Genomic DNA, 56,517 nt, shown 5'->3' with positions numbered 1-56,517 from the left:
TGACCTGAACATCCCCAGTCCAAAACGATGGATTGTTAAATAGGCAAAGAACCCCATTTGACTTATAACACTAAAAATAAATCCTACACCCATCAACCAGAAGGAAACTGCTAAAATCTCCTTTCCGTCTAAATTTTGAAAAAATTTAGCGTACTTGTCCCACTCCAAAACAAACCCAATAATGACCGTGCTAATCCCACCTAGAAACAACGTCGTAAAAAACAGGCGTACCCACTTGCGGCTATTCACAACACATCCCCCATTATCCTTATATTTCTAATTAAATTGTATCAATGACAATTTCAAAAAGCTAGCCATGTTCATGTATAAATTCCTTAAAGATATTTATATTAAAAAGAGAGAACTGTGTTGAAAGGAGTTCCAACTTATGAAACGGATGCTGCTCGTTTTGACTTCTTCTTTTCTATTTCTTGTACTTGTAGCATGTGCACAAGGAAAAGAAGCAAAGTCCGAACTTGATTATGATCAAACGAAGAAAATGATTGTTGATATTTTAAAAACCGATCAAGGTAAGAAAGCCATTCAAGATGTGTTAACTGATGAAAAAATGAAACAAGCACTCATACTAGATGAAACAGTAGTAAAGAAAACGATTGAAGATGCAATGGTATCCGACAAAGGGCAACAATTCTGGGAAAAGCTCTTTAAAGACCCTGAGTTCTCATCGAAATTCGCTAAAAGTATGGGGAAAGAACAAACAACCTTAATGAAAACATTACTAAAAGACCCTGAATACCAAGCAGGCGTTATAGAAATTATGAAAAACCCTGAAGTAGAAAAAATAATGTTACAAACAATGAAGAGCAAAGAATACCGCCAATATTTACAACAAGTACTAACAGAAACTGCTGAAAGCCCACTCTTCCAAGCTAAGATGATTGATATTATTAGTAAAGGTGTACAAAAGGCCGAAAAAAGTGGATCTGATAAAAAAGAAGCAGGCGGTGAAGGTGGTTCCCAAGACGGTAAAAAGGAGCAACAGTAAAAATAATAATTATAATAATGAGTGGACAATATATGTATCGTCCACTCATTATTATTTTATTTTTGCGCGACAGCTATTTTATCAATTACTGTCTCAGCTATCGTACGATAAATAAGACCCGTCGTATGTGTATCTTCATATACCGAAGGCGCAAAGTCATCTTTATTCCAATCAGGTTGTTGAAGCGGGATTCGGCCAAGTACTTCTGTTTGAAGTTCTGTAGCTAATTTATCTCCTCCACCTCTTCCAAACACATATTCTTTTTCACCAGTTGTTTTACTTTCAAAATATGCCATATTTTCAACAACACCAAGAATACTATGTTCTGTACGTAAAGCCATGGCTCCAGCACGCGCTGCCACAAATGCCGCTGTTGGATGTGGCGTTGTTACAATAATCTCTTTACAAGCTGGCAACATTGAGTGTAAGTCTAGCGCAACATCACCTGTACCCGGTGGTAAATCTAAAACTAAATAGTCTAAATCGCCCCACTCTACTTCTGTAAAGAAGTGATTTAACATTTTCCCAAGCATAGGGCCTCTCCAAATAACCGGTGCATTATCTTCTACAAAGAATCCCATTGAAATTACCTTTACACCTAGACGCTCCACTGGAATGATTCTATCCCCTCTTACAACAGGACGTTTTTCTATCCCCATCATATCCGGTACGCTAAAACCATAAATATCAGCATCAATGATACCAACCTTTTTACCTAGACGAGCTAAAGCAATAGCAAGGTTAACAGAAACTGTTGATTTTCCGACTCCACCTTTTCCACTCGCCACTGCTAAAAATGTTGTTTTTGAATTTGGTGACAATAAAGATTCAGTTTGCTCTTCTTCCTGTTCCGGTGCAAACTGAGCTAATTCCTCTTCTGTAAATTCTGCAAAGCGAAGCCCTACTGTTGCTGCTCCTAGTTCTTTTACTAATTTTACAATTCCAGATTGCAATTGCATTTGTTCCGCTGTACCGGTTTTTACAATTGCAATTTTAACACTTACATGTTCCTTCTCAGGCTTAACTGTTACCTCTTTAATTGCACCTGTTTCTTTTAACGTTTTATGTAAAAACGGATCTACAATCCCTTCTAACGCTTCCACTACTTGCTCTTTCGTTACCATAGTTAGCCCAGCCCCCTGTATGAAAAATAACGTAATGTTAATTAAATTTATCTCTCTTTATTTTTGAAATAAATGCGTTTACATTTCCAGTATAACATATTTTCGGAAAACTTCGTTAACGGGAGAAACTCAAAAAATCCTCCTTATTCTGGAGGATTCCCTTTTTCCGTGAAATAACGTAATATACCACGATATACTGCAGCCGCTACCTTTTGCTGATATTTCTCCGAATTTAACATATACCTTTCGTTTACATTCGATAAAAAGCCAGCTTCAATTAGAGCACCTGGTGTTTTCGCATACTTCAATAAATACACATGAGAAATTGTTTTAGCAGAACGATTCGTATTCTCTAAACTCGTTCTCAATTCAGCTTGTATAAATTTCGCAGCACGTTCATTTTCAACCGAAGAACGATAGTAGAACGTTTGTGCGCCTTTCGATCCACTACTAGTTAAAGCATTTAAATGAATACTCGCAAAAAAGTCTACATCAGGCTTATTAATAATCTCTACACGCTTTTTTAAATCCTCTGCTTTACGTCTACTATATGATTTTGTATCTTTCTGAGCTAAATCATAATCTCCCTCACGTGTTAAAATAACTAGTGCACCTTGTTCTTGTAAATAATCTTGTACCTTCTTTGTAATTTCAAGCGTAATATCTTTTTCTATAATATCTTTTCCACCAACAGCCCCTCCGTCTGGCCCACCATGCCCAGCATCTAATACAATCACTTTCCCTGATAAGGGTAAATTCCAAGCTCGCCACGATTTTGTAATTTGAAATTCTTGTTTGACTAAAAAAAACAAAACAACCGCAGCGAGTGCAAAAGAGATAATTCGAATTCTCTTCATACCTTTCCTCCTCCAGCTAGTCCCTCTAATTACTTATATGGGACAAGAGGAAAGTTTATGCTTGTCTTAATGAAGCTTTAATCGATATCTTCTTTCACCTTTTTCATATCCTTCCTGCCACCATAAGCCGATAAACTGCTGGCAAGATTCAAAAAGTAATTCCTCATCTTGTAACTTAATTTCCCGCATAGTCATGCTCGTTAAAAATTGGAATAGTGTTTCCGTTAATTGTTGCTCTTCTTCTAAGGCTCTATATTTCACATCAAAGAATGATTCACCATAATAACCAAACTTACTGTATCTCGCTCCTAATAAATACGATTCTATCCCTAATTCAATACAGTAATCTTCATACTGACGATGAAGTTCCTGCATCTGAAAGGCATCCCTAATATTTGAACGTAATGTTTTTAATGATAATTCTCGCAGCATCTTCCGTTCATATTTCAACTGCTTTTCTTTTTGTTTTTCTTGTAAGCTGACAATGACATTCATAGTACTTATAAACCTCCCTAATACGTATTAGTCTAAACTTCTAAAGAAGAAGCATACGCGAGAGAATAGCACTAAAATATTCCAAACTACAAAAATTACAAAAGAGGAATGAAACATAAAAAAACCCCAACCAAAATGGTTGGGGTTTGTAGTTCGCAAAAATTAACGTTTTGAGAACTGAGGTGCACGACGTGCGCCTTTAAGACCGTATTTTTTACGCTCTTTCATACGTGCGTCACGAGTTAATAGACCTGCACGTTTTAGTGTTAGACGGTATTCTGGATCAGCTTTTAATAAAGCGCGAGAAATACCGTGACGAATAGCACCAGCTTGACCAGTGTATCCACCACCATTTACGTTTACAAGTACATCGTAGTTACCTAAAGTTTCTGTTGCAACTAGAGGTTGTTTCACTACTTCACGTAATGCAGCAAATGGGATATAGTTTTCAAAATCACGACCGTTAATGATAACGCGTCCTTCGCCTGGAACTAGGCGTACGCGCGCTACTGAACTCTTACGACGTCCAGTGCCATAGTATTGAACCTGTGCCAAAGTAAGCCCTCCTTTAATTGATTATCCGCGAAGTTCGTAAACTTCTGGTTTTTGTGCTTGGTGTGGATGCTCTGCTCCAGCATACACGTTTAATTTCTTAGATACTTGACGTCCTAAACGTCCTTTTGGAAGCATCCCTTTAATTGCAAGCTCTAACATTTGTACAGGGTAGTTTGTACGCATTTCTAGAGCTGTTCTTTGTTTAAGTCCACCTGGGTGGTTAGTGTGACGGTAGTAAATTTTATCGTTTAATTTATTACCTGTTAAATGAATTTTTTCAGCGTTAATAATAATTACATGATCACCCGTGTCAACGTGTGGTGTAAATGTAGGTTTGTTTTTACCGCGTAAAATAGATGCTACTTCAGTAGATAGGCGACCTAAAGTTTGACCTTCAGCATCAACCACATACCATTTACGCTCAACTTCGTTAGCTTTTGCCATAAAAGTCGTACGCATGTGTTTCCCTCCTCGTTATCTTTTCCATAGAAAAAATCTATTGTTTATCTTAAACACGATTTCCTTCCGGGGCTAATCGTGGTTTTAGAAACAATACCATATGTTATGATATACTTTTGAGTTTCTAATGTCAAGCAAATGTTACACCAGGATTAGTTGTTATAGTTTACCTGCCATAAGTAAAGTCCATGACCTGGAGCCATCTTTCCAGCAAACTGACGATTTTGTTTCGCTAAAATCTCTGGAATGCTATCAGGATCAAGCTTTCCTTGCCCTACGCTAAGTAACGTACCAACAATAATTCTGACCATATTATATAAAAATCCATTACCTACAAAACGAAAAATTAATTCATCGCCTTGCTCAATTAACTCAATTTCATAAATCGTTCGCACCTTATCTTTTTTGTCAGTTTTTGCCGAACAAAAAGAAGTGAAATCATGCGTTCCAATAAAATAAGGAATCGCCTTTCTTATAGAGCTTATTTCGAGCGGATATGGATATTGATATACGTAATTTCTACGGAATACATCCGCAGTCTTTGATAATAATACACGATAACGATATTCTTTTCTCTCGACACCGTAACGCGCATGAAATTCTTCTGTTTTTTTCTCTACCTGTCTGATAACAATATCATCTGGCAACATTGTGTTTAATGCATTACTCCATTGCCACTCTTCAAGCGACAACGGTGTATCAAAGTGTATGACTTGTCCTTTAGCGTGAACGGTAGAATCCGTTCTGCCCGATGCCTGAACACGAACAAGTGCTCCTTTATGCAATTTCTGCAAAGCTTTCTCAATCTCTTGTTGAACAGTACGATGCTGCGGCTGAATTTGATAACCACAAAAATGCATGCCATCATATGCAACCGTACATTTTATTCTATCCATTTCTCTATTCTCCATTACGATCGCACCCATGCCAAAATACAAGCTAAACAAAGTAAGCTTATTATCGTTACTGTATCACTTGTTTTCCAGTGTAGTTGCCTAAATTTAGTACGTCCTTCACCATTTTGATACCCACGTGCTTCCATAGCAATTGCTAAGTCCTCAGCACGCTTAAAAGCACTGATAAATAGAGGAACGAGTAGTGAGATAATAGCTTTCATCCTATCTTTTATCGGTCCTCCTGCGAAATCAATACCGCGTGAAGATTGTGCCTTCATTATTTTACTCGTTTCATCCATTAATGTCGGAATAAAACGAAGAGAAATTGACATCATTAATGCGATTTCATGAACAGGAACTTTTATACGTTTCAACGGCTTTAATAACGTCTCCAAACCATCTGTAATCTCAATAGGTGTCGTCGTTAACGTTAATAATGTCGTCATTAAAATAATAACGAAGAATCGTATAGAAATGTATATCCCTTGCTCTAATCCTTTTTCATGTATCGAAAACCAACCAAGCTGGAATAGTACTTCCCCTTCTTTATTTGTAAAAATATGCAGGAAAAATGTAAAAAGAAAAATCCATAGAATTGGTTTTAAGCCCGAAAGTACATAACGAATCGGCACTTTTGCAAAAAATAAAGCAATGAGTGCATATAAAAATAAAAATCCATATGAAATCGCATTATTTGCTAAGAAAACAACAAATACATATAAAAAGACAATCAGCAGCTTCGTACGTGGATCAAGTTGATGAATAAGAGACTTCCCTGGAATATATCTTCCAATAATCAACTGCTGCATGATTCATGACCACCTTTTCGTAACACCTGCACAACTTCATGAGTAAGATCCTCTAAAGATAAGGTAGCCTTTGGGATTGAAATACCAAACTTCTCTTCAATTGCACGTTTATACTTTAAAGACATAGGAAGATCCACGCCAATTTTCTCTAGTTCATCAGCATGTGAAAATACTTCCTCTGCACTTCCTTGCAAAAAGACCGTTCCTTTATGCATGACTACAATCTGCTCCGCATACTTAGCAGCATCCTCCATATTATGTGTTACTAGGATAACTGTAAGACCTTTTTCCTTATGCAGCTTATAAAACATCTCCATAAGTTCATTCTGCCCTTTTGGATCTAGTCCTGCTGTAGGTTCATCTAATACAAGCACTTCGGGTTCCATCGCCAATACACCCGCTATCGCAACACGCCTCATTTGCCCACCACTTAACTCAAACGGTGAACGTGTTAACAGTTCTGGCTCTAACCCTACAAGTTCAATTGCCTCTCTTGCCTTTTGCTTCGCTTCTTCTACAGATACCCCAAAATTAGTAGGGCCGAAACAAATATCCTTCTCCACAGTCTCTTCAAACAACTGATGTTCTGGGAATTGAAAGACAACCCCTACCTTTTTACGTAGTGGCTTTAGCTTTTTTTCTTTCTTTCCTGCCGAAATGAAATGTTCACCAATTTGAACTGTGCCATTCGTCGGCTGCAATAAACCATTTAAATGTTGAATCATCGTCGACTTACCTGAACCAGTATGACCGATAATGGCATAATAGCCCCCACTTGGAAACGACACGTCTACATCATAAAGTGCGCGTCTTTCAAATGGAGTTTTATATTGATAACGATGTTCTACTTTTTGGAATGTAATCTCCAAAGTTCGTTCACCAAGCTTTCCATTGTAAGATGCGTATTTTGCAAGAGAATTTCATTTCTTTTTAATAATTCTGCTATTTTCACTGAAAATGGTACATCTAATCCAATTTCTTGGAGCATATGAGAGGACTTGAAGATTTGCTTTGGAGTCCCTTCCTCTAATATTTCTCCCTTGTTTAAAATAATGACACGATCTGATTGTGCCGCTTCTTCTAAATCGTGCGTAATTGATAACACGGTAATACCTTTTTGATTAACAAGTTGTCTAACCGTCTCTACTACTTCACGTCTCCCTTGAGGATCTAACATTGACGTTGCTTCATCTAATATCAAAATAGATGGCTGAAGTGCTAAAACGCCTGCTATTGCCACTCGCTGCTTTTGCCCACCAGATAACGAATGAGGTTCATCATTAAGAAAATCTTCCATACGGACAAGTTTGAGAGCCTGATTTAATCTTTCTACCATTTGCTCTCTTGGCATTCCGATATTCTCTAAGCCAAAAACAACGTCGTCTTGCACTGTCGTTCCAACAAATTGATTGTCTGGATTTTGAAATACCATCCCAATTTGTTTTCGAACATCCCATACCGTTTCCTCTGATAAAACCATTGTATCATTTACTGTAATAGTCCCTGCTTCCGGCAAAAACAAACCATTCAATAATTTTGCAAGTGTAGACTTCCCTGAACCGTTTTGTCCAATAACAGATACCCATTCTCCCTCATACAAGGCAAATGAAACATCTTTTAATGCATAAGTGGCTGCCCCAGGATATTGAAATGATATATTTTCTGTCCGAAGTTTCTCTTTTTTCAATACAAGGCACCCTTTCCTTCGCCAAGTTAGCCTATTTTTATATTTAAAAAAAAGGGCCATGACCAGTTTCTTGAAAAGAACTGTCCTGCCCTTTTAATTATCATTATACTAACTCGATAATTACCATTGGTGCTGCGTCTCCGCGACGTGGACCAATTTTTGCAATACGAGTGTATCCGCCTTGGCGCTCAGCATAGCGTGGAGCTACATCAGCGAATAATTTTTGAAGTGCATCTTGACCAGTCTCAGCGTTAGCTACTTCATTGCGAATGAAAGCTGCTGCTTGACGACGAGCGTGAAGATCTCCGCGTTTACCTAAAGTGATCATTTTTTCCACTACAGAACGAAGTTCTTTTGCACGAGTTTCTGTCGTTTGGATGCGCTCGTTGATAATTAAATCAGTAGCTAAATCACGTAACATAGCTTTACGTTGCGCACTTGTACGGCCTAATTTTCTGTATGCCATTCGTAGTTCCCTCCTTTGTTGATGGGTTTAAATCCTCAGTCGTCTTTACGTAAACCTAAACCTAATTCCTCAAGCTTATGTTTAACTTCTTCTAAGGATTTACGTCCTAAGTTACGAACTTTCATCATATCTTCTTCTGTTTTGTTCGCAAGCTCTTGTACAGTATTAATTCCTGCACGTTTTAGGCAATTATAAGAACGAACAGAAAGATCTAGTTCTTCGATAGTCATCTCAAGAACTTTCTCTTTTTGATCTTCTTCCTTCTCGACCATAATCTCAGCATTTTGTGCTTCATCAGTTAAACCAACAAAGATATTTAAATGCTCAGTTAAGATTTTGGCACCTAAAGAGATAGCTTCTTTTGGCCCGATGCTTCCATCCGTCCATACATCAAGCGTAAGCTTATCATAATTAGCCACTTGTCCGACACGTGTCTTTTCCACTTGGTAAGTCACACGTGATACTGGAGTATAAATAGAATCAATAGGAATTACTCCTATTGGTTGATCTTCGCTTTTATTTGCATCAGCTGGCGTATACCCACGGCCACGCTTTGCAGTTAAACGCATGCGGAAATGCGCATTTTTTGCTAACGTTGCAATGTGTAAATCTGGATTTAAGATTTCTACATCACTATCATGAGTAATATCAGCAGCTGTGACAATACCTTCGCCCTGCACATCAATTTCCAACGTCTTCTCTTCTTCAGAGTAGATTTTAAGAGCTAACTTTTTCAAGTTTAAGATGATCGTCGTAACGTCTTCTACTACGCCCTCAACTGTTGAAAATTCATGTAATACGCCATCGATTTGGATAGCAGTAACAGCGGCACCAGGGAGTGAGGATAAAAGAATACGACGTAAGGAGTTACCCAAAGTAGTACCATATCCACGCTCAAGCGGTTCAATTACGAATTTACCATATTTAGCATCTTCGTTAAGTTCAACCGTTTCGATTTTCGGCTTTTCGATTTCAATCATTAACTAAACCCTCCTTCAAAACGTCGAAACCCCGGTTAAACAAAGGGATACCCCCTGTCTAACCGAAAGTCCCCCTTAGGCAGTTCCCGATTGTGCACAACAAGCGATGTTTCTGTACGAAATTTCTCGATAATGCATCATATCCATTATAGACAAAAGGGAAAATTCTATACAGAAAAATTACACACGACGACGTTTTGGTGGACGACATCCATTATGAGGAACTGGAGTAACATCTCTAATTGCTGTTACTTCTAGACCTGCAGCTTGAAGAGCACGAATTGCAGCTTCACGACCAGCACCAGGACCTTTAACAGTAACCTCTAAAGTTTTTAAACCGTGCTCCATTGCAACTTTAGCAGCAGCTTCAGCAGCCATTTGCGCAGCGAATGGAGTAGACTTACGAGATCCACGGAAACCAAGTGCACCAGCACTAGACCAAGAAAGTGCGTTACCATGAGTATCTGTAAGTGTTACGATTGTGTTGTTGAAAGTAGAACGAATATGAGCTATACCAGCTTCAATATTCTTTTTCACACGTTTTTTACGAGTGTTTGTTTTACGTGCCATTGTTAGTTCAACCTCCTTTACTTATTATTTCTTTTTATTTGCTACTGTACGACGTGGACCTTTACGTGTACGAGCATTGTTTTTAGAGTTTTGACCACGAACTGGTAAACCACGACGGTGACGAAGACCACGGTAAGAACCGATCTCCATTAGACGTTTAATGTTAAGAGATACTTCACGACGAAGGTCTCCCTCAACTTTAATACGATCGATGATATCACGGATACGTCCTAGTTCGTCTTCCGTTAAATCACGAACTCGTGTTTCTGAAGAAATACCAGCTTCAGTTAGAATTTTTTCAGCAGTTGTGCGACCAATGCCGAATACGTAAGTTAAAGAAATAACAACGCGTTTGTCTCGAGGAATATCTACACCTGCGATACGTGCCATTCTGAATGCACCTCCTTCTGATTAACCTTGTTTTTGTTTATGTTTAGGGTTTTCACAAATAACCATTACTTTTCCACGTCTACGAATAACTTTACATTTTTCGCAGATTGGTTTAACTGACGGTCTTACTTTCATGTCTCGAACCTCCTTAAAGATTACGGAGTGCTATATTATTTAAAACGGTACGTAATACGACCACGATTTAAATCGTACGGAGATAATTCTACCGTAACTTTGTCTCCTGGTAAAATACGAATGAAGTTCATACGGATTTTACCAGAAACGTGAGCCAATACGACATGCCCATTCTCTAATTCTACTTTGAACATAGCATTTGGCAACGTTTCAAGAACGGTACCTTCGACTTCAATTACATCATCTTTAGCCATTCAATAGTTCTCCCTTCTTCAAATCAGTAACATTTTACACTGCTCTGAAATCCCGGAGAGCCAGCTACTTATAAAGTGGTAAGGATTTCGTATCCTGCTTCTGTAAGAGCAATCGTGTGCTCAAAGTGTGCACACCATTTACCATCTACCGTTACCACTGTCCAGTCATCAGATAGTGTTTTTACATATCGTCTTCCTTGATTCACCATCGGCTCAACACAGATGACCATTCCCGGCTTTAATCTAGGGCCTCTATTTGGTGGACCATAGTGCGGGATTTGAGGGTCCTCATGTAAGTCTTGCCCGATTCCGTGACCAACATACTCCCTAACGATCGAGAACCCATTCTCTTCAGCATGGGTTTGAACCGCATGTGAGATATTTGATAATCTTTCGCCTGGTTTTACTTGTTCTAGACCAAGATACAACGATTTTTCTGTGACATCAAGTAGCTTTTGAACAGATTCAGAAATGTTTCCAACTGGATACGTCCATGCAGAATCTCCATGGTACCCATTGTATTTCGCACCAATATCGATACTGATGATATCGCCCTCTTCGAGCTTGCGCTTCCCTGGAATTCCGTGTACAAGCTCTTCATTTACAGAAGCACATATGCTCCCCGGAAATCCGTTGTATCCTTTAAAAGATGGCGTAGCACCATATTTTTGAATCGTCTTTTCCGCTATTTGATCGAGCTCTTTCGTTGTAATTCCTGGAGTAATATGCTGTTTCAACTCTTGATGAGTTAAAGCAACAATCCTGCCAGCTTCTCGCATGATTTCTATCTCGCGAGGAGTTTTGCAGATGATCATTACGCTAAGCCTCCGATGAGAACATCGATATCAGCAAATACTTTATTGATATCTTGCTCACCATTAATGCTTTGTAAGTAACCAAGCTCCTCGTAGAAATCAAGCAAAGGTTTTGTTTGCTTAATATTTACATCTAAACGATTTGCCACAGTTTCTTCATTGTCATCAGAGCGTTGATATAATTCGCCACCACATTTATCGCACACATCAGCTTTTGCTGGTGGATTGAATTCTAAGTGGTAAGTCGCACCGCACTCTTTACAAATGCGACGGCCTGTAAGGCGTGTTAATAACAACCCTGAATCCACATTAATGTTTAAAACATAGTCGATTTTTTTACCAAGATCTTTCATAATCTCTTCAAGAGCTGATGCTTGTGCAACAGTTCGTGGGAAACCGTCTAGTAAGAAACCTCTTACGCAGTCTTCTTGACTTAAACGTTCACGAACGATTCCGATTGTAACTTCATCTGGAACAAGTGCACCTTTATCAATAAAAGATTTTGCTTGTAGACCCATTTCAGTTTCAGCCTTCATAGCTGCACGAAACATATCTCCTGTTGAAATGTGAGGGATGTTATACTTGGCAACAATCTGTTCGGCTTGTGTACCTTTACCAGCACCAGGAAGCCCCATTAAAATTAAGTTCATCCTTGTTCCCCCTCAGAGTACATGAGCATGTAGGGAAGACAATTCTTCCCACTTACTCATTGCTTGATAAACCCTTTGTAATGGCGTTTTACCAGTTGACTTTCTAGCTGCTTCATTGTTTCTAAAGCAACGCCGACAACGATTAACATACTCGTTCCACCAATCTGTGCAGATGGAGGAAGATTTCCCAATTTCGTAAAGATAACTGGTAAGATTGCAATCGCTGCTAGGAAAATTGATCCTACAAAGGTCAAACGATACAAGATTTTTGTTAGATATTGTTCCGTATTCTTACCCGGACGAATACCTGGAACATATCCACCTTGTTTGTTTAGATTCTCTGACATTTGCTCTGGATTAACCTGAACAAACGCATAGAAATATGTGAAGGCTACAATGAGCGCAACATATATGATCATTCCCACTGGGTGAGAATAGTTAAAGTTTGCAATGATCCACTGCGATACATCATGATTCGGGAAGAACTGTGCAATAGTTGGAGGCGTAATTAAGAATGAAACAGCAAAAATGACTGGAATAACACCCGCACTATTTACCTTAAGGGGTAAATGTGTGTTTTGTGCTCCAGCATGATTCCCATTCCCTCCTGTTACACGCTTCGCATATTGAATTGGGATCTTTCTAACAGCCTGTTGAATGAAAATAACACCAACAATAACCGCTAGCACAGCTAGTAAGATCAATGCAACTTTAACGATACTCATGAACAATTGATCTCCGATATTTTGAAACTGTTGTTGATACACTTGAGATATAACACTTGGGATCGCTGCGGCAATACCGCCAAAGATAAGGATGGAAATACCATTACCTACACCTTTAGCTGTAATCTGTTCACCTAACCACATTAAAAATGCAGTACCAGCAGTCAGTACCGTAGCAATGTATAAATAAGTGCTCCAACCAGGATTCAAAATTAATTGCCCACCTACCATACCATTAAAACCAATTGACATACCAAACCCCTGAATAAACGCAAGAACAATTGTAAAGTAACGCGTGAATTGCGTTAGTTTACGACGGCCCATTTCACCTTGCTTCGACCATTCCGAAAATTTAGGAACAACATCCATCTGCAATAATTGCACGATGATGGATGCTGTAATATACGGCATGATTCCCATCGCGAAGATGGAGAAGTTTTTCAAGGCGCCACCGCCAAATGTATTTAGGATACCTAAGGCATTTAATTGATCTTGTGCTTTCAGTACGTCTCCATTTGTAAATGGCACTGGGATAAACGTGCCAATTCTGAATACGATTAACATCGCTAAAGTGAATAATATTTTACGTCTTATCTCAGCAACGCGCATAAAGTTGGAGATTGTACGAAACATTAGATCACCTCAACTGATCCGCCAGCTGCTTCAATTGCTTCTTTAGCACTTGAAGAGAACTTGTGCGCTTTAACAGTTAATTTTTTCTCTACTGCGCCGCTTGCAAGAATTTTAACACCGTCGTTTAACTTGCTGATAACGCCAGTTTCCAGCAATAATTCAGGTGTTACTTCTGTACCATCTTCAAAACGATTTAACGTTGATAAGTTTACAATAGTAAACTCTTTACGGTTAATGTTTGTGAAGCCGCGTTTTGGTAAACGACGGAATAATGGAGTTTGACCACCTTCGAAGCCAAGACGAACACCGCCACCAGAACGTGCGTTTTGTCCTTTATGACCTTTACCAGCAGTTTTACCGTTACCAGAACCGATACCACGACCGACACGGTTACGTACTTTACGAGAACCTTCTGCAGGTTTTAATTCATGAAGTTTCATTCCCAGGCACCTCCTTATATTAATGAGTTATCCTTAAGCTTCTGTTACAGTTATAAGGTGAGAAACTTTGTTGATCATACCAAGAATAGCAGGAGTTTCTTCCTTAACTACAGTTGAATTCAACTTTTTAAGACCTAAAGCTTCTACCGTCGCACGTTGATCTTGTGGACGACCAATTACACTACGAGTGAGGGTAATTTCTAACTTTTTCGCCATTTGTTTTCCCTCCTTAACCTAGTAGCTCTTCTACAGATTTACCGCGTAATTTTGCAACATCTTCAGCGCGCTTAAGTTCGCTTAATCCGTTCACAGTAGCGCGAATCATGTTGATTGGTGTGTTAGAACCAAGAGATTTCGAAAGAATATCTTGTACACCAGCTAATTCAAGTACCGCACGAACAGGTCCACCAGCAATAACACCAGTACCTTCAGCAGCAGGTTTTAAGAATACTTCACCAGCTCCAAAATGACCGTTGATTGTGTGTGGAATTGTTGTACCAACTAATGGTACAGCGATTAAGTTTTTCTTAGCGTCTTCGATAGCTTTGCGGATTGCGTCTGGTACCTCTTGTGCTTTACCAGTACCGAATCCAACATGACCGTTTTTATCGCCAACTACAACTAGTGCAGCAAAGCGGAAACGACGACCACCCTTAACAACTTTCGCGACACGATTTATCGTAACTACACGTTCTTCAAGTTCTAATTTACTTGGGTCAATGCGATGCATCAATTTTCCCTCCTTTGACCATTAAAATTGTAATCCAGCCTCACGAGCAGCCTCAGCTAGAGCTTTAACACGGCCATGGTATAAGTAACCACCGCGATCGAATACTACTTCTTTAACGCCTTTCTCTACAGCACGCTTAGCAACTGATTCTCCTACTTTCGTAGCAGCTTCAGTATTGCTAGTACCGTTAAGAGCAAGGTCTTTATCAAGAGTAGATGCACTTACTAACGTTACACCATTTACATCATCAATAACTTGAGCGTAAATATGTTGGTTAGAACGGAACACGTTTAAACGTGGACGTTCTGCAGTACCAGTAAGTTTAGCACGTACACGTGCATGTCTTTTCTTACGAGTCGCATTTTTATCAGCTTTAGTGATCATTCTTGTCACTCCTTTCTCTCACCTAACGGGTTTACTTAGCAGTTTTACCTTCTTTACGACGAACAACTTCGCCTTCGTAACGAATACCTTTACCTTTATAAGGCTCAGGAGCACGTACAGCACGGATGTTAGCAGCAAATTCGCCAACACGTTGCTTGTCGATACCTTTGATTACGATTTTAGTTGGTACAGGTACTTCAACTTCAAGACCTGCTTCCGGAGTCATTTCTACTGGATGAGAATAACCTACGCTTAATACAAGTTTATCTCCTTGTTTTTGAGCACGGTAACCAACACCGACTAATTCAAGTCCGCGTGCGAAACCTGTAGTTACACCTTCAACCATGTTTCCGATTAAAGCACGAGTTGTACCGTGTAATGCACGGTGTTCCTTCTGTTCAGATGGACGCTCAACTGTTAGTGTATTTTCTTCAATTTTGATAGACATATCAGCATTGAATTTACGAGTTAATTCACCTTTAGGGCCTTTTACTGCTACAGTATTGTCTTCTGCAATTGTAATAGTAACACCTGCAGGGATTTCAAGAATCTTTTTACCAATACGAGACATGTGGTCACACCTCCGTTCGTTTTAAATATATATTACCAAACGTATGCTACTACTTCTCCACCAGTTTGTAATTGACGAGCGTCTTTGTCTGTCATTACTCCCTTAGATGTAGAAACAAGAGCGATACCTAATCCGTTAAGTACACGTGGTACTTCATCAGCTTTAGCGTAAACGCGTAAGCCAGGTTTACTGATACGTTTTAATCCAGTGATTACACGTTCATTGTTTGCACCATATTTCAGGAAAATACGAAGGATACCTTGTTTGTTATCCTCGATGTATTCTACATCACGAATGAAACCTTCACGTTTTAAAAGTTCAGCGATCTCTTTTTTGATTTTAGAAGCAGGAACCTCTAATTTCTCATGACGTACCATGTTCGCATTACGGATGCGAGTAAGCATGTCTGCAATTGGATCTGTCATCACCATGTGTTTTACCTCCTTCCCATTTGTGGGTTTTACCAACTAGCTTTTTTAACACCAGGAATTTGACCTTTATATGCAAGTTCACGGAAACAAATACGGCAAAGCTTAAATTTGCGGTATACAGAATGCGGACGACCGCAGCGTTCGCAACGTGTATACTCTTGTACTTTAAACTTAGGAGTACGCTTTTGTTTCGCTATCATAGATTTTTTAGCCACGTTTTCGCCTCCTCTACTTAGCGTTGGTTTCCATTATTTTTGGAATGGCATACCGAATTGTGTTAAAAGTTCACGAGCTTCTTCATCAGTTTTCGCTGTAGTAACGATTACGATGTCCATACCGCGGACTTTGCTTACTTTATCATAATCGATCTCAGGGAAGATAAGTTGCTCTTTAACACCTAATGTGTAGTTCCCACGACCATCGAATGATTTCTTAGAAACACCACGGAAATCACGTACACGTGGTAAAGAAACTGATACTAATTTGTCGAAGAACTCATACATTTGCTCGCCGCGTAAAGTTACTTTCGCACCGATTGGCATACCTTCACGAAGACGGAAACCAGCGATTGATTTTTTAGCACGAGTTACAACAGGTTTTTGACCTGCGATTTGTGTTAATTCTTCTACTGCATTGTCTAAAGCTTTTGAGTTAGATACCGCGTCACCAACACCAGTGTTGATTACGATCTTTTCGATTTTCGGTACTTCCATCACAGATTTATAGTTAAACTTGCTCACTAGAGCAGGAGTAATTTCCTTTTGGAACTTCTCTTTAAGGCGATTCAATGAAGTGACCTCCTTTCTTAAGAAAATTATTTATCTAATAATTCACCAGATTTTTTTGCAATACGAACTTTTTTACCATCTTCTACTTTGAAGCCTACGCGAGTAGGTTCACCTGTTTTCGGATCTAAAACCATAACGTTAGAAACGTGAATAGGTGCTTCTTTAGTAATAATTCCACCTTGTGGATTTAATTGAGATGGCTTAGAGTGTTTTTTAACGATGTTAACACCCTCAACGATAACACGGTTTTGCTTTGGGAAAGCCACAAGGATAACGCCTTGTTTTCCTTTGTCTTTTCCAGTGATTACCTGTACTTTATCACCTTTTTTTACATGCATCTTAATTCTGCACCTCCTTAGCAAGGCAATACCTTAAATTATAGAACTTCTGGAGCTAAAGAAACGATCTTCATGAAGTTGCTATCACGTAATTCACGAGCTACTGGTCCGAAGATACGAGTACCACGTGGGCTCTTATCGTCTTTGATGATAACCGCTGCGTTTTCATCAAATTTGATATAAGAACCGTCCGGACGACGAGCTCCGCTCTTCGTACGTACCACTACTGCTTTAACAACGTCACCTTTTTTAACAACGCCACCTGGTGTTGCTTGTTTTACCGTAGCAACGATAATGTCACCAATGTTAGCATATTTACGACCAGAGCCGCCTAATACTTTAATTGTTAAAAGTTCACGTGCACCAGAGTTGTCAGCAACTTTCAAACGAGATTCTTGTTGGATCATGTTATGAAACCTCCCTTCGGACTAAAAATTCCGATTCGTCTATTTAGATAATAACCGCTTCTTCAACGATTTCAACTAAACGGAAACGCTTAGTAGCAGAAAGCGGGCGAGTTTCCATGATTTTAACGATATCGCCAAGTTTCGCTTGGTTTTGCTCATCATGGGCTTTGTACTTCTTAGAATACTTAACACGTTTTCCGTACAAGGAATGAGTTTTGTAAGTTTCAACTAAAACTGTAATCGTTTTGTCCATTTTGTCAGACACAACACGACCAGTATAAACTTTGCGTTGGTTACGTTCGCTCACTATGCAAACCTCCCCTCAATTTATCGATTAATTCCGATCTCTCTTTCACGAACTACAGTTTTCATACGAGCAATTGCTTTACGCACTTCACGAATGCGAGTTGGATTCTCTAATTGTCCTGTAGCAAGTTGGAAGCGAAGATTGAACAATTCTTCCTTTAAAGCTTTAACTTTTGTTTCGATTTCGGCAGTGGTTAATTCACGAATATCATTAGTTTTCATTAGATTCACCACCATTTTCTTCACGTTTTACGAATTTACATTTCACAGGTAACTTGTGAGCTGCAAGACGTAATGCTTCGCGTGCTACCTCTTCAGATACACCCGCGATTTCGAACATAATTTTCCCAGGTTTTACTACTGCTACCCAGCCTTCTGGTGCCCCTTTACCGGAACCCATACGTACTTCTAGAGGTTTTGCAGTGTAAGGTTTAGAAGGGAAAATTTTAATCCATACTTTACCGCCACGTTTCATGTAACGAGTCATTGCACGACGAGCAGCTTCGATTTGACGGTTTGTAATCCATGAAGCAGCTTGTGCTTGTAAACCGAATTCACCGAAAGCAATTTCAGTTCCACCTTTTGCACGACCACGCATTTTACCACGATGCTCTCTACGATATTTTACGCGTTTTGGCATTAACATATTATTTTCCTCCTTCCTCAGAAGCTTTCTTTTTTGTAGGAAGGACTTCTCCACGGTAGATCCATACTTTTACGCCTAATTTACCGTATGTTGTATCAGCTTCAACTGCTGCATAGTCAATATCAGCGCGAAGTGTATGAAGTGGAACAGTTCCTTCACTGTAAGATTCTGCACGAGCGATATCAGCTCCGCCAAGACGACCAGAAACCTGTGTTTTAATACCTTTAGCACCTGCACGCATAGCACGTTGAATAACTTGCTTTTGTGCACGACGGAATGATACACGGTTTTCTAATTGACGAGCGATGTTTTCGCCTACTAATTTAGCGTTAAGATCAGCTCTCTTAACTTCTAAAATGTTGATGTGTACACGCTTGCCTGTTAATTGGTTAAGAGCTTTACGAAGTGCTTCAACTTCAGTACCACCTTTACCAATTACCATACCAGGTTTTGCAGTGTGAATTGTAACATTTACACGATTTGCTGCACGTTCGATTTCTACTTTAGCAACAGCAGAATCTTTTAAGCGTACAGTAATGTACTCACGGATTTTGATGTCTTCATGTAGTAATGTAGCATAATCTTTCTCTGCGAACCAACGAGATTCCCAGTCACGGATAACGCCGACACGAAGACCAATTGGATTAACCTTTTGACCCATCGATTATCCCTCCTTCTTTTCTGATACCACAACTGTAATGTGGCTTGTGCGTTTGTTAATTTGGCTTGCACGACCCATTGCACGTGGACGGAAACGTTTCAACGTTGGACCTTCGTCAACGAAAACTTTTTCAACAACTAGGTTGTTAATATCCATCTCATAATTGTGCTCTGCATTTGCGATTGCAGATTTTAAAACTTTCTCTACAACTGGAGAAGCAGTTTTTGGTGTGTGGTTAAGGATAGCAATCGCTTCACCCACTTGCTTACCTCGGATTAAGTCTACTACTAAACGAACTTTACGAGGAGCAATACGAACTGTTCTCGCTACTGCTTTAGCTTGCATTGAAGTGCCTCCTCTCATTATCTTCTAGTTTTCTTATCGTCAGCAAGGTGACCTTTATACGTACGAGTTGGTGCGAATTCACCTAACTTATGGCCAACCATATCCTCAGTGATGTACACAGGTACGTGTTTACGACCATCATATACAGCGATTGTGTGTCCGATGAACTGAGGGAAGATTGTTGAACGGCGAGACCAAGTTTTAACAACTTGTTTTTGCTCAGATGCAACTAATTTTTCCATTTTGCTCATTAAGTGATCATCGACAAATGGTCCTTTTTTTAAGCTACGAGCCATTTTGGTGCCTCCCTTCGTGATTGGCGTACGGTTCTAGAAATGAACCGTACTACAATCCCATTATTTTTTACGACGACGAACGATGAATTTGTCAGACGCTTTGTTTTTCTTACGAGTCTTGAATCCAAGAGTTGGTTTACCCCATGGAGACATTGGAGACTTACGTCCGATTGGAGAACGTCCTTCACCACCACCGTGTGGGTGATCAACCGGGTTCATTACAGAACCACGAACTGTTGGGCGTTTACCTAACCAGCGAGAGCGACCTGCTTTACCGATTTTGATAAGTTCATGCTGTTCGTTACCTACTTGACCGATTGAAGCGCGACAAGCAGATAATACAAGACGTACTTCACCAGAAGTTAAACGTACAAGTACGTATTTACCTTCTTTACCAAGTACTTGAGCAGAAGTACCAGCAGAACGAACTAATTGTCCGCCACGACCAGGCTTAAGCTCGATATTATGAACAACAGTACCTACTGGAATGTTGATTAATGGTAATGCGTTACCGATTTTGATGTCAGCTTCTGGGCCAGACATAACTTCCATACCTACTTCTAAAGATTTAGGAGCAAGAATGTAACGTTTTTCACCGTCAACGTAGTTAATTAATGCGATATTCGCAGAGCGGTTTGGATCGTATTCGATCGTAGCAACGCGTCCTGGAATTCCATCTTTGTTACGCTTAAAGTCGATGATACGGTATTGACGCTTATGTCCGCCACCTTGATGACGTACAGTAATTTTACCTTGGTTATTACGACCAGCCTTCTTGCTTAAAGGAGCAAGTAATGACTTTTCTGGTCTGTCAGTCGTGATTTCAGCGAAATCATTCGTAGTCATATTACGACGACCGTTAGTAGTTGGATTATACTTTTTAATTCCCATCTCAATTTCCCTCCTTCTTTAGTAAGAATTAAACACCTTGGAAGATTTCGATTTCTTTGCTGTCAGCAGTTAGCTTAACGATTGCTTTACGACGACGGCTAGTAAAACCAGCGTGACGACCAACGCGTTTTGCTTTCGGCTTGTAGTTCATGATGTTCACTTTTTCTACTTTAACACCAAAGATCGCTTCAAGAGCATCTTTAACTTCTGTTTTATTAGATTTAACGTCCACATCGAACGTGTATTTTTTTTCAGCCATCATTTCCATAGAACGTTCAGTGATAACTGGGCGCTTAATGATATCACGAGGATCTCTCATTATGCAAGCACCTCCTCTACTTTTTCCACTGCCGCTTTTGTCATGATTAGCTTATCATGATGAAGCACGTCTAAAACGTTTACGCCATCAGCAGTGATTACTGTTACTCCAGGGATATTGCGAGCAGATAACTCTACAGATTCGTTTGCATCAGCAGTTACGATAAGAGCTTTCTTCTCAACAGTTAATCCTTTAAGTACTGCTAGCATGTCTTTTGTTTTTGGTGCATTTAACACTAGGTCTTCAAGAACTACAATGTTGTTCTCAACTACTTTAGTAGCTAATGCAGATTTGATTGCTAAACGACGAACCTTCTTAGGAAGTTTGTACGCATAGCTTCTTGGTGTAGGTCCGAATACCGTACCACCACCACGCCATTGAGGAGAGCGGATAGACCCTTGACGAGCACGTCCAGTTCCTTTTTGACGCCATGGTTTACGACCACCACCACGAACTTCAGAACGAGTTTTTACTTTGTGTGTACCTTGACGTAAAGATGCACGTTGCATCATTACAGCTTCGAAAAGTACAGCTTCATTTGGTTCGATACCGAAAATAGCTTCAGCTAATTCGATTTCACCAACCTGTGAACCAGTTTGGTTATATACAGTAACTTTTGGCATTGGAATTCCTCCTTCCTATTGTGAATTATTTGCTAACCTTCACAGCGCCTTGAACAACTACAAGAGATTTCTTAGCACCTGGAACGTTACCTTTTACTAGTAATAAGTTGCGCTCAGTGTCAACTTGAACGATTTCTAAGTTTTGGATAGTAACTTGGTCTCCACCCATACGTCCAGCAAGTTTTTTGCCTTTGAATACACGGTTCGGAGCAACTGGGCCCATTGAACCTGGACGACGGTGATAGCGAGAACCATGAGACATAGGTCCGCGAGATTGTCCGTGGCGTTTGATAACACCTTGGAAACCTTTACCTTTAGAAATTCCTGTTACGTCAACGATTTCACCTGCAGCGAAAACTTCAACTTTTACCTCTTGACCAACCTCTAATCCGTCCACGTCTGCATCGCGGATTTCGCGAATGAAGCGCTTAGGAGTTGTAGATGCTTTAGCAGTGTGGCCTTGTTCAGGTTTGTTAGTTAACTTTTCACGTTTATCTTCAAATCCTAACTGGATTGCATTGTAGCCATCAGTTTCAGTTGTTTTCTTTTGAAGAACAACGTTTGGATTAGCAGCGATAACTGTTACTGGGATTAACTCACCGTTCTCAGCAAATACTTGAGTCATACCGATCTTTCTTCCTAAGATTCCTTTGGTCATGAGTTACACCTCCTACATTTTTAAGTTATATGAATTATAGTTTGATTTCGATATCTACACCAGACGGTAAGTCTAAACGCATTAATGAATCTACTGTTTGTGGAGTAGGACTCACGATATCGATTAAACGTTTGTGTGTGCGCATTTCGAATTGCTCACGAGAATCTTTGTACTTATGAACAGCACGAAGAATTGTGTAAATAGTCTTCTCAGTTGGTAATGGGATCGGACCAGAAACTGTTGCCCCAGAACGCTTAGCTGTTTCTACAATTTTCTCAGCTGATTGATCAAGAATACGGTGATCATAAGCTTTTAAACGGATACGAATTTTTTCTTTTGCCATTATTTTCCCTCCTTCGTTCGCCTATTTCTAAAATAGACCTTCTCCATGGAAATTTCCCCACACCATGCCATGGCAAAGCGGCCGGGTGTGTCAGCAACCTTCCACTTCATCGCAGTCAAAGACCAACATTGTCTATTATACAATGTTATTCGTCTAGATGCAAGCATCTTTTTGTTTGCATCTGCTTTTCTCTACTTTTGCTATTATACATGGCACTTTAAAGAATTTCAAGTTTTCATCTCACAGAATCTGTTTTACAGTTTCTGGATTTTAGTTTATTGATTTTGTATTACTATAGAAGAAACTCGTCAAAACATAAAAAAATCATTTCATTCCTTATATAAATACAAACAAAAAAACCAAGGGAAAATCCCTTGGTTTTTTTATATCAGTTAAGATTACTCAACGATAGTAGCAACTACACCGTAACCTACTGTACGTCCACCTTCACGAATAGAGAATTTAGTTCCCTCTTCGATAGCGATTGGAGCGATAAGTTCGATAGTCATTTCGATGTTGTCACCAGGCATTACCATTTCAGTACCTTCTGGTAATTGGATGATACCAGTTACGTCAGTTGTACGGAAGTAGAACTGAGGACGGTAGTTAGCGAAGAATGGAGTGTGACGTCCACCTTCTTCTTTAGATAATACGAAAACTTCAGCTTTGAATTTAGCGTGAGCTTTTACAGAGCCAGTTTTAGCAAGAACTTGTCCACGTTGGATGTCTTCACGAGCAACCCCACGAAGTAAAGCACCGATGTTGTCTCCAGCTTGAGCTTGGTCAAGAAGTTTACGGAACATCTCTACACCAGTTACAGTTGTAGAAGCATTTTCTTCAGCAAGACCGATGATTTCTACTACGTCACCAACTTTAACGATTCCGCGCTCTACACGACCAGTTGCAACTGTACCACGACCTGTGATAGAGAATACATCCTCGATAGGCATTAAGAATGGTTTGTCAGTTTCACGTTCTGGAGTTGGGATGTAAGCATCAACTTCAGTCATTAATTCAATGATTTTTGCTTCCCAATCAGCTTCTCCTTGAAGAGCTTTAAGAGCAGAACCTTTGATTACAGGAATATCGTCGCCTGGGAATCCGTATTCAGATAATAGGTCGCGAACTTCCATTTCTACTAATTCTAATAATTCTTCGTCGTCTACCATGTCGCATTTGTTTAAGAATACAACGATGTAAGGAACACCTACTTGACGAGAAAGAAGGATGTGCTCACGTGTTTGAGGCATTGGGCCATCAGCAGCAGATACTACTAAGATACCGCCGTCCATTTGAGCAGCACCAGTGATCATGTTTTTAACATAGTCAGCGTGACCTGGGCAGTCAACGTGTGCATAGTGACGAGTTTCAGTTTCGTACTCAACGTGTGCAGTTGAGATTGTGATTCCGCGCTCTCTTTCTTCTGGAGCAGCGTCGATTTGATCGTATCCGCGTGCTTCAGCACCACCAGCTTTTGCAAGAACTGTAGTGATCGCAGCAGTTAATGTAGTTTTACCATGGTCAACGTGGCCGATTGTACCGATGTTAACATGGGGTTTAGAACGTTCGAATTTAGCTTTAGCCATTCTAAATTCCTCCTTAGTTTATATAGGTTATTTTATATTTAGACTAGAAAGTGAAACTTACGTCCCACTTTCTAAGCTTACATAAGTAGTTATACTTGAACAATCGATAAAAATCAATTATTCACCTTTATTTTTTTTAATAATTTCTTCAGAAACAGACTTCGGTACTTCTTCATAATGATCAAATGTCATTGAGAATGTTCCGCGTCCTTGAGTGTTAGAACGTAATGCCGTTGCATAACCGAACATTTCAGAAAGTGGAACCATAGCACGAACAACTTGTGCGTTACCGCGAGCTTCCATACCTTCTACACGTCCACGACGAGATGTTACGTCGCCCATAATGTCACCCATGTACTCTTCAGGAATTACAACTTCAACTTTCATCATTGGCTCAAGAATTACTGGGCTACATTTAGAAACCGCAGCTTTAAGTGCCATAGATGCAGCGATTTTGAACGCCATCTCAGATGAATCGACATCATGGTAAGATCCGTCAACTAACGCAGCTTTGATGTCAACTAGTGGATAACCAGCTAGTACACCATTTTTAAGTGAGTCTTCAAGACCCGCTCCAACAGCTGGGATGTATTCACGTGGAACTACACCACCGACGATTTTGTTTTGGAATTCAAAACCTTTACCTTCTTCATTAGGTTCAAACTCAATCCAAACGTGACCGAATTGTCCACGACCACCAGATTGACGAGCGAACTTACCTTCAACTTTCGCAGCAGCGCGGAAAGTCTCACGGTATGCTACCTGAGGAGCACCAACGTTTGCTTCCACTTTGAATTCACGGCGCATACGGTCAACGATGATATCAAGGTGAAGTTCACCCATACCAGCGATGATTGTTTGGCCAGTTTCTTGGTCAGTGTGAGCACGGAATGTTGGATCTTCTTCAGAAAGCTTAGATAATGCTGTACCCATTTTATCTTGGTCAGCTTTAGATTTTGGTTCGATAGCTACAGAGATAACTGGCTCTGGGAATTCCATAGACTCAAGGATAACAAGACTCTTCTCATCACAAAGAGTATCACCAGTAGTAGTATCTTTTAAACCTACAGCAGCAGCGATATCACCAGCGTAAACTGTTGAAATCTCTTCACGGCTGTTAGCGTGCATTTGTAGGATACGACCTACACGCTCACGCTTACCTTTAGTTGAGTTTTTCACGTATGATCCAGAGTTTAACACACCAGAATACACACGGAAGAACGTTAACTTACCAACATAAGGGTCAGTCATGATTTTGAATGCTAAAGCTGCGAATGGTTCTTCATCGCTAGACTTACGTTCGATTTCTTCATCTGTATCCGGAAGAGTACCTTTAATAGCTGGTACGTCTAATGGAGATGGTAGGTAGTCGATAACTGCGTCTAACAGAATTTGAACACCTTTATTTTTGAATGCAGAACCACAGATTACTGGGAAGAATTCTACAGAAGTTGTAGCCTTACGGATACCAGCTTTAAGCTCTTCTACAGTGATTTCTTCACCTTCTAGGTACTTCATCATCATTTCTTCATCAAGCTCAGCTACCGCTTCGATAAGTTTTCCACGGTATTCTGCAGCTAATTCTTTATGCTCTTCAGGAATTTCAACACGCTCGATGTCTGTTCCTAAATCGTTACCGTACATGTAAGCACATTCCTCAACAAGGTCAATGATACCATTGAACTCATCTTCAGCACCAATTGGTAACTGAATTGGGTGTGCGTTTGCTTGTAAACGATCGTGGATTGTTCCTACAGAGTATAAGAAATCCGCACCAATCTTATCCATTTTGTTAACGAATACGATACGAGGTACACCGTAAGTAGTAGCCTGACGCCAAACAGTTTCTGTTTGTGGTTCTACACCAGATTGTGCATCAAGTACTGCTACCGCACCATCAAGTACGCGTAAAGAACGTTCTACTTCTACTGTGAAGTCTACGTGTCCTGGAGTGTCAATGATGTTTACACGGTGACCTTTCCATTGAGCTGTAGTTGCAGCAGAAGTAATTGTGATACCACGCTCTTGCTCTTGCTCCATCCAGTCCATCTGAGATGCACCTTCATGAGTTTCACCGATTTTATGAATACGTCCTGTATAATACAGAATACGCTCAGTTGCTGTTGTTTTACCAGCATCGATGTGAGCCATGATACCAATATTACGAGTGTTTTCTAAAGAGAACTCTCTTGTCATTTGGTGTCTTGCTCCTTCCATATATGGATTGGATTTTTTTATTTTAAGTAGCAAAAAAGCCACTTTATATTGTTACACATGTCAGTATGTCCAGTACCCTCATTATGTAAAACGAGCGCCCAACGAAAGGGAGAGGCATTCTCCCTCTCCACACTTCCATAAGCGACAAATAAAGCGGTTTATGCTTACATTTATTTTACGTTGAATCCTACCAACGGTAATGAGCAAATGCTTTGTTAGCTTCTGCCATTTTATGAGTGTCTTCACGTTTCTTAACAGATGCACCAGCATTGTTAGCTGCATCTAAGATTTCGTAAGCTAGACGCTCTTCCATAGTTTTTTCACCACGAAGACGAGCATAGTTTACTAACCAGCGAAGACCTAAAGTTGTACGGCGTTCTGGACGAACCTCAACTGGAACTTGGTAGTTAGCACCACCAACACGACGAGCACGTACTTCAAGAACAGGCATGATGTTCTTAAGAGCTTGCTCGAATACTTCCATAGGGTCTTTATCTGAACGTTCACGAACGATATCGAAAGCGTTATAAAGAATTGTTTGAGATTTACCTTTTTTACCGTCAACCATCATTTTGTTGATAAGGCGTGTTACTAGCTTAGACTTGTACATTGGATCTGGTAACACGTCACGTTTCGCAACAGGTCCTTTACGAGGCATATTGAGTTCCTCCTTTCATTATAAGTTTATTATTTTTTAGCAGGTTTTGGTCGCTTAGTACCATATTTAGAACGTCCTTGCATACGTTTGTCAACACCAGCTGTATCAAGCGCACCACGAACGATGTGGTAACGTACCCCTGGTAAATCCTTTACTCGACCACCGCGAATTAATACTACGCTATGCTCTTGTAGGTTATGACCGATACCTGGGATGTAAGCTGTAACCTCGATACCGTTTGTTAAACGTACACGAGCGTATTTACGTAACGCTGAGTTAGGTTTCTTTGGAGTCATTGTACCAACACGAGTACATACACCACGTTTTTGAGGTGCAGAGATATCAGTTGATTTTTTCTTTAAAGAGTTGAACCCTTTGTTTAACGCAGGTGATTTAGATTTCCATACTTTATCAGTACGACCATTTCTCACTAATTGGTTAATAGTAGGCATTTGATTATCCTCCCTTCGCATGTTTGTATGACCACATATCCAGGTGGTTCATTATTAGTTGAAAACAAAGTTTTTGCAAGGAAGAGCAAATGCTCTCTCCTCACAAAAACAGTTTTAACTTATTATTCCTATTGCTGAAGCTCCCACTTGAATCCCCGAAACTTTTCCAAGCTTACGAACTGATTCAACTTTGGTTATGGGTATGTTATGTTGCAAGGCGGTACGAATGATCATATGGGTTAACCGCATATCAGCATCTTCCGCAATAACAACTTCTTTAACTATACCATTTTTGATTGCCTCCAATGTGCGTTTATGACCAACGACTACATTTTCAGCATTTGACACTTTTTGATAAGACATATAAATATCCTCCAAAGCATCGTTCAGGAGCAACCTTGATTATAGTAACATTTTGACTCATACAATGTCAACTAGGATTAACTGTTTTTATACAAAATTTACGACGGAAAATTTTACTGTTCCACATAAACTTCATCGTTTTCTACATTCATGTCACCTTGTGTTGTTTTTACAAGATCCACTTTGCGATAACGATTCATACCTGTTCCAGCAGGAACAAGTTTACCGATAATAACATTTTCTTTCAATCCTAGAAGCTCATCGCGTTTACCCTTAATCGCTGCATCAGTTAAGACACGTGTCGTTTCTTGGAACGATGCTGCAGATAAGAATGAATCAGTTTCAAGTGAAGCTTTTGTAATACCAAGTAGAACAGGTCTAGCCGTTGCTGGTTGTTTACCTTTCAGTAACACCTTCGCATTCGCATCAGTAAACTGATGGATATCTAGTAGTGTTCCTGGTAATACATCTGTTTCACCCGCATCACTTACACGAACTTTACGTAACATTTGACGTACCATTACTTCTACGTGTTTGTCACCAATTTCTACCCCTTGCATACGGTATACTTTTTGAACTTCACGTAGTAAATATTCTTGAACCGCCGTAATGTCCGTTACTTTTAGTAATTCTTTCGGATCAATAGAACCTTCTGTTAACTCTTTACCGTGGCTAATTGGCTGTCCTAGAGTTACTTTCAGACGTGCACCGTAAGGAATAGCATACGTACGAGCTTCAACTTCACCCTGTACAACTACTTCTTGGCGATCTTTAACATCGTTAATCGCTGCGATAACACCATCAATTTCACTGATAACTGCCTGACCTTTCGGGTTACGAGCTTCGAAGATCTCTTGGATACGAGGTAAACCTTGAGTGATATCATCTCCGGCAACCCCACCTGTATGGAACGTACGCATCGTTAACTGTGTACCTGGCTCACCGATAGATTGAGCTGCGATAATACCTACCGCTTCTCCTACTTCTACGTCTGTACCAGTTGCTAAGTTTCGACCGTAACACTTCTTACATACACCGTGGCGAGTGTTACACGTGAACGCTGAACGAATGTTTACAGTTTCAACACCCGAATTTTCAACGATATGCGCGATATCTTCAGTAATTAGTTGGTTTTCACTAACTAATACTTCACCTGTTTCAGGATGTTTTACAGTTTTTCTTGCAAAACGTCCAACAAGACGATCATATAATGACTCAATTACTTCATTACCCTCTTTAATCGCACCAATTAATAGACCACGATCTGTTCCACAATCATCTTCACGGACAATTACATCTTGTGCAACGTCTACAAGACGACGTGTTAAGTAACCAGAATCGGCAGTTTTAAGTGCTGTATCGGCAAGACCTTTACGCGCACCATGCGTAGAGATGAAGTACTCAAGTACTGTTAAACCTTCACGGAAACTTGATTTAATTGGAAGTTCGATAATACGACCAGATGGATTGGCCATCAGACCACGCATACCAGCAAGCTGAGTAAAGTTCGATGCGTTACCACGGGCACCTGAATCACTCATCATGAAGATTGGGTTGCGTTTATTCAAGGATTTCATCAGTTTTCCTTGGATAACATCTTTTGCATTACTCCAAATAGAGATAACGCGATCGTAACGTTCTTCTTCCGTGATTAAACCGCGACGGAATTGTTTAATTACATTATCTACTTTTGCTTGTGCTTCATGGAGAATTTCATCTTTTTCGCCTAATACAAGAATGTCAGATACCCCAACTGTAATACCAGCTTTTGTAGAGTACTTAAATCCTAAGTTTTTCATACGGTCAAGCATGCGAGATGTTTCCGTAATTTGGAAACGTTTGAATACTTCCGCAATGATGTTACCAAGAATCTTCTTGCTAAATGGCGCCACTTCTTCGCGACTAGCAATAATTTCTTTAATGTTCGCACCTTTTTCAACGAAATATTCCGCTGGTGTTTCTTTTTCAAGGTTTGAGTTTGTTGGTTCATTAATATAAGGGAACGACTCTGGTAAGATTTCGTTAAATATTAATTTACCAACTGTTGTTAATAGAAGCTTACTCTTTTGCTCTTCAGTAAACGTTACATTATTTACCGAACTTGCAGCAACTGCAACACGTGTGTGCAGATGTACATATCCATTTTGGTATGCAAGTATTGCTTCGTTTGCATCTTTGAAGACCATACCTTCACCGATTGCGCCTTCACGCTCAAGTGTTAAGTAGTAGTTACCTAATACCATATCCTGAGATGGAGTAACAACTGGTTTTCCGTCTTTTGGATTCAAGATGTTTTGTGCCGCTAACATAAGAATACGAGCTTCTGCTTGTGCCTCTGATGATAACGGTACGTGAACTGCCATTTGGTCACCGTCAAAGTCCGCGTTGTATGCAGTACATACAAGTGGGTGAAGACGAATTGCGCGACCTTCTACTAATGTAGGTTCAAACGCCTGGATACCAAGACGGTGAAGTGTTGGTGCGCGGTTTAGAAGTACTGGATGCTCTTTGATCACAGATTCTAAAACGTCCCAAACTTCAGGTTGTACACGCTCAATTTTACGTTTAGCACTCTTAATGTTGTGTGCTAAACCTTTTCCAACTAACTCTTTCATAACGAAAGGCTTAAACAATTCAAGCGCCATTTCTTTCGGTAATCCACATTGGTACATCTTTAAGTTCGGTCCTACAACGATTACAGAACGGCCAGAGTAGTCAACACGTTTACCTAATAAGTTTTGACGGAAACGTCCTTGTTTACCTTTAAGCATGTGAGATAGTGATTTTAATGGACGGTTACCTGGTCCAGTAACTGGACGGCCGCGGCGACCATTATCGATTAATGCGTCTACAGCTTCTTGTAACATACGTTTTTCGTTTTGAACGATGATGCTTGGTGCACCTAAGTCCAATAGACGTTTTAAACGATTATTACGGTTAATTACACGACGGTATAAGTCGTTTAAGTCAGAAGTAGCAAAACGTCCACCATCCAACTGTACCATTGGGCGTAGTTCTGGCGGGATAACTGGAAGAACATCTAGGATCATCCAAGATGGGTGATTTCCAGAGTTACGGAATGCTTCTAATACTTCTAGACGTTTAATAGCACGAGTACGGCGTTGTCCTTGCGCTGTTTTTAATTCTTCTTTTAAGAAGTCTACTTCTTTATCTAAATCGATGTCTTGTAGTAGCTTTTTAATCGCTTCCGCACCCATAGCAGCTTGGAATGTGCTACCATATCGATCACGATATGCACGGTATTCTTTTTCAGAAAGTAATTGCTTCTTATCAAGTGGTGTATCTCCACTTTCTGTTACAACATAAGAAGCGAAATAAATTACTTCTTCAAGCGCGCGAGGGGACATGTCTAAGACAAGTCCCATGCGGCTCGGGATACCTTTGAAATACCAAATATGAGATACAGGAGCAGCTAATTCGATATGACCCATACGTTCACGACGAACTTTTGCACGCGTTACTTCAACGCCACATCGATCACAAACTACACCTTTATAACGTACACGTTTGTATTTTCCGCAATGACATTCCCAGTCCTTTTGTGGTCCGAAAATACGCTCACAGAACAAGCCATCTTTTTCAGGCTTTAACGTACGATAGTTAATTGTTTCTGGTTTCTTAACTTCACCGTATGACCAAGAACGAATCTTGTCAGGTGAAGCAAGTCCAATCTTCATATATTCAAAGTTATTTACATCTATCAAGGGGCCTACCTCCCTTTTAGTCTACAGGTTATCCCAATTATTCTTTAGTTGTCTCAACTTCGACATTCAATTTATCTGCTGATTGATGATCATCGTCATCTTCTGTATCACGCATTTCAATTTCTTTATCGTCGCTAGACATCATTTTAACGTCCATACCTAAACTTTGCAGCTCTTTAATCAATACTTTGAATGATTCAGGAACGCCTGGTTCTGGAACATTTTCACCTTTAACAATTGCTTCATACGTCTTAACACGTCCAACAACATCATCAGACTTCACTGTTAAGATTTCTTGAAGAGTATAAGCAGCACCGTAAGCTTCAAGTGCCCAAACCTCCATCTCACCGAAACGCTGTCCACCGAACTGAGCTTTACCTCCAAGAGGCTGCTGCGTTACAAGTGAGTATGGTCCAGTAGAACGAGCATGAAGTTTATCGTCAACCATGTGCGCAAGTTTGATCATATACATGACACCAACAGATACGCGGTTATCGAATGGTTCACCAGTACGTCCGTCATACAGGATTGTTTTCGCGTCATTTGCCATACCAGCTTCTTCAATCGTGCCCCAAACATCTTCCTCACGAGCACCATCGAATACTGGTGTTGCAATGTGAATACCAAGGTATCTTGCTGCCATACCAAGATGAAGCTCTAATACCTGACCGATATTCATACGAGATGGTACCCCTAATGGGTTTAACATGATATCGATTGGCGTACCGTCTGGTAAGTAAGGCATATCTTCTTCTGGTAAAATACGAGAGATAACACCTTTGTTACCGTGACGTCCGGCCATCTTGTCACCTTCAGAGATTTTACGTTTTTGAACGATATATGCACGTACAAGTTGATTCACGCCTGGTGGCAATTCATCGCCATCTTCACGGTTGAATACTTTTACGTCTAAGATAATACCGCCACCACCGTGTGGTACACGTAGTGATGTATCACGTACTTCACGTGCTTTTTCTCCAAAGATAGCATGTAATAGACGTTCTTCAGCTGTTAATTCTGTTACACCTTTAGGTGTTACTTTACCAACAAGTAAATCTCCATCTTTTACTTCCGCACCAACGCGAATGATACCGCGCTCGTCAAGGTTGCGTAATGCATCTTCCCCAACGTTTGGAATGTCACGTGTAATTTCTTCTGGTCCAAGCTTCGTATCACGAGCTTCTGACTCATATTCTTCAATATGAATAGAAGTGTACACATCATCTTTTACAAGGCGCTCACTCATAATGATCGCATCCTCGTAGTTATAACCGTCCCAAGTCATGAAGCCAACAAGCACGTTACGTCCAAGTGCTAGTTCACCTAATTCCATAGAAGGACCATCCGCAAGAATCTCACCTTTTACAACTTCATTTCCAACACTTACGATTGGACGTTGGTTGTAGCAAGTTCCTTGGTTAGAACGAATGAATTTTTGCATTTTGTAACGATCTAAGTCGCCTTTTACTGTTTGACCGTCAACTTCTACATAGCGACGTACCCAAACTTCACGTGCTTCTACGCGTTCAACAACACCAGGATGTTTACAGATTACTGCAGCACCTGAGTCTTTTGCTGATACGTACTCCATACCTGTACCTACAATCGGAGATTCCGGATTCATTAACGGAACCGCCTGACGTTGCATGTTCGCTCCCATAAGTGCGCGGTTAGAGTCATCGTTTTCTAAGAACGGAATACAAGCTGTCGCTGCCGACACTACTTGTTTTGGAGATACATCCATGTAGTCGATGCGTTCTTTATTTGTGACAATGTTTTCACCACGGAAACGAGCTACGATATCTTCGCTAAGGAATTCTCCTTCTTCAGATAATTTCATATTCGCTTGGGCTACAACATAATTATCTTCTTCATCTGCTGTTAAGTAATCAACCTGCCCTGTTACAAGACCAGATTCTGGATCAACACGACGGTATGGTGTTTCAATGAAACCAAACTCATTTACTTTCGCGAACGATGATAATGAGTTAATCAAACCGATGTTTGGTCCCTCTGGCGTTTCAATCGGACACATACGACCATAGTGAGAGTAGTGAACGTCACGTACTTCAAAGCCTGCGCGCTCACGCGTTAAACCACCGGGTCCTAATGCAGATAGTCTTCGTTTGTGAGTTAACTCTGCTAATGGGTTTGTTTGATCCATGAACTGAGATAACTGAGAACTTCCGAAGAACTCTTTAATAGATGCAATAACCGGGCGAATGTTAATTAACGCTTGTGGTGTAATTGCATTTGTATCTTGAATCGACATTCTCTCACGAACAACACGTTCCATACGAGAAAGACCGATACGGAATTGATTTTGTAATAGTTCTCCAACAGAACGCAGACGACGGTTTCCTAAATGGTCGATATCATCTGTATCCCCCACTTTGTATAGTAGGTTGAAGAAGTAACTGATAGAAGCAAGGATATCACCTGGTGTGATGTGTTTTACATCACGAGTAATATTTGCATTACCAATTACATTAATTACGCGTTCGCCTTCTGACTCAGGAGCATAAATCTTAATAGATTGCAGCTCAACATCGCCTTCTACCACTCCACCCATTGGTTTCGCTGTTTTGAATCCAATGTTTTTCTCTAAGTAAGGTAAAATGCGATCAAGTGTACGACGATCTAAGATTGTTCCTTCCGCCGCTAAAATTTCACCAGTTTCTGGATCCACTAATGTTTCAGCTAAACGTTGATTAAACAATCTGTTTTTAATGTGTAACTTCTTGTTGATCTTATAGCGACCTACATTTGCTAAATCGTAGCGCTTTGGATCGAAGAAACGAGACACAAGTAAGCTCTTAGCATTTTCTACTGTTGGTGGTTCACCAGGACGTAGACGCTCATAAATTTCAAGCAATGCTTTTTCTGTGCTATCTGTGTTGTCTTTTTCTAATGTGTTGCTTAAGTATTCGTTATCACCTAAAAGCTCGGTGATTTCTTGATCAGAGCCAAACCCTAATGCGCGTAACAAAACAGTTACAGGAAGTTTACGCGTACGGTCAATACGCACATATACAACATCCTTAGCATCTGTCTCATACTCTAACCAAGCTCCGCGGTTTGGAATTACAGTAGCAGTAAAACCACGTTTTCCGTTTTTATCCACTTTGCCACTATAGTATACGCTTGGAGAGCGAACTAACTGGGAAACGATAACACGTTCTGCACCGTTAATTACGAATGTTCCAGTCTCTGTCATGAGTGGGAAATCTCCCATGAACACATCTTGTTCTTTTACTTCACCAGTTTCCTTGTTGATTAGACGCACTTTTACACGAAGTGGTGCTGCATACGTCACATCACGCTCTTTGCATTCGTCTACAGAGTATTTAGGTTCACCTAAGCTGTAGTCGATAAATTCAAGCGATAGATTTCCCGTAAAGTCTTCGATCGGAGAAATGTCCTGGAACATTTCTCGCAAACCCTCATCAAGAAACCACTGATAAGAAGAGGTTTGAATTTCGATAAGATTTGGTAACTCTAATACTTCACTAATACGGGCATAACTTCTTCGTTGGCGGTGGCGTCCGTATTGAACTAGTTGACCTGTCAACTGCTTCACCCCTCAAATCATGAGTATTATAAATGCACAAAAAAATTTGTGCAAAATCACAAATAAATACAACTACTGCTATTAGCGTAGTTTTTTCTCTTAAAGATAAATACGTTGAGTCTTTCTACCTGCTCAAAAAAGAAAAATGGCTTCTATAAGAAAACCATCATTCTGTTTCATAATCTGCTGATTTTACTATCTTTTCCAAGAGAAACAAAAATATACATCTTTCTCAACGCAGAAAATCATATATTGGCATTGTATAATGTTAACATAGCCAAAAATAACCGTCAACGTTTTTTTGATTTTATGATATAATATCCTTTTTTCTTTTCTACAACTTCGACTTCAGAAAATACTTCCTCTAGTTTCTTCAGTGCAGATGGTGCACCTTGCTTCTTTTGAATAACAATCCACAACTCTCCACCTGGAACTAAATACTCTACAGCCTTTTCTAAAATCTCATGCACGATATCTTTACCTGCACGAATTGGAGGATTAGATAGAATAGCAGCATACATACCATCTACATTTTCATAGACGCTACTTTGAAAAATGCGTACATTTCCAATTCTATTGTTAGCGGCATTTTCTTTCGCAAGCTCAAGCGCCCTTTCATTCACATCCACCATGTGAACTTTACGGTCTTGAAACTCTTTCGCCAACGATAAACCAATTGGTCCATATCCACAACCTACGTCTAATATATCACCTTTAATATCTGGCACTTGAAACGCTTCAATTAAAAGACGAGAACCAAAGTCCACTTCGTTTTTCGAGAACACCCCACGGTCAGATAAGAAAGTAAATTGAGATCCACGAAGTGTAAATTCCCATCGTTTACGATCACTTTTACTAGAAGGGTCGTTAGAAAAATAATGGTCTGCCATATGGCCACCTCTTTTCTTTACAGTTAAAAAAAAAGCTCGCATGAGAGCGAGCTTTTTTTAAAGCATCAAAAGTTAATTACTTAACTTCTACAGCAGCGCCAACTTCTTCAAGTTTAGCTTTCATTTCTTCAGCTTCCTCTTTAGAAACGCCTTCTTTGATTGCTTTTGGAGTGTTGTCAACTAATTCTTTAGCTTCTTTTAAGCCAAGACCAGTGATTTCACGTACAGCTTTGATAACTTTGATTTTTTGAGCGCCAGCACTTGCAAGTACTACGTCAAATTCAGTTTTCTCAGCAGCAGCTTCACCAGCGCCACCAGCTACAGCTACAGGAGCAGCAGCAGTTACGCCGAATTCTTCCTCGATAGCTTTTACTAAGTCGTTAAGTTCTAATACAGTCATAGATTTAACTGCTTCAATGATTTGTTCTTTAGTCATTGTAAATATCCTCCCTTAAATAGGTTTGTATTGTTTTATAGATAACAAGTAATTATCTTTTAAAAAATTAAGCGCCTTGCTCTTCCTTTTGTTCTGCAACTGCTTTAGTAGCAAGTGCAAGGTTACGGATTGGAGCTTGAAGAACGCTAAGAAGCATAGAAAGTAAGCCTTCACGTGATGGAAGAGTAGCGATAGCTTTAACCTCATCAAGTGTTACAAGTTTACCTTCGATTACACCAGCTTTAATTTCTAAAGCTTCATGTTTTGTAGCGAAGTCGTTTAATACTTTCGCAGGAGCAACTACATCCTCGTTACTGAACGCGATTGCGTTTGGTCCTGTTAAGAATTCGTTTAACTCAGCCATTTCAGCAGACTCTGCAGCACGACGAGTTAAAGAGTTTTTGTAAACTTTGAACTCAACGCCAGCTTCACGTAAGTTTTTACGTAATTCTGTTACTTCAGAAACTGTTAAACCACGGTAGTCAACAACGATTGTAGATTTACTTTCGCGAAGTTTGTCCGCGATTTCAGTTACAACTTGTTGTTTAGTTTCGATTACTTTGCTCATGTTATTACACCTCCTGTAGATTATATAGAAGATGTACCGAAAGTGCACTAAAAACCTCCATGCCCAACTTGTAGACATGGAGGCATATAGTCACAGAAAAAAATTCCGTTTCGTATATTAACACCTAGGTAGGAAATTAAGTCTATTGACACCTACTGTCTACGGTACACTAATTAAATTCACAACATAAATGATTATATAAAAACTTCTTTATGAAGTCAACTTCCAAATTTTACGCTAATGTAGAAACGTCTACACGTACGCCAGGTCCCATTGTAGAAGCAACTGTTACGTTCTTCATGTAAGTACCTTTTGCAGCAGCTGGCTTAACTTTTTGTAAAGTGTCAGCAATTGTTCCGAAGTTTTCTACTAATTTAGCATCTTCGAAAGATACTTTACCGATTGGAACGTGGATGTTACCAGCTTTATCAACGCGGTATTCAACTTTACCAGCTTTGATTTCGTTAACAGCTTTAGTTACATCGAAAGTAACTGTTCCAGTTTTAGGGTTTGGCATTAAACCTTTAGGTCCTAATACGCGACCAAGTTTACCAACTTCACCCATCATGTCAGGAGTTGCTACTACTACATCGAAATCGAACCAACCTTGTTGGATTTTACCGATGTAATCAGCATCGCCTACGAAGTCAGCTCCAGCAGCTTCAGCTTCTTTAGCCTTTTCACCTTTAGCGAATACTAATACACGTTGTACTTTACCAGTACCGTGTGGAAGAACAACTGCACCACGGATTTGTTGGTCAGCTTTCTTAGGGTCAACACCTAAACGGAATGCAACTTCTACAGTCGCATCAAATTTAGCTGTGTTTGTTTTCTTTACTAATTCTACTGCTTCTGTTGCAGAGTAAGCAGTTGCACGATCAACAAGCTTTGCAGCTTCTACGTACTTTTTACCTCTTTTAGCCATTTTTATTTCCTCCTCGAATGTGGTTTTAGCGGAATAACCTCCCACGTTTACGCTTATTTTCAGGTATAACCTGAGGATGCGCGCCATCCATTTATTTAAAAACGATAATCATTTACGATAATAAAGGTTGCGAATTGGAATTCCAGACCCGCAACCTTTTTAAAAAAAACAAATCGAATTAGTCTTCGATAACGATGCCCATACTGCGTGCAGTACCTTCAACCATACGCATTGCAGCTTCTACACTAGCAGCGTTTAGGTCAGGCATTTTAGTTTCAGCGATTTCGCGTACTTTATCACGCTTAACAGTTGCCACTTTATTACGGTTTGGTTCACCAGAACCAGACTCAATACCAGCTACTTTCTTAAGAAGAACAGCAGCAGGAGGAGTTTTAGTAATGAAAGTGAATGAACGGTCCTCAAATACCGTAATTTCAACAGGGATGATAAGACCAGCTTGATCAGCTGTACGAGCGTTAAACTCTTTACAGAAGCCCATGATGTTAACACCTGCTTGTCCTAATGCTGGACCAACTGGTGGAGCTGGGTTAGCTTTACCTGCAGGAATTTGAAGCTTTACCATTTTAATTACCTTTTTAGCCACGAGACACACCTCCTTAAGTCCGTGATGTGGTCAATTGGACAGTGATTTGCCCTCCCACGTCATATTTTATCTGTAAGGATAAAATCTTTCAAAAAACGTCTCCGATAACGAAGACGTACTGACTTAAAAGATATTATCACTTTTTACAATTCATTTCAAGTTTCATTTTATAATTTTTCAATTTGATGGAAGTCAAGCTCAACTGGAGTCTCGCGACCAAACATGTCCACAAGCACGCTAACCTTTTTCTTCTCCACATCAATTTCTTCAATAGCACCTGTATAATCTGCGAATGGCCCCTCATTTACACGCACTGTCTCATGAAGTTCAAAGTCGAAATCAACCACTTCGTTGTCCATTCCCATATGCTTCATAATGGTAACCACTTCCTCTTCTAATAGAGGTGATGGTTTAGATCCAGAACCAGAAGAACCAACGAACCCAGTTACACCTGGCGTGTTACGTACAACATACCAAGAGTCATCAGTCATGATTAATTCTACTAATACATAACCTGGGAACACTTTTCTTTTCATTAATTTTTCTTTACCGTTTTTCATTTCTACTTCTACTTCTTCCGGGACAACAACACGGAAAATTTTATCTTGCATACCCATTGATTCTACACGTTTCTCTAGGTTTGCTTTTACTTTATTTTCATATCCAGAATAAGTATGGACAACATACCAACTTTTTTCCATTCATTTAGGACGAGCGTCCTTCCCTCCCTGACGTACATTTTTTTGCGCAAATGAAAAAACCCGTTCACCGGGCCTTTACACAGTTCTTATAAATAACATTATATCATGGATAAGTGCTTCTTATTCAAGAATTAACCAAGAATTAACCGAATTAAAGAAGAAATGCCCATATCAACCACTGCGAAGAAAATCGCAAAGAAGACAACTGTAGCGATAACAGTCGCTGTTGAACGGAGTAATTCATCTTTTTTAGGCCAACTTACTTTTTTCATTTCGCGACCTACATCGCCGAAAAAGTTCGTTAAACGCATCTACGGGACCTCCAGTGTATTATTTCAATTATTTATTTTGTTTCCTTGTGAACTGTATGCTGATTGCATGTTTTACAAAACTTCTTTATTTCAAGTCGCTCTACTGAGCTCGTATCTTTCATCGTAGAGTAGTTTCGATTTTTACACTCTTCACATGAGAGTACAACTTTTTTCCTCATTAGTTACACCAACCTTGTAACATTATGTCCCTAAAAATGTATCATACAACAAAAGACAATGTCAATGACATGCCTTTTGCACTCTCTACAAAAAGAAAACAGGTGATTTTTTACACCTGTAGCATTTGTTATGAATTTAAAGTGGTACTCTCTCTCATTTCCATATATCGTTCCAATTTCCGCTTCACCCTCTGTAAAGCATTATCAATAGATTTCACATGTCTATTTAACTGTTCCGAAATCTCTTGATAAGAACGACCATCTAGATATAAAGAAAGCACTTTTCTTTCTAAATCGCTTAATAATTCAGATATTTTAGATTCTATGTCTGTATATTCTTCCTGACTTATAATCATTTCTTCAGGATCCGTTACCTTCGCTTCCGAAATAACATCTAATAATGTCCGATCAGATTCCTCATCATAAATCGGCTTATCTAAAGACACATATGAATTTAACGGAATATGTTTTTGCCTTGTTGCTGTTTTAATAGCGGTAATAATTTGCCGAGTGATACACAGTTCAGCAAATGCTTTGAATGAAGACAGCTTGTCCTCTTTATAATCACGAATCGCTTTAAACAATCCAATCATACCTTCTTGAACAATATCTTCTCGATCGGCACCCACTAAGAAATAAGATCTCGATTTCGCGCGAACAAAGTTCTTATATTTGTGAATCAAATATTCTAGAGCGTCAGTATTACCTTTTCGAACTAACTCAACGATTGCCTCATCCTCTAAATCACGAAATGTAACGTCGCCTACACTTACGAAGCCTGCTTCCACCTTGATCCCTCCGACCGCTATTTATTTAGCAATATTATACAGTAAAAAGATAAAGAGCGTCAATGCTTCAACGCTCTCCTCTTCTTAATTTTTCTAATTTTTCTGTAATATCTTTACTAAATATCTTTCGCATGGCGGGTTGCTTTTCTTTTGTGTCTTGTGTACGCCTTCTTACTTGTTGCTCCATCGCTTGTACTTCCAACTCCAATTCACGTGCAGATTTCCGAAGAGCACCTTGCGCAAATATAACCCATTGTTCCGTATAATCAGAAGTCGCAACATATATTTGCGTATTTATATTTCTAAGCTCAATCGCAAGCTGCTCTATCTTTTCATCTGCAGTTTGATTCTTCCTCGTGAATATGACTTCCACACGCGATTGTTTCATCTTTTTTTCAATACCTTGGACTGTATAAGCATCAAAAACTATCATTACCTTTGTACCTGTGTATCCTTGGTAATCCGCCATCTTATCAATCAGTGCATCTCTTGATGATTGCAAATCTACATCCCGTAGTTTCTTCAAGTCTCCCCAAGCTCCGATAATGTTGTAACCGTCAACGATTAAAATATCGTTCATTTTTTATTTACCAATTTCGTGACGCTTACGATATACCTCATACATTAACAAACTTGCGGCTACTGAAGCATTTAAGGATGTAACTTTACCGACCATCGGTAAAGTAATTAAGAAATCACATTTTTCACCAATAATACGACTCATACCTTTTCCTTCACTTCCAATTACTAATCCAATTGGCATTTTACCATCTAAATTACGGTAATCCGTTTTCCCTTTTGCATCTGTACCAGCAATCCAAAGTCCACGTTCTTTTAATTCATCGATTGTACGAGATAAATTCGTTACACGTGCAACAGGAATATATTCAATTGCTCCAGTCGATGCTTTCGCAACTGATGCAGTAAGTCCCACAGCTCTTCTTTTCGGAATAATAATTCCATGAGCTCCTGTTGCATCCGCAGTACGCATAATAGAACCTAGGTTATGCGGGTCTTCGATTTCATCTAAAATTAAGAAGAACGGATCTTCGTTACGCTTCTCTGCCACTTCAAATAGATCTTCTAGCTCAGCATATTGATATGCAGCCACTTGAGCAATTACACCTTGATGGTTCCCCTCAACTAACTGGTCTAACTTCTTCTTTGGTGCATGTTGTAAAATAATCTTATTTTCTTTCGCTAGTGCTAGTACAATTTGTATTTGTCCTTTGGCAGCACCTTCCGCGATCCAAATTTTATTAATATCTCTTCCTGAGCGTAACGCTTCAATTACAGGGTTACGTCCGATAATATATTCACTACTCATGATGATGTGCCCCCTTCCTTTTCTTCTAAAACAGCAATTGCCTTATATACAATTTCGTCTAATCTTTCACGATTATTTAATAAGTGATGATAGCCAATTAGCGCTTCAAAGGCTGTACTATATCGATATGTTTGTACATCAGTATTTTTCGGGACAGTACCTGAATTTGCATTACGCCCTCTTCTTAGTACCGCCTCTTCTTCCTCTGTTAAAAATGCTGTCTCTAATAAATGATAAACAACTTTCGCCTGCGCTTTTGCCGAAACAAAGCTTGTCCCTAATCGATGCAATTGATTAGGACGAACTTTCCCTTTTTGAAGTAGGTGATAGCGGATATATTGTTCATATACCGCATCACCCATATATGCTAACGCTAAGCTGTTTAATTGCTTTGCATCAATCATTCTTATCCTCTTTTCCATCTTGTACCTTGAGCGGTATCTTCTAAAATAATATTACGGTCTTTTAAATCATCGCGAATTTGATCCGATAACGCAAAATCACGATTTTTACGAGCTTCAATGCGCTTTTGAATAAGTACCTCAATTTCTTCATCAAGCAACTCTTCTTGCGCTAATTCTAACCCTAAAATATCAAATAATGTTTCAAGTTGTTTTACGTATGCTTCAATTACAACTGTAGACGTATGTTCTTCCAGTAAATATTGATTTGCATGATTTGCTACATTATATAACTCAGTGATTGCATTAGCAGTGTTGAAGTCATCATTCATTGCTTCTTCAAATGCAGTCTGGAATTTTTCCAGTTCCGCTAACCATTTCTCATTATGATCTGTTAAATCAGTACTACTTTCCATACGGTGTTTTAAATTACCGTAAGCCGTTTTAATTCTTTCCAGTCCGTTATTTGTACTTTGTAGTAAATCTTCACTGAAATTAATTGGGTGACGGTAATGTACCGATAGCATAAAGAATCTAATTAGCTGTGGATCATATTGCTTAATGATATCGTGAACTAAAATGAAGTTCCCCAGTGACTTAGACATCTTCTCATTATTAATATTAATATATCCATTGTGCATCCAATAACGTGCAAATGTTTTTCCTGTTAATGCCTCAGACTGCGCAATTTCATTCTCATGATGAGGAAATGCCAAGTCTTGACCACCAGCATGAATATCGATTGTATCTCCTAAGTATTTACGCGCCATTGCTGAGCATTCAATATGCCAGCCTGGACGACCTTTCCCCCAAGGGCTTTCCCAGAAGATTTCTCCTTCTTTCGCAGCTTTCCATAGAGCAAAATCAAGAGGATCTTGTTTCTTTTCTCCTACTTCAATGCGTGCACCGTGACGTAAGTCGGCGATTGGTTGATGCGATAATTTACCGTATCCTTCAAATTCCTTCGTTCTAAAGTACACATCACCTTCTGATTCATATGCATATCCTTTATTCACAAGTTCTTGAATAAATTCAATAATGATATCCATATTTTCCGTTACACGCGGATGAACTGTTGCATGTTTGCAACCTAGTGCCGTTACATCTTCAAAATACGCTTCAACGAAACGGTCAGCAATTGTCGGCACATCTTCACCTAATTCATTTGCTGCTTTAATTAATTTATCATCTACGTCAGTAAAGTTAGATACATACTGCACATCATACCCTTTATATTCTAAATAACGGCGTACCGTATCAAATACCATAGGTGGTCTTGCATTCCCAATGTGAATATAGTTATAAACTGTAGGTCCACACACATACATCTTTACCTTATTTTCTTCTAATGGAGTAAACTCTTCCTTTTGACGCGTTAACGTATTATAAATGTGAATAGTCATTTTTATCCTTCCTTTCTACCTTTACTTCAAGTTGTTTTTTCAATTTATCAAGTTCTACTTCCATGACCTTTAACTTATCAAAAATTGGGTCTGGAAGGTCAGAATGATTTAATTCTTGACCGATCTTTACTCCATTTTGAATAACGACTCGGCCAGGTATACCTACAACTGTAGAATGTGCAGGTACTTCTTTTAATACGACAGACCCTGCTCCAATTTTAGAATTCTCTCCAACTGTAATAGAACCTAGTACTTTAGCACCTGTTGCAATTAATACATTATCCTGAATTGTAGGGTGCCTCTTCCCCTTTTCTTTACCCGTACCACCTAATGTAACACCTTGATAGATCGTTACATTATCACCAATCTCGCACGTTTCTCCAATTACAACCCCCATTCCATGGTCTATGAAAAAACGACGACCAATTGTTGCTCCTGGATGAATTTCAATACCGGTAAAAAAACGACTAACTTGTGAGATCCAACGTGCAATAAAGAAGAAATTCTTTTTATAAAAAGCATGTGCAATTCGATGGGCCCAAACTGCATGTAATCCAGAGTAAGTCAAAATGACTTCGAAATAACTTCTTGCCGCTGGATCCTGTTCAAAAACGACTTCAATATCTTCCCGAAGCCTCTTAAACATCGACGCTCCCTCCCCTTTATGGGCTGCTTTTTCGAGTGAACTAACTCCCTTAACTCCCTACTTATCCCCCTAAATCTTTATACACGGGGATAAAACTTATACTCATACCCATTTTTACGGTATAAAAAAGACGCCTCTGTCATATTGACAGAGACGCCTTATAAGCGCGGTTCCACTCTGTTTAGGCTAAAGAAAGCCTCAAACTCATCTATGATAACGGTGTACACCGCTTCTGCTTACTTTACGCCCTAAGACGTTTCACAAAACAATTCGCTGTTCAGCAGAAGACTCGAAGGGGCATTTCAAAAATCCGCTTATAAACCACTTCCAGCCTAAAGGTGGTTCTCTCTGTAAAAAGCCTGATTTTCTACTTCTCCTTCTCGTCGCTTTTCCTTATTAGGTTTTAAGTATACTTATTATATTTCTAAATCTAGAAAATGTTAACCAATTACTTTTTGAAGACGATTTAAAACTTTTTCTTTTCCAAGAAGTGCAATAGCATTAGGAAGCTCTGGGCCATGTGTTTGACCAGTAGTTGCAACACGGATTGGCATAAATAAGTTTTTACCTTTATGACCTGTTTCCTTTTGCACTGCTTTAATAGCCGCCTTAATTGCTGCTGGTTCCATCGCTTCTAGTGCTTCTACTTGACTCGCAAATGCACGAAGTACTTCTGGTACTTGTTCACCTTTTAATACTTCTTGTCCTTCTTCTTCATAATCAACATGATCTTTGAAGAACATTTCAGAAAGCTCTACAATTTCAGCTCCAAAACTCATTTGTTCATGATATAACGCAATTACATCACGAATCCAAGCTTGTTCTTGTTCGCTTAAAGTTTCACCTATACGTCCAGCTTTCACTAGATGCGGTAAGCTTAATTCTACCACCGTATCTAAATCTTGCTTTTTCATATATTGGTTGTTCATCCATTTTAGTTTTTGAGAATCAAATAATGCAGGTGATTTTGATAAACGAGCTGCATCGAACATTTTGATAAATTCTTCTTGAGAGAAGATTTCTTCTTCTCCTACTGGCGACCAACCTAGTAGTGCAATAAAGTTAAAGATCGCTTCTGGAAGATATCCAAGCTCTTTATATTGCTCAATAAATTGAATAATAGATTCATCACGCTTACTTAACTTTTTACGGCTTTCGTTTACAATTAAAGTCATATGACCAAATTGCGGAATATCCCAACCGAAAGCTTCGTAAATCATCATTTGTTTTGGCGTATTTGAAATATGATCATCACCACGAAGTACATGTGTAATCTCCATTAAGTGATCATCTACTGCTACCGCAAAGTTATAAGTTGGAATTCCATCTTTTTTCACGATAACGAAATCACCGAAATCATTTGAATGGAATGCAACTTCATCTTTTACGATATCTTTAAACGTGTAGTCGCGATCAACCGGTACACGGAAACGAATACTCGGAATGCGGCCTTCAGCCTCAAATCCCTTCATTTGCTCCTCAGTTAAATCACGGTGGTTTCCAGCATAACGCGGTGTTTCACCACGAGAGATTTGTCCTTCACGCTCTGCTTCTAGCTCTTCTTCTGTCATATAACATTTGTAAGCTAAACCGCGTTCTAATAAATCTTCATATAATTTTTTATAAATATCTAAACGCTCTGTTTGACGATATGGTCCAAATTCACCACCAACATCAACACCTTCATCCCAGTCCATACCGAGCCATTTCAAGTATTTTAATTGGCTTTCTTCTCCACCAGCAACATTACGTTTCACATCAGTATCTTCAATACGAATAATAAACTTACCATCTTGATGACGAGCAAATAAATAATTAAATAATGCCGTACGCGCATTTCCGATATGTAAGTGTCCTGTTGGACTTGGCGCATAGCGCACTCTCACTTGCTTTTCCATAATTGGTACACCTTCCATTCTTAATGTCAACACATTCTATAATTGTACACCAAAAAAATGTGATTATCCATCTTACGAATTAAAAACCATTATTTTTTCTGTAATAAAACAACTGCTTGAGAAGCAATTCCTTCTTCTCTACCTGTAAATCCTAATTTTTCTGTTGTTGTTGCTTTTACATTGATATTGTCAATAGACGTTTCTAATAGTTCACTAATACGTTTACGCATACTTTCAATATGTGGTGCCATCTTTGGCTTTTGAGCAATAATTGTACAATCTAGATTCCCTAACTCGTAACCTTGTTCACGTACAAATTCCCAAACCTTTTGCAGCAATACAGCTGAATCAGCATCTTTAAAAGCAGAATCTGTATCAGGGAAATGCTTCCCAATATCCCCAGCTGCAATTGCACCTAAACATGCATCCGCAATCGTATGTAACAATACGTCTGCATCTGAATGACCAATTAATCCTTTCTCATGAGGAATTGTAATTCCACCAATAATTAACGGTCTACCTTCCGCAAACTCATGCACATCAAAACCTTGTCCAATTCGAAACATTTTTTACATCCTCCTCAAGCTAAACTACAGAGCTTTATGATTCTATATTATATCGCTATCCTTATAAAGAAAAGCCCGGCTGTTGCCGAGCTTTTTTTCGCTATAATCATCACTTTCATTTCTTTTGAACATGAAGGAAACTTTCAGCAATTAATAAATCCTCTGGAGTCGTCACTTTAATATTATAGTAACTCCCCTCTACTACACCTACTTGCTTCCCGATACGTTCTACGAGGCTTGCATCATCTGTACCAAGGAAACAACCCTGTTTTGCACTTCTATGAGCTTCTAACAAAAGAGAAACAGCGAACCCTTGTGGTGTTTGTACAGCTTTAAGCTGAGATCTTTCTACCGTTTCGACAACGATACCCTGCTCTACTTTCTTAACTGTATCTTTCACTGGTACCGCACAAATGGACGCTCCATATTTTTCTGCTGCAGTTAATACATCTTGAATCACTTTGTTCGTTACAAATGGACGCGCGCCGTCATGTACAAGAACATACTCAACATCACTAGTATGCTGAATGGCGTTATATACACTATCTTGTCTTTCGGCTCCGCCCTGAATAAATTGTACTGGCTTTTCAATTGGATACTTCTGCATTAATTCTTCAAAATACGGACGTTCTTCTTCGTTAATTGCCATAATAATACTTTTGCACGCTTTATCTTTTTCAAAAGCACGTAACGTATGCACAATAATCGGTACTTCATTAATAAGTAAGAACAACTTATTTTTACCAGCACCCATCCGCTTACCTTGACCAGCTGCTGGAATAATTAATGTATACATATTAATAATCCTCTACTTATAATGCTTTTTCTAATAATTTACGTTTGGCGAAAATCATACGCCCAGCCGATGTTTGTAACACACTAGTAACAAGCACATTGAGTTGTGAACCTACATATTCTCTACCATCTTCTACTACAATCATCGTGCCATCATCTAAATATGCAACACCTTGATTTTGTTCTTTTCCATCTTTGACAACATAAACACTCAGTTCTTCACCTGGGAGTACAACAGGTTTAATTGCATTAGCTAAATCGTTAATATTTAACACCGTTACCCCTTGTAATTCAGAAACTTTGTTTAAATTGAAATCATTCGTTACTACCGTTCCACCAGTGATTTTCGCCAACTTTACAAGTTTGCTATCCACTTCTTGAATATCATCGAAATCGCCTTCATAAATTTCTACCGGAATCGGCATCTCTTTTTGAATACGATTTAAAATATCTAATCCTCTGCGACCACGATTACGCTTTAAAGCATCAGAAGAATCGGCAATGTGCTGAAGTTCTTCTAACACGAATTGTGGAATCACAATTGTTCCTTCTAAAAACTTTGTTTGGCAAATATCAGCAATACGCCCATCGATAATTACACTCGTATCGAGAATTTTCCAATGAGTTGTAGATTCTTCTACCTCAGTTTCTTCATTCTCACTATTATTATTTTTCTTCTTTCCACGTTGTGGTAATGTAAATAATCCTAGCAATTCATTCCTCTTTTTAAACCCTACTTGGAATCCTAAATATCCAAGTAAAAGAGTAAAGAACACTTGCAACACTGTGCTAATAACTGGAATTGTAAATTCACGAATTGGTATTAAAATTAAATATGCAACAATAAGACCAGAGATTAACCCTAATGTACCAAATAAAACATCCGCTACAGGCGCCTTTACAAGAGCCTCTTCAATATGCTTAATAAGTTGAACAATATAATCTACAAGCCAAAATGTTGTTAAAAATAAAATAATTGCACCAATAATTGCACGAACATACGATCCTTCCAATAAAGGAACGGCACCGATGTCTAATACATTAATAACTTTTGGGATTAAGTAAATCCCTAACGCTCCGCCAATTACTAGAAAGAAGAGCTGTACAATCCGTTTTAACATCCAACCACCTCCTACTCATTATTAACCATTGTTTCGCTAATCAAAACGCCGAATGCAAAAGCGGACGTGTTTTTTTATAAATAGTTTTATTTACCAATATACCATATCTTATACCAAAAATGTTCTAGTGTCGTTATATTATGGAATCAATGTAATATTCTTAATTGTGTCTACTCATATAGAGATGCTCTTGGATTCTTTTTAAGCCTTCTCGTATTTTCTTCGCCCTTACTTCTCCAATTCCTTCCACATCATCCAATTCATTAATAGTTGCTCGACAAACACCTTGCAAAGTCTTAAATCGATTAATTAAATTTTCAATGATAAGTGGCGGAACGCGCGAAATTTTGCTTGTGATTCGGTATCCTCTCGGCGTCACACTTTCTTCTAAACTCATTTGTCCTGGATAGCCAAGCAATTTAACTAAATCGCTATCCTCTAGAAGTTGTGTATTCGCAAGATCTTGTAACTTTTTCAAAATTTGATGATGGTCTTGTGTTTTTTCTTGATAATAATCTTTAATTAATAACGCTGCCTCTGCCTCTAAATCAGCTAGTAGTTCTGTAAGTTGTAAACGAATTAACCTACCTTCCGTTCCTAACTCATGAATATAGCTCAATATTTCATTTTTAATCCGCAGTACCATTTCAACACTATGTAACACATGAACCACCTCGGACATTGTAACGACTTCTTCAAATTCTAGAATGCCCAAATTCGTAATACCATCATTCCATACAGCCTTATATTTTTCTAACGTTTGAATAGCTTGGTTCGCCTTTGTTAAAATAACACCTATATCCTTTAGTGTATAACGTAAATTCCCTTGATATAGTGTAATTACGTTACGTCTTTGTGAAATAGCCACAACGAGACTACCTGTCTGCTTTGCTACACGCTCTGCCGTCCGGTGGCGCATACCTGTTTCAATAGAATCAATAGATGCCTCTGGAACTAACTGTGCATTTGCAATTAAAATTTTACTTCCGGTTTCATTTAAAATAAGTGCCCCATCCATTTTTGCTAATTCGTATAAACTAGCAGGAGAGAATGCACAATTAATGTGAAATCCCCCATCAACAATACTTTTAATTTGTTCATTATATCCAAGAACAATTAGTCCCCCTGTTTGTGCGCGAAGCACATTATCTATCCCTTCGCGCAGTGGTGTTCCTGGGGCCACGAGCTGTAAAATATTAATCATACTTTTGACACGTTGCTTGTTTTCTTCCATAGCCTAGCCTCCTAATGTCAAACGAAGCGCTTCCCCTAAATTAGATACACCTACTACCTCAATCCCATCCGGAATTGTCCATCCTCCCAAATTTTTTCTAGGAATAATAGCACGTTGAAATCCTAATTTAGCTGCTTCTTGTACACGTTGTTCAATTCTTGATACTCTTCTTATTTCTCCAGTTAATCCTACTTCTCCTATTACTGCATCAGTTGGTGTCGTAGATTTATCTCTAAAACTTGAAGCAATACTTAAAGCCACAGCTAAATCAATTGCTGGTTCATCTAATTTCAAACCACCTGCTACTTTTAAATATGCGTCTTGGTTTTGCAATAATAAACCTGTTCTTTTTTCTAGCACTGCCATAATAAGCGATACACGGTTATGATCAATTCCCGTCGCCATTCTTCGAGGGTTTCCAAAACTAGTAGGGGAGATTAATGCTTGTATTTCTACTAAAACCGGTCTTGTTCCTTCCATTGAGGCAACTACTGTTGATCCTGCGACTCCAACGGGTCTTTCCTCAAGAAAAATTTCAGAAGGGTTTAAGACTTCCGCAAGACCGAGCTCTTTCATTTCAAAAATACCCATTTCATTCGTGGAGCCAAAACGATTCTTCACAGCTCGCAAAATACGATATGTATGATGACGATCTCCTTCAAAGTAAAGAACTGCATCGACCATATGTTCTAACATACGAGGTCCTGCAATTGCCCCCTCTTTTGTTACATGTCCGACGATAAAAATAGGAATTCCTTTCGTTTTTGCAAGTTTCATTAATTCCGCTGTACATTCACGTACTTGCGCTACACTTCCTGGGGCTGACGTCACTTCAGGTAAATGTATCGTTTGAATAGAGTCAATAACAACAAAAGCTGGATTCATTTCTTCAATGTGCGCTGCAATTCGCTGTAGATCAGTTTCTGCTACAACAAATAGATTACTACCCTTTACATGCAAACGATCTGCACGAAGTTTAATCTGCTTTGCTGACTCCTCACCCGATATGTATAGTACATCATATGAAGAATCTGCTAATTGCGATGAAATTTGTAATAACAATGTTGATTTCCCAATCCCAGGGTCTCCACCAATAAGTACTAAGGATCCATCTACAATCCCACCACCAAGTACACGGTTAAACTCTTGGAATTTCGTTTCAATACGTGCCTCAGATTTTGTTTCTACTTCTGTTAGGCGTCTTGGTTTTGTTACTTCCGATTGAATTGCATTGGCATAATTAAGGCGTCTTGATGATACAACCGGTTCCATCTCTTCAACAAGCGTATTCCATTGACCACAACCAGGGCATTTCCCCATATATTTTGGTGACTGATAACCACACTCTTGACATGTGAATTTTGTTTTCTTTTTAGCCATATCGTTTTATATTTCACTTCACTTTCATCTATAAACAGTTTATCCTTCTCGTACAAGAAAGAGGGCTATCTCGTAGCCCTCTTAGTTTGTCTATACTTATTTTACCTTTTCAGCACTATGAATGACAAATGATTCCCCTTCAACATCAAAGATAACTTTTTGTCCTTTCTCAATAGCACCTTTTAAAAGTTCTTCCGATAGTCTATCTTCTACATGTTTCTGAATTGCTCTACGAAGCGGACGAGCACCGTATTCTCGGTCAAATCCTTTATCAGCAATGGCTGAAATCGCTCCTTCTGTTAAATGCAATTCAATCTCTTGCTCTTTTAAGCGCTTCACTAACTGATTCACCATAAGTGTTACAATCTCTTGAATATGTTTTTTCTCAAGCATATGGAACACGATAATTTCATCAATACGGTTTAAGAATTCTGGACGAAATGCCTTTTTCAGTTCATCCATTACTTTACCTTTCATATCTGAATAATCGCGGCTCTCATCTTGTACGTTAAATCCAAGATGTTTATTACGTTTTAACGCATCTGCACCAACGTTAGATGTCATAATAACAATTGTATTACGGAAATCAACTGTACGCCCTTTGGAATCCGTTAAGCGACCATCTTCTAATACTTGTAGTAAAATGTTAAACACATCAGGATGAGCTTTCTCTACTTCATCTAATAGGACAACTGAATATGGCTTACGGCGAACCTTTTCTGTTAATTGTCCACCTTCTTCATATCCAACATATCCTGGAGGAGATCCAACTAAACGAGAAGTCGAATGCTTCTCCATGTACTCAGACATATCGATGCGAATCATTGCATCCTCATCACCGAACATAGATTCTGCTAATGCTCTTGCTAGTTCTGTTTTACCTACACCTGTTGGTCCTAAGAAAATAAATGAACCAATCGGACGTTTCGGATCTTTCAATCCTGCTCTAGCACGACGAACAGCTTTCGCTACAGCTACTACCGCTTCATCTTGACCAATAACACGGTTGTGAAGAATGGATTCTAAGTTTAATAATTTATCAGTCTCTGTTTGTGCAAGTTTAGAAACCGGTATACGAGTCCACGTAGAAACGACATTTGCAATATCTTCTACTGTCACTTCTGAGTTTTCTTTTCCTTGTTGCTCTTTCCATTGACGCTTCGTATCTTCTAACTTTTCACGTAAGCGTTGTTCCATATCACGTAAGGAAGCAGCTTTTTCAAATTCTTGACTTTGCACAGCTGCATCTTTTTCTTTTCTAATTTCCTCAAGTTTTACTTCAAGCTCTTTTAGATTTGGTGGTGTTGTATAAGAGCGTAAGCGAACCTTTGAAGCAGCTTCATCAATTAAATCAATTGCTTTATCTGGTAAGAAACGATCTGTAATATAGCGGTCTGAAAGCTTTACAGCTGCATCAATTGCATCATCTGTAATAGATACACGGTGATGCGCTTCGTAACGATCACGTAAACCTTTCAATATTTGAGTTGATTCGTCTAAACTTGGCTCATCAACGTGAATTGGTTGGAAACGTCTTTCTAAAGCCGCGTCTTTTTCAATATATTTACGATATTCATCTAAGGTTGTCGCCCCAATACATTGTAACTCTCCGCGTGCTAAAGATGGTTTTAAAATGTTAGATGCATCAATTGCACCTTCTGCTCCACCTGCACCAATTAATGTATGAAGTTCATCAATAAATAGAATAATGTTTCCAGCTTGACGGATTTCATCCATAACTTTCTTTAAACGATCTTCAAATTCACCACGATATTTCGTTCCAGCTACAACTGTACCCATATCTAGTGTCATAACACGCTTATCTCTTAATGTTTCAGGAACTTCATTATTTACAATTTGTTGTGCTAATCCTTCTGCAATTGCCGTTTTACCTACACCAGGTTCTCCAATTAATACAGGATTGTTTTTTGTTCTACGGCTTAAAACTTCAATTACACGTTGAATTTCTTTACCACGACCGATAACAGGATCTAGACGATTTTCACGTGCAACAACTGTTAAATCACGTGCTAAGCTATCCAGTGTCGGTGTATTTGCATTCGTTGAAGAACCACCTTGGTGACCTGAACTTGCTTCATTACTTCCAAGGAGTTGCAATACTTGTTGTCTTGCCTTATTTAGGCTAACACCTAAGTTATTTAAAACACGTGCTGCTACACCTTCACCTTCACGGATTAAACCAAGTAAGATATGTTCTGTTCCAACGTAAGAATGACCTAATTTACGAGCTTCATCCATAGACAACTCAATAACCTTTTTAGCACGCGGTGTATAATGTACAGTTTGAGAAGCTTCTGTTCCGCGTCCAATTAACGCTTCTACCTCTTTTTGAACCTTCTCTGGACTTAATCCAAGAGCAATTAACGCTTTTGCTGCAATTCCTTCCCCTTCGCGTACAAGCCCAAGTAAAATGTGTTCTGTTCCAATATTATTATGCCCAATACGAATTGCTTCCTCTTGAGATAAAGCTAATACTTTCTGTGCTCTTTCTGTAAATCTTCCAAACATCATAGAAATCGCCTCCTACTTGCGCTTAGTTTTTTTCAATACGTAATCGCTCACGGATTAAGGTTGCTCTTCGATAATCTCTTTCTTCTGGTCCTAAAGGTCCGCCTGCATATTGTTGTAAAATGCCTGGTTGTGTAAGAACCATTAGCTCAGTCAAAATATTTCTCGATACACCTTTTATATATCCTAAATCAATACCAAGTCGTACATCTGACAAGCAAGTGGCCGCTTCTGCAGATTGAATTAACCGACTGTTTGCTAGTATGCCATAAGAGCGATAAACCTTATCTTCAAGCTCAATACTTGAATTTTGTACAATTAATTCTCTAGCTATTTTTTCTTGCTGTATGATTTGTTGAATGACACTTTTTAAATCTGCAATAATATCTTCTTCAGATTTTCCTAGCGTCATTTGATTTGACACTTGAAATATATTACCTAACGCTTCGCTACCTTCACCGTATATTCCTCTTACTACTAACCCTAATTTTTGAATTACTTGTATAATGCGGCTAATTCTTTTCGTTAAAACGAGTCCCGGTAAGTGAATCATTACGGAAGCCCTCAATCCTGTACCAACGTTAGTAGGGCAGCTCGTTATATATCCAAGTGATTCATCAAAAGCATATTCAACCTCTTCCTCTATCCAATTATCTATTTGATTGGCACTTTGAATAGCCTCTGATAACTGTAACCCTGAAAATAAGCACTGTATCCTAATGTGGTCTTCTTCATTAAGCATAACACTAATATGTTCGCTTTCTGATAATAGACATGCTCCATATTCTGTTCCTGCAAGGTTAGGACTAATTAAATGCTTTTCAACTAATACTCTCCTTTGAAGAGGCGTTAATTCATTCATTTTTAATAGTTCAAACTCTCCAAAAGGTTCTACCGTTTTATTTATAAATTCCTTTTTAAATAATTCATGAATCTGTCTAGCTTCTTCTTCGTTTTGCATAGTAGAGAATTGATATTTTTTAAAATTACGAGCCAAACGAATTCGACTACTTAAAATAATATCAGAATCAGGGCCATCCCCCTTCATCCATGGACTAATCGCTTCATTCATAATTTTGTCCAGTGACATAGAACTATTCCCCCTCTCTATGCTCACTAAGCTGATTTTCAAGACCTCGAATATCATCCCTTACTTCAGCAGCTTTCTCAAACTCCTCTTTCTGTACGTATTGTTTCAGAATGAGTTTTAGTTCATCTAATTCTTTCTTTAAGTGAAGATTTCCTTCTATACGTTCCGGAATTTTTCCACAATGATCTGTATGTCCGCCGTGCAGACGTTTTAATAATGGCTTTAAATGTTCCTTAAATGTATCGTAACAAGAAGCACATCCAAACCGTCCCACCTTTGTAAATTGCTCATATGTCATCTTACAATCTGGACACCTTAATATACTTGTATTCGAAAGCCCGTTTTGTCCTTCTTCAAACATTGTTGATTCACCGTGTAATAACCCAGCAAATAAATCATGGAATGAAAAGTTAGACTGCGGTGATTGAAAGAAAGACGTATAGCCACTTTGTTCTGCACATTGCTCACAAAGATGAACTTCCGTCTTCTTTTCGTTGATTACTTTTGTATAATGTAAAGTTGCTGGTCTTATATTACAGTTTTGACAAGTCATCACTATCCCCACCTTTACAATAGGAACGATCTATCTGATAGTAATTTTCATACATTACTAGATTGTTCACTTTCCTTTACTTGTTTAAATAAAAGTGCGTGTTCTTTTTTCAAAACCTCTACAATATTTAACTGCCTTATCTCTTAGTTATTATTCTTTTACAAAAGCTATATTTATTTATATTTCAGTGTTCTTAACATTGCGCATAATATTCGAGCCCTAAGTTCATCTCGAGAAGGAACATCCATTGATAATACAGAACGATCTAGTACACTTAACATAAGTTTAGCTTCACGATTTGTTATGATTCCCTCTTCTATTAAACGTATAATCATACTCTCTGCATTCCCTTGCGCAACGCTATGATCAATCATATGAAGCATTTGATCAATCATGTCTATATCGTCATGCAGTTTGACTTTTATAATGCGAATGTAACCTCCTCCACCACGTTTACTTTCTACTACAAATCCTCTTTCTATCGTAAAACGGGTATTGATTACATAATTGATTTGAGATGGTACGCACTCGAATCGATCCGCAATCTCATTTCTTTTGATTTCAATCACATTATTATTACTTAAGTCAATAACTTGCTTTAGATATTGCTCAATGATATCAGATATATTTCTCATTTATCCGCCACCTTTATTGACTTTGACTATCTTTGACTTTAATTATATACGTATTAATAAAATTTGCAACTCTTTTGCTTATTCACTATCCTAGCCACATTCCCCTGTATTTAATCAAAATAATAATTATTTAAACACATTTTTTAATTACTATGGATTATAAAAGAAAATACGAAAAAACACGAGTCATTTGACTCGTGTCTAGTTGCTTGGCGACGTCCTACTCTCACAGGGACAAGGTCCCAACTACCATCGGCGCTAGAGAGCTTAACTTCCGTGTTC

At 39.0% G+C, this 56,517-nt stretch carries 72 protein-coding genes and 2 other annotated features (1 of these 74 only partly in view); of the genes, 1 reads left to right on the top strand and 71 read right to left on the bottom strand.

The window, feature by feature from the left end:
* Positions 1-249, bottom strand: the start of a protein-coding gene (gene kbaA, locus RBB48_RS25070) for a KinB signaling pathway activation protein KbaA (protein WP_098230821.1). 363 nt of this gene lie to the left of the window's left edge; the window shows 249 of its 612 coding nt (coding positions 1-249); its start codon is at positions 247-249; the stop codon falls past the left edge of the window.
* 139 nt (positions 250-388) lie between these two features.
* Between kbaA and gerD the strand changes: the two genes are divergently transcribed.
* A complete protein-coding gene (gerD, locus tag RBB48_RS25065) occupies positions 389-1,006 on the top strand; it encodes a spore germination protein GerD (protein ID WP_087983920.1) in 618 nt (205 codons plus the stop codon).
* Positions 1,007-1,062: 56 nt separating this feature from the next.
* Here gerD and RBB48_RS25060 read toward each other — a convergent pair whose 3' ends face one another.
* From RBB48_RS25060 to ctsR, 70 genes are all read right to left on the bottom strand, one after another.
* On the bottom strand, positions 1,063-2,130 hold the full coding sequence (locus RBB48_RS25060) for an Mrp/NBP35 family ATP-binding protein (protein WP_000256609.1): 1,068 nt from the start codon (positions 2,128-2,130) through the stop codon (positions 1,063-1,065).
* A gap of 143 nt (positions 2,131-2,273) precedes the next feature.
* On the bottom strand, positions 2,274-2,987 hold the full coding sequence (gene cwlD, locus RBB48_RS25055; protein WP_000822446.1) for an N-acetylmuramoyl-L-alanine amidase CwlD: 714 nt from the start codon (positions 2,985-2,987) through the stop codon (positions 2,274-2,276).
* A 66-nt stretch (positions 2,988-3,053) separates the two neighbouring features.
* The gene (locus RBB48_RS25050) at positions 3,054-3,482 is read right to left on the bottom strand and encodes a YbaK family protein (protein ID WP_001101006.1); all 429 of its coding nucleotides are present in this window, start codon (positions 3,480-3,482) and stop codon (positions 3,054-3,056) included.
* Between the two features lie 162 nt (positions 3,483-3,644).
* Positions 3,645-4,037, bottom strand: coding sequence for a 30S ribosomal protein S9 (gene rpsI, locus RBB48_RS25045; protein WP_000079986.1), 393 nt, complete (start codon positions 4,035-4,037; stop codon positions 3,645-3,647).
* A gap of 21 nt (positions 4,038-4,058) precedes the next feature.
* Positions 4,059-4,496 carry a 50S ribosomal protein L13 gene (gene rplM, locus RBB48_RS25040; protein ID WP_001260795.1) on the bottom strand — a complete coding sequence of 146 codons (438 nt, stop codon included), beginning with the start codon at positions 4,494-4,496 and terminating at the stop codon, positions 4,059-4,061.
* Positions 4,497-4,648: 152 nt separating this feature from the next.
* Positions 4,649-5,392: a tRNA pseudouridine(38-40) synthase TruA gene (gene truA, locus RBB48_RS25035; protein WP_088061486.1), complete on the bottom strand. Its 744-nt coding sequence runs from the start codon at positions 5,390-5,392 to the stop codon at positions 4,649-4,651.
* Between the two features lie 14 nt (positions 5,393-5,406).
* Entirely contained in the window at positions 5,407-6,201 is a 795-nt protein-coding gene (locus tag RBB48_RS25030; protein ID WP_098230824.1) for an energy-coupling factor transporter transmembrane component T family protein, read from the bottom strand.
* A complete protein-coding gene (locus RBB48_RS25025) occupies positions 6,189-7,070 on the bottom strand; it encodes an energy-coupling factor ABC transporter ATP-binding protein (protein ID WP_000406519.1) in 882 nt (293 codons plus the stop codon). Before RBB48_RS25025 ends, RBB48_RS25030 begins: the two co-directional genes overlap by 13 nt.
* The gene (locus RBB48_RS25020; RefSeq protein ID WP_137035281.1) at positions 7,046-7,888 is read right to left on the bottom strand and encodes an energy-coupling factor ABC transporter ATP-binding protein; all 843 of its coding nucleotides are present in this window, start codon (positions 7,886-7,888) and stop codon (positions 7,046-7,048) included. Before RBB48_RS25020 ends, RBB48_RS25025 begins: the two co-directional genes overlap by 25 nt.
* A 103-nt stretch (positions 7,889-7,991) precedes the next feature.
* Positions 7,992-8,354 (bottom strand): 50S ribosomal protein L17, encoded by a 363-nt coding sequence (gene rplQ, locus RBB48_RS25015; RefSeq protein WP_000331490.1) that lies wholly within the window; start codon positions 8,352-8,354, stop codon positions 7,992-7,994.
* Between the two features lie 35 nt (positions 8,355-8,389).
* Entirely contained in the window at positions 8,390-9,334 is a 945-nt protein-coding gene (locus RBB48_RS25010; RefSeq protein WP_000569644.1) for a DNA-directed RNA polymerase subunit alpha, read from the bottom strand.
* 180 nt (positions 9,335-9,514) lie between these two features.
* Positions 9,515-9,904, bottom strand: coding sequence for a 30S ribosomal protein S11 (rpsK, locus tag RBB48_RS25005; protein ID WP_000101797.1), 390 nt, complete (start codon positions 9,902-9,904; stop codon positions 9,515-9,517).
* A gap of 24 nt (positions 9,905-9,928) precedes the next feature.
* The gene (gene rpsM, locus RBB48_RS25000) at positions 9,929-10,294 is read right to left on the bottom strand and encodes a 30S ribosomal protein S13 (protein ID WP_000090790.1); all 366 of its coding nucleotides are present in this window, start codon (positions 10,292-10,294) and stop codon (positions 9,929-9,931) included.
* Between the two features lie 21 nt (positions 10,295-10,315).
* Complete coding sequence (gene rpmJ, locus RBB48_RS24995; protein ID WP_000868344.1) at positions 10,316-10,429, bottom strand: 50S ribosomal protein L36; 114 nt, start codon at positions 10,427-10,429, stop codon at positions 10,316-10,318.
* A 35-nt stretch (positions 10,430-10,464) separates the two neighbouring features.
* Positions 10,465-10,683, bottom strand: coding sequence for a translation initiation factor IF-1 (infA, locus tag RBB48_RS24990; protein WP_001029884.1), 219 nt, complete (start codon positions 10,681-10,683; stop codon positions 10,465-10,467).
* A 68-nt stretch (positions 10,684-10,751) separates the two neighbouring features.
* Positions 10,752-11,498, bottom strand: coding sequence for a type I methionyl aminopeptidase (gene map / locus RBB48_RS24985; RefSeq protein WP_000582534.1), 747 nt, complete (start codon positions 11,496-11,498; stop codon positions 10,752-10,754).
* Positions 11,498-12,148, bottom strand: a complete 651-nt coding sequence (locus tag RBB48_RS24980) for an adenylate kinase (RefSeq protein ID WP_001048998.1) — start codon at positions 12,146-12,148, stop codon at positions 11,498-11,500. Before RBB48_RS24980 ends, map begins: the two co-directional genes overlap by 1 nt.
* 56 nt (positions 12,149-12,204) lie before the next feature.
* A complete protein-coding gene (secY, locus tag RBB48_RS24975; RefSeq protein ID WP_000490119.1) occupies positions 12,205-13,506 on the bottom strand; it encodes a preprotein translocase subunit SecY in 1,302 nt (433 codons plus the stop codon).
* Entirely contained in the window at positions 13,506-13,946 is a 441-nt protein-coding gene (rplO, locus tag RBB48_RS24970) for a 50S ribosomal protein L15 (RefSeq protein ID WP_000766083.1), read from the bottom strand. The genes secY and rplO overlap by 1 nt, the downstream gene beginning before the upstream one ends.
* A 33-nt stretch (positions 13,947-13,979) precedes the next feature.
* Positions 13,980-14,162, bottom strand: a complete 183-nt coding sequence (gene rpmD, locus RBB48_RS24965) for a 50S ribosomal protein L30 (RefSeq protein ID WP_001085232.1) — start codon at positions 14,160-14,162, stop codon at positions 13,980-13,982.
* Between the two features lie 13 nt (positions 14,163-14,175).
* Positions 14,176-14,676, bottom strand: coding sequence for a 30S ribosomal protein S5 (gene rpsE, locus RBB48_RS24960; RefSeq protein ID WP_000554646.1), 501 nt, complete (start codon positions 14,674-14,676; stop codon positions 14,176-14,178).
* Positions 14,677-14,697: 21 nt separating this feature from the next.
* Positions 14,698-15,060 (bottom strand): 50S ribosomal protein L18, encoded by a 363-nt coding sequence (rplR, locus tag RBB48_RS24955; protein WP_000628818.1) that lies wholly within the window; start codon positions 15,058-15,060, stop codon positions 14,698-14,700.
* 31 nt (positions 15,061-15,091) lie between these two features.
* Positions 15,092-15,631: a 50S ribosomal protein L6 gene (gene rplF, locus RBB48_RS24950; RefSeq protein ID WP_000086550.1), complete on the bottom strand. Its 540-nt coding sequence runs from the start codon at positions 15,629-15,631 to the stop codon at positions 15,092-15,094.
* Between the two features lie 32 nt (positions 15,632-15,663).
* Complete coding sequence (rpsH, locus tag RBB48_RS24945) at positions 15,664-16,062, bottom strand: 30S ribosomal protein S8 (protein ID WP_000245511.1); 399 nt, start codon at positions 16,060-16,062, stop codon at positions 15,664-15,666.
* Between the two features lie 29 nt (positions 16,063-16,091).
* A complete protein-coding gene (gene rpsN / locus RBB48_RS24940) occupies positions 16,092-16,277 on the bottom strand; it encodes a 30S ribosomal protein S14 (RefSeq protein WP_001085700.1) in 186 nt (61 codons plus the stop codon).
* 33 nt (positions 16,278-16,310) lie between these two features.
* Complete coding sequence (rplE, locus tag RBB48_RS24935) at positions 16,311-16,850, bottom strand: 50S ribosomal protein L5 (protein ID WP_001080829.1); 540 nt, start codon at positions 16,848-16,850, stop codon at positions 16,311-16,313.
* A gap of 26 nt (positions 16,851-16,876) precedes the next feature.
* Positions 16,877-17,188: a 50S ribosomal protein L24 gene (gene rplX, locus RBB48_RS24930; RefSeq protein ID WP_000558201.1), complete on the bottom strand. Its 312-nt coding sequence runs from the start codon at positions 17,186-17,188 to the stop codon at positions 16,877-16,879.
* Positions 17,189-17,226: 38 nt separating this feature from the next.
* A complete protein-coding gene (gene rplN / locus RBB48_RS24925; RefSeq protein WP_000615912.1) occupies positions 17,227-17,595 on the bottom strand; it encodes a 50S ribosomal protein L14 in 369 nt (122 codons plus the stop codon).
* A gap of 43 nt (positions 17,596-17,638) precedes the next feature.
* Positions 17,639-17,902: a 30S ribosomal protein S17 gene (rpsQ, locus tag RBB48_RS24920; RefSeq protein WP_000004106.1), complete on the bottom strand. Its 264-nt coding sequence runs from the start codon at positions 17,900-17,902 to the stop codon at positions 17,639-17,641.
* A 20-nt stretch (positions 17,903-17,922) separates the two neighbouring features.
* On the bottom strand, positions 17,923-18,123 hold the full coding sequence (gene rpmC / locus RBB48_RS24915) for a 50S ribosomal protein L29 (RefSeq protein WP_000855718.1): 201 nt from the start codon (positions 18,121-18,123) through the stop codon (positions 17,923-17,925).
* Positions 18,113-18,547, bottom strand: a complete 435-nt coding sequence (rplP, locus tag RBB48_RS24910) for a 50S ribosomal protein L16 (RefSeq protein ID WP_000928969.1) — start codon at positions 18,545-18,547, stop codon at positions 18,113-18,115. Before rplP ends, rpmC begins: the two co-directional genes overlap by 11 nt.
* A gap of 1 nt (position 18,548) precedes the next feature.
* The gene (gene rpsC, locus RBB48_RS24905; RefSeq protein WP_000529958.1) at positions 18,549-19,208 is read right to left on the bottom strand and encodes a 30S ribosomal protein S3; all 660 of its coding nucleotides are present in this window, start codon (positions 19,206-19,208) and stop codon (positions 18,549-18,551) included.
* A gap of 3 nt (positions 19,209-19,211) precedes the next feature.
* A complete protein-coding gene (rplV, locus tag RBB48_RS24900) occupies positions 19,212-19,553 on the bottom strand; it encodes a 50S ribosomal protein L22 (protein ID WP_001148024.1) in 342 nt (113 codons plus the stop codon).
* Between the two features lie 17 nt (positions 19,554-19,570).
* On the bottom strand, positions 19,571-19,849 hold the full coding sequence (rpsS, locus tag RBB48_RS24895) for a 30S ribosomal protein S19 (RefSeq protein ID WP_000124454.1): 279 nt from the start codon (positions 19,847-19,849) through the stop codon (positions 19,571-19,573).
* A 60-nt stretch (positions 19,850-19,909) separates the two neighbouring features.
* Positions 19,910-20,740: a 50S ribosomal protein L2 gene (gene rplB / locus RBB48_RS24890; RefSeq protein WP_000511583.1), complete on the bottom strand. Its 831-nt coding sequence runs from the start codon at positions 20,738-20,740 to the stop codon at positions 19,910-19,912.
* Between the two features lie 28 nt (positions 20,741-20,768).
* Positions 20,769-21,059 carry a 50S ribosomal protein L23 gene (gene rplW / locus RBB48_RS24885; RefSeq protein ID WP_001205558.1) on the bottom strand — a complete coding sequence of 97 codons (291 nt, stop codon included), beginning with the start codon at positions 21,057-21,059 and terminating at the stop codon, positions 20,769-20,771.
* Positions 21,059-21,682, bottom strand: a complete 624-nt coding sequence (gene rplD / locus RBB48_RS24880; RefSeq protein WP_001127258.1) for a 50S ribosomal protein L4 — start codon at positions 21,680-21,682, stop codon at positions 21,059-21,061. The genes rplW and rplD overlap by 1 nt, the downstream gene beginning before the upstream one ends.
* Positions 21,683-21,707: 25 nt before the next feature.
* The gene (gene rplC / locus RBB48_RS24875) at positions 21,708-22,340 is read right to left on the bottom strand and encodes a 50S ribosomal protein L3 (protein WP_000160209.1); all 633 of its coding nucleotides are present in this window, start codon (positions 22,338-22,340) and stop codon (positions 21,708-21,710) included.
* Between the two features lie 34 nt (positions 22,341-22,374).
* Positions 22,375-22,683: a 30S ribosomal protein S10 gene (gene rpsJ, locus RBB48_RS24870; RefSeq protein ID WP_001040595.1), complete on the bottom strand. Its 309-nt coding sequence runs from the start codon at positions 22,681-22,683 to the stop codon at positions 22,375-22,377.
* A gap of 398 nt (positions 22,684-23,081) precedes the next feature.
* Positions 23,082-24,269, bottom strand: a complete 1,188-nt coding sequence (gene tuf / locus RBB48_RS24865; RefSeq protein WP_001029617.1) for an elongation factor Tu — start codon at positions 24,267-24,269, stop codon at positions 23,082-23,084.
* 117 nt (positions 24,270-24,386) lie between these two features.
* A complete protein-coding gene (gene fusA / locus RBB48_RS24860; RefSeq protein WP_000196381.1) occupies positions 24,387-26,465 on the bottom strand; it encodes an elongation factor G in 2,079 nt (692 codons plus the stop codon).
* Between the two features lie 208 nt (positions 26,466-26,673).
* On the bottom strand, positions 26,674-27,144 hold the full coding sequence (gene rpsG / locus RBB48_RS24855; protein WP_001137489.1) for a 30S ribosomal protein S7: 471 nt from the start codon (positions 27,142-27,144) through the stop codon (positions 26,674-26,676).
* Positions 27,145-27,173: 29 nt separating this feature from the next.
* On the bottom strand, positions 27,174-27,596 hold the full coding sequence (gene rpsL, locus RBB48_RS24850; protein ID WP_001142341.1) for a 30S ribosomal protein S12: 423 nt from the start codon (positions 27,594-27,596) through the stop codon (positions 27,174-27,176).
* A 114-nt stretch (positions 27,597-27,710) separates the two neighbouring features.
* Positions 27,711-27,959, bottom strand: coding sequence for a 50S ribosomal protein L7ae-like protein (locus RBB48_RS24845; RefSeq protein ID WP_000121828.1), 249 nt, complete (start codon positions 27,957-27,959; stop codon positions 27,711-27,713).
* Positions 27,960-28,072: 113 nt separating this feature from the next.
* Complete coding sequence (gene rpoC, locus RBB48_RS24840; RefSeq protein WP_000567950.1) at positions 28,073-31,684, bottom strand: DNA-directed RNA polymerase subunit beta'; 3,612 nt, start codon at positions 31,682-31,684, stop codon at positions 28,073-28,075.
* A gap of 37 nt (positions 31,685-31,721) precedes the next feature.
* The gene (gene rpoB / locus RBB48_RS24835) at positions 31,722-35,255 is read right to left on the bottom strand and encodes a DNA-directed RNA polymerase subunit beta (RefSeq protein WP_000147550.1); all 3,534 of its coding nucleotides are present in this window, start codon (positions 35,253-35,255) and stop codon (positions 31,722-31,724) included.
* 290 nt (positions 35,256-35,545) lie between these two features.
* Positions 35,546-36,145: a class I SAM-dependent methyltransferase gene (locus tag RBB48_RS24830; protein ID WP_048543031.1), complete on the bottom strand. Its 600-nt coding sequence runs from the start codon at positions 36,143-36,145 to the stop codon at positions 35,546-35,548.
* Between the two features lie 76 nt (positions 36,146-36,221).
* Positions 36,222-36,581, bottom strand: coding sequence for a 50S ribosomal protein L7/L12 (gene rplL, locus RBB48_RS24825; protein ID WP_000159737.1), 360 nt, complete (start codon positions 36,579-36,581; stop codon positions 36,222-36,224).
* Positions 36,582-36,648: 67 nt separating this feature from the next.
* Positions 36,649-37,149, bottom strand: coding sequence for a 50S ribosomal protein L10 (rplJ, locus tag RBB48_RS24820; protein ID WP_000048721.1), 501 nt, complete (start codon positions 37,147-37,149; stop codon positions 36,649-36,651).
* A 39-nt stretch (positions 37,150-37,188) separates the two neighbouring features.
* Positions 37,189-37,332: a sequence feature (ribosomal protein L10 leader region), on the bottom strand.
* A 49-nt stretch (positions 37,333-37,381) separates the two neighbouring features.
* Positions 37,382-38,074: a 50S ribosomal protein L1 gene (gene rplA, locus RBB48_RS24815; protein ID WP_002096939.1), complete on the bottom strand. Its 693-nt coding sequence runs from the start codon at positions 38,072-38,074 to the stop codon at positions 37,382-37,384.
* 178 nt (positions 38,075-38,252) lie between these two features.
* On the bottom strand, positions 38,253-38,678 hold the full coding sequence (gene rplK / locus RBB48_RS24810) for a 50S ribosomal protein L11 (protein WP_001085872.1): 426 nt from the start codon (positions 38,676-38,678) through the stop codon (positions 38,253-38,255).
* 167 nt (positions 38,679-38,845) lie between these two features.
* A complete protein-coding gene (gene nusG, locus RBB48_RS24805) occupies positions 38,846-39,379 on the bottom strand; it encodes a transcription termination/antitermination protein NusG (protein ID WP_000415794.1) in 534 nt (177 codons plus the stop codon).
* A 131-nt stretch (positions 39,380-39,510) separates the two neighbouring features.
* Positions 39,511-39,690 (bottom strand): preprotein translocase subunit SecE, encoded by a 180-nt coding sequence (gene secE, locus RBB48_RS24800; protein ID WP_001241321.1) that lies wholly within the window; start codon positions 39,688-39,690, stop codon positions 39,511-39,513.
* A 32-nt stretch (positions 39,691-39,722) separates the two neighbouring features.
* Positions 39,723-39,869, bottom strand: a complete 147-nt coding sequence (rpmG, locus tag RBB48_RS24795; RefSeq protein WP_002070160.1) for a 50S ribosomal protein L33 — start codon at positions 39,867-39,869, stop codon at positions 39,723-39,725.
* Between the two features lie 128 nt (positions 39,870-39,997).
* The gene (locus RBB48_RS24790) at positions 39,998-40,657 is read right to left on the bottom strand and encodes an RNA polymerase factor sigma-70 (RefSeq protein ID WP_000387198.1); all 660 of its coding nucleotides are present in this window, start codon (positions 40,655-40,657) and stop codon (positions 39,998-40,000) included.
* Between the two features lie 67 nt (positions 40,658-40,724).
* A complete protein-coding gene (locus RBB48_RS24785; protein ID WP_000997888.1) occupies positions 40,725-41,237 on the bottom strand; it encodes an NYN domain-containing protein in 513 nt (170 codons plus the stop codon).
* 3 nt (positions 41,238-41,240) lie between these two features.
* Positions 41,241-41,984, bottom strand: coding sequence for a 23S rRNA (guanosine(2251)-2'-O)-methyltransferase RlmB (gene rlmB, locus RBB48_RS24780; protein ID WP_306008236.1), 744 nt, complete (start codon positions 41,982-41,984; stop codon positions 41,241-41,243).
* The gene (locus RBB48_RS24775; RefSeq protein ID WP_000564263.1) at positions 41,981-42,388 is read right to left on the bottom strand and encodes a Mini-ribonuclease 3; all 408 of its coding nucleotides are present in this window, start codon (positions 42,386-42,388) and stop codon (positions 41,981-41,983) included. The genes rlmB and RBB48_RS24775 overlap by 4 nt, the downstream gene beginning before the upstream one ends.
* Before the next feature lie 2 nt (positions 42,389-42,390).
* Positions 42,391-43,788 (bottom strand): cysteine--tRNA ligase, encoded by a 1,398-nt coding sequence (gene cysS / locus RBB48_RS24770; RefSeq protein ID WP_000152265.1) that lies wholly within the window; start codon positions 43,786-43,788, stop codon positions 42,391-42,393.
* Positions 43,769-44,434, bottom strand: a complete 666-nt coding sequence (gene cysE, locus RBB48_RS24765) for a serine O-acetyltransferase (protein ID WP_000476500.1) — start codon at positions 44,432-44,434, stop codon at positions 43,769-43,771. The genes cysS and cysE overlap by 20 nt, the downstream gene beginning before the upstream one ends.
* 146 nt (positions 44,435-44,580) lie before the next feature.
* Positions 44,581-44,827 (bottom strand) — a binding site (T-box leader).
* A gap of 47 nt (positions 44,828-44,874) precedes the next feature.
* The gene (gltX, locus tag RBB48_RS24760) at positions 44,875-46,332 is read right to left on the bottom strand and encodes a glutamate--tRNA ligase (protein WP_087983926.1); all 1,458 of its coding nucleotides are present in this window, start codon (positions 46,330-46,332) and stop codon (positions 44,875-44,877) included.
* 89 nt (positions 46,333-46,421) lie between these two features.
* Positions 46,422-46,898 (bottom strand): 2-C-methyl-D-erythritol 2,4-cyclodiphosphate synthase, encoded by a 477-nt coding sequence (gene ispF, locus RBB48_RS24755; RefSeq protein WP_016121241.1) that lies wholly within the window; start codon positions 46,896-46,898, stop codon positions 46,422-46,424.
* Between the two features lie 115 nt (positions 46,899-47,013).
* Positions 47,014-47,694, bottom strand: a complete 681-nt coding sequence (gene ispD, locus RBB48_RS24750; protein ID WP_048562648.1) for a 2-C-methyl-D-erythritol 4-phosphate cytidylyltransferase — start codon at positions 47,692-47,694, stop codon at positions 47,014-47,016.
* Between the two features lie 16 nt (positions 47,695-47,710).
* Complete coding sequence (locus tag RBB48_RS24745) at positions 47,711-48,814, bottom strand: PIN/TRAM domain-containing protein (protein WP_000919686.1); 1,104 nt, start codon at positions 48,812-48,814, stop codon at positions 47,711-47,713.
* Positions 48,815-48,974: 160 nt separating this feature from the next.
* On the bottom strand, positions 48,975-50,048 hold the full coding sequence (disA, locus tag RBB48_RS24740) for a DNA integrity scanning diadenylate cyclase DisA (RefSeq protein WP_000392165.1): 1,074 nt from the start codon (positions 50,046-50,048) through the stop codon (positions 48,975-48,977).
* A 3-nt stretch (positions 50,049-50,051) separates the two neighbouring features.
* The gene (gene radA, locus RBB48_RS24735; protein ID WP_001085205.1) at positions 50,052-51,428 is read right to left on the bottom strand and encodes a DNA repair protein RadA; all 1,377 of its coding nucleotides are present in this window, start codon (positions 51,426-51,428) and stop codon (positions 50,052-50,054) included.
* A 96-nt stretch (positions 51,429-51,524) separates the two neighbouring features.
* The gene (gene clpC, locus RBB48_RS24730) at positions 51,525-53,960 is read right to left on the bottom strand and encodes an ATP-dependent protease ATP-binding subunit ClpC (protein WP_000971181.1); all 2,436 of its coding nucleotides are present in this window, start codon (positions 53,958-53,960) and stop codon (positions 51,525-51,527) included.
* 22 nt (positions 53,961-53,982) lie between these two features.
* Positions 53,983-55,047: a protein-arginine kinase McsB gene (gene mcsB, locus RBB48_RS24725; RefSeq protein ID WP_306008235.1), complete on the bottom strand. Its 1,065-nt coding sequence runs from the start codon at positions 55,045-55,047 to the stop codon at positions 53,983-53,985.
* Between the two features lie 4 nt (positions 55,048-55,051).
* The gene (gene mcsA / locus RBB48_RS24720) at positions 55,052-55,600 is read right to left on the bottom strand and encodes a protein-arginine kinase activator protein McsA (RefSeq protein WP_088061472.1); all 549 of its coding nucleotides are present in this window, start codon (positions 55,598-55,600) and stop codon (positions 55,052-55,054) included.
* Positions 55,601-55,773: 173 nt separating this feature from the next.
* On the bottom strand, positions 55,774-56,235 hold the full coding sequence (ctsR, locus tag RBB48_RS24715) for a transcriptional regulator CtsR (RefSeq protein WP_001244556.1): 462 nt from the start codon (positions 56,233-56,235) through the stop codon (positions 55,774-55,776).
* Positions 56,236-56,517: the final 282 nt, after the last annotated feature.

It is taken from the genome of Bacillus sp. MMSF_3353 (genome assembly GCF_030733445.1).
Classification (GTDB): Bacteria; Bacillota; Bacilli; order Bacillales; family Bacillaceae_G; genus Bacillus_A; species Bacillus_A wiedmannii.
Note: the sequence above shows the minus strand (reverse complement) of the source record. Positions and strands in the feature narration are given on the sequence as shown.

Excerpts from the sequence above, each read along its gene's own strand:
- rplA (WP_002096939.1), bottom strand. The coding sequence starts at position 38,074 with ATGGCTAAAAGAGGTAAAAAGTACGTAGAAGCTGCAAAGCTTGTTGAT.
- gltX (WP_087983926.1), bottom strand. The coding sequence starts at position 46,332 with ATGGAAAAGCAAGTGAGAGTGCGCTATGCGCCAAGTCCAACAGGACAC.
- RBB48_RS24775 (WP_000564263.1), bottom strand. The coding sequence starts at position 42,388 with ATGATTGATGCAAAGCAATTAAACAGCTTAGCGTTAGCATATATGGGT.
- rplC (WP_000160209.1), bottom strand. The coding sequence starts at position 22,340 with ATGACCAAAGGAATCTTAGGAAGAAAGATCGGTATGACTCAAGTATTT.
- rplQ (WP_000331490.1), bottom strand. The coding sequence starts at position 8,354 with ATGGCATACAGAAAATTAGGCCGTACAAGTGCGCAACGTAAAGCTATG.
- RBB48_RS24785 (WP_000997888.1), bottom strand. The coding sequence starts at position 41,237 with ATGAACGATATTTTAATCGTTGACGGTTACAACATTATCGGAGCTTGG.
- RBB48_RS24845 (WP_000121828.1), bottom strand. The coding sequence starts at position 27,959 with ATGTCTTATCAAAAAGTGTCAAATGCTGAAAATGTAGTCGTTGGTCAT.
- gerD (WP_087983920.1), top strand. The coding sequence starts at position 389 with ATGAAACGGATGCTGCTCGTTTTGACTTCTTCTTTTCTATTTCTTGTA.
- rplW (WP_001205558.1), bottom strand. The coding sequence starts at position 21,059 with ATGAGAGATCCTCGTGATATCATTAAGCGCCCAGTTATCACTGAACGT.
- RBB48_RS25050 (WP_001101006.1), bottom strand. The coding sequence starts at position 3,482 with ATGAATGTCATTGTCAGCTTACAAGAAAAACAAAAAGAAAAGCAGTTG.
- radA (WP_001085205.1), bottom strand. The coding sequence starts at position 51,428 with ATGGCTAAAAAGAAAACAAAATTCACATGTCAAGAGTGTGGTTATCAG.
- rplF (WP_000086550.1), bottom strand. The coding sequence starts at position 15,631 with ATGTCTCGTATTGGTAAAAAGATTCTTGAAATCCCTGCAGGTGTTACT.
- mcsA (WP_088061472.1), bottom strand. The coding sequence starts at position 55,600 with ATGACTTGTCAAAACTGTAATATAAGACCAGCAACTTTACATTATACA.
- rpsH (WP_000245511.1), bottom strand. The coding sequence starts at position 16,062 with ATGGTGATGACAGATCCAATTGCAGACATGCTTACTCGCATCCGTAAT.
- rplX (WP_000558201.1), bottom strand. The coding sequence starts at position 17,188 with ATGCATGTAAAAAAAGGTGATAAAGTACAGGTAATCACTGGAAAAGAC.
- rpmC (WP_000855718.1), bottom strand. The coding sequence starts at position 18,123 with ATGAAAACTAATGATATTCGTGAATTAACCACTGCCGAAATCGAAACA.
- ispD (WP_048562648.1), bottom strand. The coding sequence starts at position 47,694 with ATGTATACATTAATTATTCCAGCAGCTGGTCAAGGTAAGCGGATGGGT.
- cysE (WP_000476500.1), bottom strand. The coding sequence starts at position 44,434 with ATGTTTAAGAGGCTTCGGGAAGATATTGAAGTCGTTTTTGAACAGGAT.
- secY (WP_000490119.1), bottom strand. The coding sequence starts at position 13,506 with ATGTTTCGTACAATCTCCAACTTTATGCGCGTTGCTGAGATAAGACGT.
- rplM (WP_001260795.1), bottom strand. The coding sequence starts at position 4,496 with ATGCGTACGACTTTTATGGCAAAAGCTAACGAAGTTGAGCGTAAATGG.
- rplN (WP_000615912.1), bottom strand. The coding sequence starts at position 17,595 with ATGATCCAACAAGAATCTCGTTTGAAAGTTGCTGACAACTCTGGTGCA.
- map (WP_000582534.1), bottom strand. The coding sequence starts at position 11,498 with ATGATCATCTGCAAAACTCCTCGCGAGATAGAAATCATGCGAGAAGCT.
- nusG (WP_000415794.1), bottom strand. The coding sequence starts at position 39,379 with ATGGAAAAAAGTTGGTATGTTGTCCATACTTATTCTGGATATGAAAAT.
- mcsB (WP_306008235.1), bottom strand. The coding sequence starts at position 55,047 with ATGTCACTGGACAAAATTATGAATGAAGCGATTAGTCCATGGATGAAG.
- rplO (WP_000766083.1), bottom strand. The coding sequence starts at position 13,946 with ATGAAACTTCATGAATTAAAACCTGCAGAAGGTTCTCGTAAAGTACGT.
- rplR (WP_000628818.1), bottom strand. The coding sequence starts at position 15,060 with ATGATCACTAAAGCTGATAAAAATGCGACTCGTAAGAAAAGACATGCA.
- RBB48_RS25030 (WP_098230824.1), bottom strand. The coding sequence starts at position 6,201 with ATGCAGCAGTTGATTATTGGAAGATATATTCCAGGGAAGTCTCTTATT.
- rpsL (WP_001142341.1), bottom strand. The coding sequence starts at position 27,596 with ATGCCTACTATTAACCAATTAGTGAGAAATGGTCGTACTGATAAAGTA.
- rpmD (WP_001085232.1), bottom strand. The coding sequence starts at position 14,162 with ATGGCGAAAAAGTTAGAAATTACCCTCACTCGTAGTGTAATTGGTCGT.
- rplL (WP_000159737.1), bottom strand. The coding sequence starts at position 36,581 with ATGACTAAAGAACAAATCATTGAAGCAGTTAAATCTATGACTGTATTA.
- rplP (WP_000928969.1), bottom strand. The coding sequence starts at position 18,547 with ATGTTAATGCCAAAACGCGTAAAATATCGTAGAGAGCATCGTGGTAAA.
- RBB48_RS24745 (WP_000919686.1), bottom strand. The coding sequence starts at position 48,814 with ATGTTAAAACGGATTGTACAGCTCTTCTTTCTAGTAATTGGCGGAGCG.
- rpsC (WP_000529958.1), bottom strand. The coding sequence starts at position 19,208 with ATGGGTCAAAAGGTTAATCCAATTGGTCTTCGTGTCGGCGTTATCCGT.
- rpsE (WP_000554646.1), bottom strand. The coding sequence starts at position 14,676 with ATGCATCGCATTGACCCAAGTAAATTAGAACTTGAAGAACGTGTAGTT.
- tuf (WP_001029617.1), bottom strand. The coding sequence starts at position 24,269 with ATGGCTAAAGCTAAATTCGAACGTTCTAAACCCCATGTTAACATCGGT.
- ispF (WP_016121241.1), bottom strand. The coding sequence starts at position 46,898 with ATGTTTCGAATTGGACAAGGTTTTGATGTGCATGAGTTTGCGGAAGGT.
- infA (WP_001029884.1), bottom strand. The coding sequence starts at position 10,683 with ATGGCTAAAGATGATGTAATTGAAGTCGAAGGTACCGTTCTTGAAACG.
- RBB48_RS24980 (WP_001048998.1), bottom strand. The coding sequence starts at position 12,148 with ATGAACTTAATTTTAATGGGGCTTCCTGGTGCTGGTAAAGGTACACAA.
- RBB48_RS24830 (WP_048543031.1), bottom strand. The coding sequence starts at position 36,145 with ATGGCAGACCATTATTTTTCTAACGACCCTTCTAGTAAAAGTGATCGT.
- rpmG (WP_002070160.1), bottom strand. The coding sequence starts at position 39,869 with ATGAGGAAAAAAGTTGTACTCTCATGTGAAGAGTGTAAAAATCGAAAC.
- fusA (WP_000196381.1), bottom strand. The coding sequence starts at position 26,465 with ATGACAAGAGAGTTCTCTTTAGAAAACACTCGTAATATTGGTATCATG.
- rpsJ (WP_001040595.1), bottom strand. The coding sequence starts at position 22,683 with ATGGCAAAAGAAAAAATTCGTATCCGTTTAAAAGCTTATGATCACCGT.
- ctsR (WP_001244556.1), bottom strand. The coding sequence starts at position 56,235 with ATGAGAAATATATCTGATATCATTGAGCAATATCTAAAGCAAGTTATT.
- rpsK (WP_000101797.1), bottom strand. The coding sequence starts at position 9,904 with ATGGCACGTAAAACAAACACTCGTAAAAAACGTGTGAAAAAGAATATT.
- rplB (WP_000511583.1), bottom strand. The coding sequence starts at position 20,740 with ATGGGAATTAAAAAGTATAATCCAACTACTAACGGTCGTCGTAATATG.
- rlmB (WP_306008236.1), bottom strand. The coding sequence starts at position 41,984 with ATGAGTAGTGAATATATTATCGGACGTAACCCTGTAATTGAAGCGTTA.
- cwlD (WP_000822446.1), bottom strand. The coding sequence starts at position 2,987 with ATGAAGAGAATTCGAATTATCTCTTTTGCACTCGCTGCGGTTGTTTTG.
- rpsM (WP_000090790.1), bottom strand. The coding sequence starts at position 10,294 with ATGGCACGTATCGCAGGTGTAGATATTCCTCGAGACAAACGCGTTGTT.
- rpsS (WP_000124454.1), bottom strand. The coding sequence starts at position 19,849 with ATGGCTCGTAGCTTAAAAAAAGGACCATTTGTCGATGATCACTTAATG.
- clpC (WP_000971181.1), bottom strand. The coding sequence starts at position 53,960 with ATGATGTTTGGAAGATTTACAGAAAGAGCACAGAAAGTATTAGCTTTA.
- RBB48_RS25060 (WP_000256609.1), bottom strand. The coding sequence starts at position 2,130 with ATGGTAACGAAAGAGCAAGTAGTGGAAGCGTTAGAAGGGATTGTAGAT.
- RBB48_RS25010 (WP_000569644.1), bottom strand. The coding sequence starts at position 9,334 with ATGATTGAAATCGAAAAGCCGAAAATCGAAACGGTTGAACTTAACGAA.
- rpsG (WP_001137489.1), bottom strand. The coding sequence starts at position 27,144 with ATGCCTCGTAAAGGACCTGTTGCGAAACGTGACGTGTTACCAGATCCA.
- truA (WP_088061486.1), bottom strand. The coding sequence starts at position 5,392 with ATGGATAGAATAAAATGTACGGTTGCATATGATGGCATGCATTTTTGT.
- rpmJ (WP_000868344.1), bottom strand. The coding sequence starts at position 10,429 with ATGAAAGTAAGACCGTCAGTTAAACCAATCTGCGAAAAATGTAAAGTT.
- rplV (WP_001148024.1), bottom strand. The coding sequence starts at position 19,553 with ATGCAAGCTAAAGCAGTAGCGAGAACAGTTCGTATTGCTCCTCGTAAA.
- rplD (WP_001127258.1), bottom strand. The coding sequence starts at position 21,682 with ATGCCAAAAGTTACTGTATATAACCAAACTGGTTCACAGGTTGGTGAA.
- secE (WP_001241321.1), bottom strand. The coding sequence starts at position 39,690 with ATGCGTTTAACGAACTTTTTCGGCGATGTAGGTCGCGAAATGAAAAAA.
- rplJ (WP_000048721.1), bottom strand. The coding sequence starts at position 37,149 with ATGAGCAAAGTAATCGAAACTAAACAACAAGTTGTAACTGAAATCGCG.
- disA (WP_000392165.1), bottom strand. The coding sequence starts at position 50,048 with ATGGAAGAAAACAAGCAACGTGTCAAAAGTATGATTAATATTTTACAG.
- cysS (WP_000152265.1), bottom strand. The coding sequence starts at position 43,788 with ATGACTATTCACATTTATAATACGTTAACGCGTCAAAAGGAAGAGTTT.